General features: G+C 40.4%; 41 protein-coding genes and 5 tRNA genes. 14 read left to right on the top strand and 32 right to left on the bottom strand.

Annotation, left to right across the window (positions count from 1 at the left end):
* Positions 1-98: 98 nt before the first annotated feature.
* Positions 99-830 (bottom strand): M48 family metallopeptidase, encoded by a 732-nt coding sequence (locus FW757_RS20415; RefSeq protein ID WP_182718135.1) that lies wholly within the window; start codon positions 828-830, stop codon positions 99-101.
* An 85-nt stretch (positions 831-915) separates the two neighbouring features.
* Between FW757_RS20415 and FW757_RS20410 the strand changes: the two genes are divergently transcribed.
* The 3 genes from FW757_RS20410 (at position 916) to FW757_RS20400 (ending at position 6,476) form a co-directional block, all read left to right on the top strand.
* Entirely contained in the window at positions 916-1,896 is a 981-nt protein-coding gene (locus tag FW757_RS20410) for an ion channel (protein WP_145241414.1), read from the top strand.
* A 249-nt stretch (positions 1,897-2,145) separates the two neighbouring features.
* Complete coding sequence (locus FW757_RS20405) at positions 2,146-5,487, top strand: MHYT domain-containing protein (RefSeq protein WP_182785215.1); 3,342 nt, start codon at positions 2,146-2,148, stop codon at positions 5,485-5,487.
* Complete coding sequence (locus tag FW757_RS20400; RefSeq protein WP_446441629.1) at positions 5,487-6,476, top strand: response regulator; 990 nt, start codon at positions 5,487-5,489, stop codon at positions 6,474-6,476. The genes FW757_RS20405 and FW757_RS20400 overlap by 1 nt, the downstream gene beginning before the upstream one ends.
* Positions 6,477-6,483: 7 nt before the next feature.
* On the opposite strand, the gene FW757_RS20395 is transcribed toward FW757_RS20400, so the two are convergent.
* Both FW757_RS20395 and FW757_RS20390 read right to left on the bottom strand, forming a co-directional pair.
* Complete coding sequence (locus FW757_RS20395) at positions 6,484-6,873, bottom strand: VOC family protein (protein WP_145241420.1); 390 nt, start codon at positions 6,871-6,873, stop codon at positions 6,484-6,486.
* Positions 6,873-7,538 (bottom strand): HD domain-containing protein, encoded by a 666-nt coding sequence (locus tag FW757_RS20390; protein WP_145241422.1) that lies wholly within the window; start codon positions 7,536-7,538, stop codon positions 6,873-6,875. The genes FW757_RS20395 and FW757_RS20390 overlap by 1 nt, the downstream gene beginning before the upstream one ends.
* A gap of 138 nt (positions 7,539-7,676) precedes the next feature.
* Here FW757_RS20390 and FW757_RS20385 point away from each other — a divergent pair, with 138 nt between their 5' ends.
* Entirely contained in the window at positions 7,677-8,867 is a 1,191-nt protein-coding gene (locus FW757_RS20385) for a class I SAM-dependent methyltransferase (protein ID WP_145241424.1), read from the top strand.
* A 34-nt stretch (positions 8,868-8,901) separates the two neighbouring features.
* On the opposite strand, the gene FW757_RS20380 is transcribed toward FW757_RS20385, so the two are convergent.
* From FW757_RS20380 to pspA, 11 genes are all read right to left on the bottom strand, one after another.
* The gene (locus FW757_RS20380; protein WP_145241426.1) at positions 8,902-9,198 is read right to left on the bottom strand and encodes a PilZ domain-containing protein; all 297 of its coding nucleotides are present in this window, start codon (positions 9,196-9,198) and stop codon (positions 8,902-8,904) included.
* Between the two features lie 8 nt (positions 9,199-9,206).
* The gene (locus FW757_RS20375; RefSeq protein ID WP_145241521.1) at positions 9,207-9,584 is read right to left on the bottom strand and encodes a response regulator; all 378 of its coding nucleotides are present in this window, start codon (positions 9,582-9,584) and stop codon (positions 9,207-9,209) included.
* A 72-nt stretch (positions 9,585-9,656) separates the two neighbouring features.
* Positions 9,657-13,544 (bottom strand): ATP-dependent RNA helicase HrpA, encoded by a 3,888-nt coding sequence (gene hrpA, locus FW757_RS20370; protein ID WP_182794728.1) that lies wholly within the window; start codon positions 13,542-13,544, stop codon positions 9,657-9,659.
* Between the two features lie 170 nt (positions 13,545-13,714).
* The gene (locus tag FW757_RS20365) at positions 13,715-14,059 is read right to left on the bottom strand and encodes a 4a-hydroxytetrahydrobiopterin dehydratase (protein ID WP_149980747.1); all 345 of its coding nucleotides are present in this window, start codon (positions 14,057-14,059) and stop codon (positions 13,715-13,717) included.
* Positions 14,060-14,068: 9 nt separating this feature from the next.
* Positions 14,069-14,866 carry a phenylalanine 4-monooxygenase gene (phhA, locus tag FW757_RS20360; protein WP_145241432.1) on the bottom strand — a complete coding sequence of 266 codons (798 nt, stop codon included), beginning with the start codon at positions 14,864-14,866 and terminating at the stop codon, positions 14,069-14,071.
* A 212-nt stretch (positions 14,867-15,078) separates the two neighbouring features.
* Positions 15,079-16,260, bottom strand: a complete 1,182-nt coding sequence (gene megL / locus FW757_RS20355) for a methionine gamma-lyase (protein WP_182830624.1) — start codon at positions 16,258-16,260, stop codon at positions 15,079-15,081.
* Between the two features lie 167 nt (positions 16,261-16,427).
* Positions 16,428-17,447: a TIGR01620 family protein gene (locus tag FW757_RS20350; protein ID WP_446441628.1), complete on the bottom strand. Its 1,020-nt coding sequence runs from the start codon at positions 17,445-17,447 to the stop codon at positions 16,428-16,430.
* Positions 17,444-18,859, bottom strand: a complete 1,416-nt coding sequence (locus FW757_RS20345) for a YcjX family protein (protein ID WP_215909075.1) — start codon at positions 18,857-18,859, stop codon at positions 17,444-17,446. The genes FW757_RS20350 and FW757_RS20345 overlap by 4 nt, the downstream gene beginning before the upstream one ends.
* Positions 18,860-18,917: 58 nt before the next feature.
* Complete coding sequence (gene pspC, locus FW757_RS20340; RefSeq protein ID WP_145241438.1) at positions 18,918-19,319, bottom strand: envelope stress response membrane protein PspC; 402 nt, start codon at positions 19,317-19,319, stop codon at positions 18,918-18,920.
* Positions 19,316-19,549: an envelope stress response membrane protein PspB gene (pspB, locus tag FW757_RS20335; protein ID WP_145241440.1), complete on the bottom strand. Its 234-nt coding sequence runs from the start codon at positions 19,547-19,549 to the stop codon at positions 19,316-19,318. Before pspB ends, pspC begins: the two co-directional genes overlap by 4 nt.
* A gap of 67 nt (positions 19,550-19,616) precedes the next feature.
* The gene (pspA, locus tag FW757_RS20330) at positions 19,617-20,276 is read right to left on the bottom strand and encodes a phage shock protein PspA (RefSeq protein ID WP_145241442.1); all 660 of its coding nucleotides are present in this window, start codon (positions 20,274-20,276) and stop codon (positions 19,617-19,619) included.
* A 187-nt stretch (positions 20,277-20,463) separates the two neighbouring features.
* On the opposite strand from pspA, the gene pspF reads away from it, so the two are divergent.
* The 6 genes from pspF to FW757_RS20300 are packed head-to-tail and all read left to right on the top strand — an operon-like array spanning position 20,464 to position 26,816.
* The gene (pspF, locus tag FW757_RS20325; protein ID WP_446441627.1) at positions 20,464-21,522 is read left to right on the top strand and encodes a phage shock protein operon transcriptional activator; all 1,059 of its coding nucleotides are present in this window, start codon (positions 20,464-20,466) and stop codon (positions 21,520-21,522) included.
* A gap of 18 nt (positions 21,523-21,540) precedes the next feature.
* On the top strand, positions 21,541-23,148 hold the full coding sequence (locus FW757_RS20320; protein ID WP_446441626.1) for an ABC transporter substrate-binding protein: 1,608 nt from the start codon (positions 21,541-21,543) through the stop codon (positions 23,146-23,148).
* Positions 23,148-24,182, top strand: a complete 1,035-nt coding sequence (locus FW757_RS20315) for an ABC transporter permease (RefSeq protein WP_145241448.1) — start codon at positions 23,148-23,150, stop codon at positions 24,180-24,182. The genes FW757_RS20320 and FW757_RS20315 overlap by 1 nt, the downstream gene beginning before the upstream one ends.
* The gene (locus FW757_RS20310; protein WP_182761442.1) at positions 24,169-25,062 is read left to right on the top strand and encodes an ABC transporter permease subunit; all 894 of its coding nucleotides are present in this window, start codon (positions 24,169-24,171) and stop codon (positions 25,060-25,062) included. Before FW757_RS20315 ends, FW757_RS20310 begins: the two co-directional genes overlap by 14 nt.
* On the top strand, positions 25,063-26,055 hold the full coding sequence (locus tag FW757_RS20305; protein ID WP_182761441.1) for a peptide ABC transporter ATP-binding protein: 993 nt from the start codon (positions 25,063-25,065) through the stop codon (positions 26,053-26,055). It begins immediately after the preceding gene.
* Complete coding sequence (locus tag FW757_RS20300; RefSeq protein WP_149980752.1) at positions 26,055-26,816, top strand: ATP-binding cassette domain-containing protein; 762 nt, start codon at positions 26,055-26,057, stop codon at positions 26,814-26,816. Before FW757_RS20305 ends, FW757_RS20300 begins: the two co-directional genes overlap by 1 nt.
* Before the next feature lie 215 nt (positions 26,817-27,031).
* Here the strand turns inward: FW757_RS20300 and FW757_RS20295 are convergent, their stop codons facing one another.
* The 13 genes from FW757_RS20295 to FW757_RS20235 form a co-directional block, all read right to left on the bottom strand.
* Positions 27,032-27,367 carry a hypothetical protein gene (locus FW757_RS20295; protein WP_149980753.1) on the bottom strand — a complete coding sequence of 112 codons (336 nt, stop codon included), beginning with the start codon at positions 27,365-27,367 and terminating at the stop codon, positions 27,032-27,034.
* Positions 27,367-27,861 (bottom strand): ImmA/IrrE family metallo-endopeptidase, encoded by a 495-nt coding sequence (locus FW757_RS20290; RefSeq protein WP_182718143.1) that lies wholly within the window; start codon positions 27,859-27,861, stop codon positions 27,367-27,369. Before FW757_RS20290 ends, FW757_RS20295 begins: the two co-directional genes overlap by 1 nt.
* Before the next feature lie 379 nt (positions 27,862-28,240).
* Positions 28,241-30,148 (bottom strand): peptidylprolyl isomerase, encoded by a 1,908-nt coding sequence (gene ppiD / locus FW757_RS20285; RefSeq protein WP_446441625.1) that lies wholly within the window; start codon positions 30,146-30,148, stop codon positions 28,241-28,243.
* A gap of 170 nt (positions 30,149-30,318) precedes the next feature.
* Positions 30,319-30,621 carry an HU family DNA-binding protein gene (locus FW757_RS20280; RefSeq protein WP_301562686.1) on the bottom strand — a complete coding sequence of 101 codons (303 nt, stop codon included), beginning with the start codon at positions 30,619-30,621 and terminating at the stop codon, positions 30,319-30,321.
* A 185-nt stretch (positions 30,622-30,806) separates the two neighbouring features.
* Positions 30,807-33,167 carry an endopeptidase La gene (gene lon, locus FW757_RS20275; protein ID WP_446441624.1) on the bottom strand — a complete coding sequence of 787 codons (2,361 nt, stop codon included), beginning with the start codon at positions 33,165-33,167 and terminating at the stop codon, positions 30,807-30,809.
* 150 nt (positions 33,168-33,317) lie between these two features.
* Complete coding sequence (gene clpX / locus FW757_RS20270; RefSeq protein ID WP_145241464.1) at positions 33,318-34,601, bottom strand: ATP-dependent protease ATP-binding subunit ClpX; 1,284 nt, start codon at positions 34,599-34,601, stop codon at positions 33,318-33,320.
* Between the two features lie 135 nt (positions 34,602-34,736).
* Positions 34,737-35,354: an ATP-dependent Clp endopeptidase proteolytic subunit ClpP gene (clpP, locus tag FW757_RS20265; protein ID WP_145241466.1), complete on the bottom strand. Its 618-nt coding sequence runs from the start codon at positions 35,352-35,354 to the stop codon at positions 34,737-34,739.
* A gap of 164 nt (positions 35,355-35,518) precedes the next feature.
* Positions 35,519-36,823, bottom strand: a complete 1,305-nt coding sequence (tig, locus tag FW757_RS20260) for a trigger factor (protein WP_149980757.1) — start codon at positions 36,821-36,823, stop codon at positions 35,519-35,521.
* 462 nt (positions 36,824-37,285) lie between these two features.
* A tRNA-Pro gene (locus FW757_RS20255) sits at positions 37,286-37,362 on the bottom strand.
* Between the two features lie 70 nt (positions 37,363-37,432).
* Positions 37,433-37,509 (bottom strand) — tRNA-Pro (locus tag FW757_RS20250).
* Between the two features lie 17 nt (positions 37,510-37,526).
* Positions 37,527-37,602: transfer RNA gene (locus tag FW757_RS20245), tRNA-His, on the bottom strand.
* Between the two features lie 23 nt (positions 37,603-37,625).
* A tRNA-Arg gene (locus FW757_RS20240) sits at positions 37,626-37,702 on the bottom strand.
* Between the two features lie 131 nt (positions 37,703-37,833).
* Positions 37,834-37,910 (bottom strand) — tRNA-Pro (locus FW757_RS20235).
* Positions 37,911-38,260: 350 nt separating this feature from the next.
* Between FW757_RS20235 and folD the strand changes: the two genes are divergently transcribed.
* Positions 38,261-39,115 carry a bifunctional methylenetetrahydrofolate dehydrogenase/methenyltetrahydrofolate cyclohydrolase FolD gene (gene folD, locus FW757_RS20230; RefSeq protein WP_446441623.1) on the top strand — a complete coding sequence of 285 codons (855 nt, stop codon included), beginning with the start codon at positions 38,261-38,263 and terminating at the stop codon, positions 39,113-39,115.
* Between the two features lie 63 nt (positions 39,116-39,178).
* Here folD and FW757_RS20225 read toward each other — a convergent pair whose 3' ends face one another.
* Entirely contained in the window at positions 39,179-40,072 is an 894-nt protein-coding gene (locus FW757_RS20225; RefSeq protein ID WP_182740252.1) for a DMT family transporter, read from the bottom strand.
* 183 nt (positions 40,073-40,255) lie between these two features.
* Positions 40,256-41,635: a cysteine--tRNA ligase gene (gene cysS, locus FW757_RS20220; RefSeq protein ID WP_182718148.1), complete on the bottom strand. Its 1,380-nt coding sequence runs from the start codon at positions 41,633-41,635 to the stop codon at positions 40,256-40,258.
* Between the two features lie 150 nt (positions 41,636-41,785).
* Between cysS and FW757_RS20215 the strand changes: the two genes are divergently transcribed.
* The 3 genes from FW757_RS20215 to FW757_RS20205 all read left to right on the top strand — a co-directional run bounded on the left by FW757_RS20215 (position 41,786) and on the right by FW757_RS20205 (position 43,937).
* Entirely contained in the window at positions 41,786-42,277 is a 492-nt protein-coding gene (locus tag FW757_RS20215; protein WP_182762578.1) for a peptidylprolyl isomerase, read from the top strand.
* Between the two features lie 89 nt (positions 42,278-42,366).
* Entirely contained in the window at positions 42,367-43,110 is a 744-nt protein-coding gene (locus FW757_RS20210) for a UDP-2,3-diacylglucosamine diphosphatase (RefSeq protein WP_145241478.1), read from the top strand.
* Positions 43,111-43,157: 47 nt separating this feature from the next.
* Entirely contained in the window at positions 43,158-43,937 is a 780-nt protein-coding gene (locus FW757_RS20205; protein ID WP_182718150.1) for a substrate-binding periplasmic protein, read from the top strand.
* A 48-nt stretch (positions 43,938-43,985) separates the two neighbouring features.
* On the opposite strand, the gene FW757_RS20200 is transcribed toward FW757_RS20205, so the two are convergent.
* From FW757_RS20200 to miaE, 3 genes are all read right to left on the bottom strand, one after another.
* Entirely contained in the window at positions 43,986-45,905 is a 1,920-nt protein-coding gene (locus FW757_RS20200) for a sensor histidine kinase (RefSeq protein ID WP_182718151.1), read from the bottom strand.
* Positions 45,898-48,123, bottom strand: a complete 2,226-nt coding sequence (locus FW757_RS20195) for an EAL domain-containing response regulator (protein WP_182718152.1) — start codon at positions 48,121-48,123, stop codon at positions 45,898-45,900. Before FW757_RS20195 ends, FW757_RS20200 begins: the two co-directional genes overlap by 8 nt.
* Before the next feature lie 199 nt (positions 48,124-48,322).
* Positions 48,323-49,093, bottom strand: a complete 771-nt coding sequence (gene miaE / locus FW757_RS20190) for a tRNA isopentenyl-2-thiomethyl-A-37 hydroxylase MiaE (RefSeq protein WP_182718153.1) — start codon at positions 49,091-49,093, stop codon at positions 48,323-48,325.
* Positions 49,094-49,345 lie beyond the last annotated feature (252 nt).

Below are 49,345 nucleotides of genomic sequence, written 5' to 3'. Positions count from 1 at the left end.
TCGCTAACTTTACCCTCGCTAACTTTACCCTCGCTAACTTTACCCTCGCTAACTTTACCCTCGGTAACTTTATTCTCGCTAACTTTATTCTCGCTAACTCATTCGACTACCCATTGTAAACTCGCACCGTGTTGCTTTAACCATTTTGTTGCTTGCTTATAATCAGGATAAAACTCACTGACGCGCTGCCAAAATGCGGCACTGTGATTTAAATATTTCAAGTGAGCTAGTTCATGCACAATCACATAATCAATAATACTCTGCGGCGCACTGGCTAATAACAAATTAAAGGTCAATTCTCGTCGTCGATTACAACTGCCCCAACGACGCTTATAAGTATGAATGCGAATACTGCTAGGTAAAGTCTCTGCCATTTGTAGGCAATAAGCATGTACACGCATTTCAATATAATTTTCTAATTGCTCATGTAAAAAACTTTCGAGCAAGGTTTGGTACATTGGCTGCTGATGCTTAACCCGTCCAGAAAGATTTAGCTGTAACACATCTCCCTGCTGATTTTTTACTAGCTGCCATGCGCTGCGCGAGCTGACACCATAAGTCAGTATCACAGGTTGTGAAAAAACCAGTACGCGATTATCTTGTAATGGGTATTGGCGAGTATCAAGCATTTGACTTTGCTTGTTAATTTGCGCATTGATCCAGTCAGTTTTACTTAGCAGCCAGCTTTCAAGTTCCTTTTTAGCAACCCCAACAGGCGCATAAACTGTGACACTTTGTTGCTGGACTTTGATAGCGACAGTTTTGCGGCGGCGACTACGTTTTAATGTATATTCAAACAAACCTAACTCTTGTAATTGACCGACAGTCATTAAACTAATTAACAGGTCACTATAATACCTTGCAAAATAACTGCTAATCTATATCTAAGTAGAATTAAATAAAGCGATATCAAACATGCCTGATAAGCCTTGTTGTCGTTATACCTCTCCCGATGGCCATCATTGTCAAGAAACAGACATGGGTTCAGGTTTTTGTTTTTGGCATGATGCCAAATTTGATAAGTCAGGCTTAGATCTGACCCAAAAATTAGAGCGCTATGCAAAAAAGGGAGGATTATTACAGGGATTGCAATTAAAACGCGCTAACCTTAATGGGCTTAATTTGATAAAACAAGATGATGAGGATGGCTTTGATTTATCTTACAGTAATTTTTATCGTGCAACGCTCACCAACGCTCATCTGTTTAATAATAAAATAGCCCACAGTTCACTGATGAAAGCCAACTTGCACGAAGCAAGCCTGCATTACTGCAACCTACAAGATACAAATTTATTGGGTATAAAACTAAACAACACCCGTATTGATAACATTGAGCTAGGCGCTGAACTATTACAGGAAAAACAAGCTAAAGCAGCGCTTAAACATACAGATAAAAGCGCAGCCCTTGACTTATTTGAACAATCAGAAGAAATATTTCGCAATTTACGTAAAGCATCAGAACAACAAGGCTTATTTGAACTGGCGGGTAATTTCACGTACAAAGAACTGCGGATGCGTCACGCACAATATCCACGGGGTTCAAAAAAACGATTAGCCTCGAGCTGTATTGATATGTTGTGCGGGTATGGTGAAAAGCCTGAAAATGTGATCCGTTTTAGTTTGTCACTGATCATCTGCTGCGCCCTGTGTTATTTTATTTTTGGGGTGATGGATGCTGGTCGTATTATGCAGTTCAATCCGGCGGCAACATTAAGTGATAATTTATTAGCCCTACTTAATAGCTTCTATTTTAGCGTGGTTACTTTTACAACCTTAGGATATGGCGATATTACTCCGGTTGGTTTCTCCCGATTCGTTGCTGCAGTTGAAGCGTTTTGCGGGAGTTTCTCTCTGGCATTATTCGTAGTCGTATTTGTCAAACGTATGACCCGATAATTACCGATTACTTTATCTGCGAAAATAAATAGTTCAGCTAAATACCTGCTATAAAACTGGTTATAAATGATGCTATCATTGCGCACAATGAAACTTAGCGAATTGATTTTAAAAAGTTTTTGATTTTGTTAAATTTTGCAGCTAAATATGTAAACAAATAACAGGCATTTGCGCAAAATTAATTAATTGTCTTAACATATATTTCAGGTGATATTAGTTATTACTGAAATAACAGTGTATTGAGCCGTTATGCTTACCGCTTTTTTTATTACCGATCACGATCCGAGCCTTCTTATTAATGGTGTTTATGACCCATTTTTAGTCGCTCTGTCTGTTTTAACGGCTATTTTCTCTGCATTTTTTGCAACTTACATGATCGATCTGGCCAAAGAAACACGCTTCAAAAGTTATCAAAAATTAGCCAACTCAACGGCTTCCTTGGTACTTTCTGGCGGTATTTGGAGTATGCATTTTATTGGTATGTTGGCATTTTCACTGTGTACAAATATCAGCTACGACCCAACACTCACCTTTTTATCTTTCATTCCAGCATTTTTAGCCTGCCTAACTGGCGTGTCATTATTAGTAAAAAATAACGCCACTATTTTCAGTTTAATACTGCCCTCGGTACTACTCGGCGCAGGTATCGGCACTATGCATTACAGTGGTATGGCAGCAATGGAATTGAGCCCGCTGCTACGCTACGATCCATTGATGTTTGGGTTGTCAATTATCGTTGCCGTTGTACTGGCGTTTATATCTTTATATGCTCGCTTTAATATTAAAAAGCACCTCTCAACACTAAATTCTTTGCAGACGCGGTTGATCAGCGCAATCATTTTGGGTTTTGCTGTTGCAGGTATGCATTACATGGGAATGGCGGCAACACGGTTTGTTGCAACCTCGCCATTAATTGGTAATGACAGCGCCAGCTCAGAACTTACATTTGTTGCTATTAGCGTAGTGTTCGCCACCATTATTCTAACCGCGATAGTTGCTATCATTAACGGTATGGTACGCTATCGCATGTTACTTGAAGAAAAAACAGGGAATGAATCTCGCTTAGAGGCTATTTTATCGACCGCTATAGATGGCATTGTAACAATTAACAATCGCGGTATTATCTTAAGCTTTAATAACGCTGCAGAGAATATTTTCGGCTGGCATAGCACTGATGTAAAGGGTAAAAACATAAAAATGCTGATGGCAGATGATATCGCAGCCGAGCATGATGAATATCTATTAAAGGCACATCACATCGATTTAGGTAAAGTTATTGGCGTCAATCGTGATGTTCTTGCTAAACATAAACAAGGTCACCTATTTCCTATTCGCTTAGGTATTGGTGAAGCAAACCAGCCAGGACAAGAGTCAATATTTGTTGGCTTTATTACTGACTTGACTGAGCAACGCAAACTACAACAAAACCTCATAGCGAAAGAACAACAATACCGCTCGCTGATGAATAATATGCCTGGCGTGGTATTTCGCTGCCAGTTGGATAAAAGCTGGAGCATGATTTTTATTAGCCCTAGCATTAATGAAGTAACTGGCTATGTCCCATCGGAATTTATCAATCAGCATATTCAGTTTAGTGATTTGATTTTTAAAGATGATAACAAACGCATCAATAAATCGGTCGAGCAAGCGATCGCTGCTAAATCGCAATACTCAATTGAATACCGACTACGTCATCGAAGTGGCAAGCTAATTTGGGTGCTTGAGAAAGGTAGCTTTGAGTTCAACAAGCAAGGTGAAGCGATTTGGATCGACGGCGTTATTATCGATATTAGTGAACGTCGTGAATACGAAGATAAATTAAAGTTGGCGAAAATAGCCGCCGAAGATGCAGCTCAAGCCAAACAGTCATTTATGGCGAATATGAGTCACGAAATTCGCACACCGATGAATTCGATTATTGGCTTTAGTGATTTATTGATGGATACACCACTTGATCAAGACCAACAAAAGCACTTAATTATCGTAAATAATGCGGCTCGCTCGCTGTTACGGCTATTAAATGAAATATTGGATTCTGCAAAACTTGAAAAAGGTAAGCTGACCATTGAATTAGTGCATTTTAATCTTCAAGCGGTGCTTGATAGTATTATTTCTACATTTTGGTTAGAAGCAAAAAAGAAAGATCTAGAACTAACACTTACCATCAAAGAGTCTGTTCACCCTACTTATTACGGTGATCCAGACCGAATTCGCCAAGTTTTAACAAATTTAATTGGTAATGCAGTTAAGTTTACAGCTCAGGGCTCAGTGAATGTCACTGTCAGTACGACACAAAATAATTACTTATTTTTTGAAGTACAAGATACCGGTATTGGTATTGCTAAAGATCGTCTTAAAGCGGTATTTCAGCCTTTTGAACAAGCTGACGGGACTACTACACGTCGTTTTGGTGGCACTGGACTTGGTACTACTATCAGTAAGCAACTCGTTGAGCTGATGGGTGGCATAATCAACGTAGTCAGTGAAGAAGATAAAGGCAGCTGCTTTTATTTTTCATTGCCTTTAGAGGTCGGTGATGAAACCCAAGTCAATTACTTTGATAAGTTGTATACGCAATTACCTAAGCTGCGCATTTTAGTCGTTGATGACATAGCACAAAATGTTGAGCTACTACAGTTATTATTGTCGCGAGATCAGCATACGATTAGCTCTGCAAGCAACGGCTTAGAAGCGATCGCTATTTTTGAAAAACAAGATTTTGATGTCATTTTAATGGATATCCATATGCCTGAATGTGACGGTATTGCCGCGACCGAAAAAATTCGTGAAATTGAGCAACAACGACAGCTAAAAAAGACTCCGATCATTGCGCTCACCGCCAGTGTCTTACAGCAAGATAAATTAACGGCTAAAAAAGCGGGTATGAATGGCTTCGCCAATAAGCCTGTTGATATCAATCAATTGAATCAAGAGATTGCGCAAGTGCTTGGCTTTGGTTTAAATATAGAAACGCAAATTGCTCACAGTGATCCCACAGCACAGCATATTGATTTAAAAAAAGGACAGCAACTTTGGGGCAGTAAGTGTAAACAGCTGAGCGAAATACACCGTTTTTTTAAAGAGCAGCAGGCAACATGTGACATTATCTTTAATGATGGACTAAATGCCTTAAAAGATATTAATGGCACATTACATACCCTTAAAGGCTTATCTGGTAATTTAGGTTTACCGACTATGATGGCCCTACTTTCAACCTTAGAAAACAGCCAAGCCCCTGAGCAGCAGGCGCAAATAATTCAGCAATTGCAGATAGAGTTTAATGCGGTCAATGAGTTGTTAGCTAGAAAAACCAGCAGCTGTATAGCAGTGCAAAGCAGCGAAAAAAATACCCAAGTACTATCGCTCAGCGAATTTAAAATACTGTGTGAACAACTGCGTAAAGACGCAGAAAATGCAGAGCTCAATGATGAGTTGTTAGCAACATTAGCAGACAATGCCCCCGCTACTTATCAAAGTGATGTGGATGCATTAATCGAATATTTCGACCAGTTTGACTTTGACAATGCCCAGAGTACTCTTATTGCATTAATAGAGCTGCTCAATCAGGCAGCAAATTTGGAAACACACTGATGGACTTAATAACCGAACGCCCACGAATTCTTATTGTTGATGATGAACCCGCCAACCTTAAAGTCATGCGCGAAGTATTAGGGAATCAATATCGCCTCTCTTTTGCTAAATCGGGTGATGCCGCGCTCGCGTTAGTTGAAAAAGAGCCACCCAAACTCATTCTACTCGATATTATGATGCCAAATATGAGTGGTTTTGAAGTATGTCAGCTGCTTAAACAAAACCCTGCTACTGAGCATATTCCAGTCATTTTTGTGACTGCACTTGCGGATGAAAGTGATGAGTTTAAAGGTTTTGAAATTGGCGCGGTAGATTACATAACCAAGCCTATTAGTCCTGCAATCGTAAGAGCGCGTGTTAAAACTCATTTATCCCTAGTTCAGGCTGAGCAGCTAAAGTTGGCTCACGTTGATTTAGTCCATCGTTTAGGGTGCGCTGCCGAGTATAAAGACACCGATACTGGCGAGCATATTGTGCGCATGAGTAAATACAGTAAAATTTTAGCACTAGCCTATGGAATGACTGAACAACATGCTGAGCTTCTCAAACAAGCAGCACCGATGCATGACATTGGTAAAATCGGCATTCCCGATGCAATCTTGCTTAAACCAGGGAAATTAACAGCCGAAGAATTTGAACACATGAAACAGCATGCCAAAATCGGCGCTAAAATTTTAGCAAACTCGTCATCGCCGTTATTGCAGCTCGCCTATATACTTGCGATGGAGCATCATGAAAAATGGGATGGATCAGGTTATCCAAACGGTCTTAAAGGTGAGGAAATTTCGATTGAAGGACGTATTGCGGCAATCGCCGATGTATTCGATGCACTTACCTCTAAACGTCCCTATAAGCAAGCTTGGAGCGTTGATGAAGCCATAAGTCATATGCGCGAGCAAGCTGGTAAACACTTTGATCCTCAGCTTATCGCACTATTTGAAGGCCAGCTAGATGCTGTTTTAGCAGTGTACTCTGCCTACCAAAGCTAACCATATGCTAGATGTTGGCCGAGATATATGCATAGTCATGAGAGGTGATTTCATGACTATTACCACTTAAATCCTGAAAATAAACAGAGTATGTAACTTTGTGATCAGCAACCACGGTTTTAATATTTAAGTCAGCCAAATGCTTAAGCCAAGCGATAAACTGCTCTCCAGATGCGCCAAATGCAATCCCTTTACTACTGCCCTCTCGCTCAAATAACGCTAAGCGAATAGTTGCCGCAGGATCTTCTAGTGTTAAAGGCCCAGTACCCTCATCCCAAAAAGCAAGCTCTGGCACAATATTAAATCCAAGGACTGTTTTGTACCACGTGACGGCTTGCGCAAGGTTAGTCACATTTAAATGGCAATGATCGACACCAGATAAAGTAGGCATTGCCATTAGCCAATCTCCGACTTAAGTTGTTCAATAAATACCTGCATATATTCAGTACGACGCACCGCTTCTGCTTTTGCTGAAGGTGTATTCATACTCTGTGCAATATGTAATAGCTTGATGAAGAAGTGATCTAATGTATACAAGCTGTCATCCGGGCTGCGGTGGGCGCAAAATGGATCGTCAGGGTGATATAAATTGCGTCCGATTGAGCCCCCTACTTTCATACAGCGGCTGACACCAATTGCTCCTAAAGCATCCATACGATCAGCATCTTGAACGATTTGTGCTTCCACACTTTCAATTGCAATGTTAGCACTAAAACTATGGGCTACAATAGCATGATGAATGGCATCAAAATATTGCGCGTCGTACCCTATTGACGCTAAAAATGAAATTGCTTTATCTGCGGCCATTGTTGAAGCTTTAGCGCGATCCGGGTGGTTTTTAGCCACTGCAACACAGTCATGCAACCATGCTGCGGGTAACACCACGTCCATCGAAGCATCTTCAGCAAAGCAGAGCTGTTTTGCAACACGCACGACTCGTTCAATATGGGTAATATCGTGGGCGACATCAGCACTCACTAACGACAAAATAAAAGCACGGCAATGATTTTCTAGCTGTTGCAACGGCTCAGATAATACTAAAACGGGCAAACGTTGTTCCATAAATCCTGTAATTTCAAATTAATGCATTGAATTACTGTTACTTTACCGCGGTTATAGGCTGTTGTGCAAAACATTCATTGTATGTTCGAGCCTGCTTCACTAAAATACGCTCTTAATTTATCCGTAATGAGAAGCCTAATGTCATCTGTCGTATACCTAGAAGCTGGTCGTGAAAAATCACTAAAAAGAAAACACCCATGGTTGTTTTCAAAAGCCATCAAAAAAATAAAAGGTAAGCCAGGTTTAGGTGACACAGTGACCATTCACGATAGTAATGGTAAATTTTTAGCTACAGCGGCTTACAGTCCGCACTCACAGATCCGCGCGCGTGTTTGGAGCTTTGATGAAACAGAAATCATCGACCAAGCTTTTTTTGAACGTCGCTTACGTCGTGCCTTTGCGGCACGCGAGCAAGTAATTACTGAAGGTGGCTTAACGGGATTTCGGTTATGTGCCGCCGAGTCTGATTTTTTACCAGGTGTAACCATTGATAAATTTGACAACTTTTTAGTGTGTCAGTTATTAAGTGCCGGTGCTGAGCGCCATAAAGGTGAAATAGTTGGCGCTTTAATCGCTATTTTCCCAGGCTGTAACGTGTATGAGCGCTCTGATGTCGATGTGCGCACCAAAGAAGGCTTAGAGCCGACTATGGGCGTGTTATGGGGTAATAAGCCTGAGCAGCCAGTATTAATTGAAGAAAATGGTTTTAAAATTGAAGTAGACATTCTCGAAGGTCATAAAACCGGTTTCTACCTTGATCAACGTGATAGCCGTGCTGCATTAGAGCGTTTTTCAAAAGATAAAAGAGTACTTAACTGTTTTAGCTACACAGGTACCTTTTCATTGTATGCACTGCGTGGCGGCTGCGAGCATGTTACTAACGTTGACGTATCGCAACCCGCGCTTGATACCGCAAAACGTAATGTCGAGCACAATAATCTTGATTTAGATAAAGTTGACTTCATAAAACAAGATGTATTTAAATTACTACGCCAATACCGTGAAGATGGGGTGTTATTCGATACTATCGTTATGGACCCACCTAAATTTGCTGATAACAAAGCACAACTAACGGGTGCGTGTCGTGGCTATAAAGATATCAATATGATTGCCATGCAAATTCTTAAACCAGGTGGTACGTTGCTTACGTTCTCATGTTCAGGTTTAATGGAGCAAAATTTATTTCAAAAAGTGGTTGCTGATGCAGCCCTTGATGCTGGTAAGGATTTGTTGATCATGGAGCGTTTAAACCAAGCTGCTGATCATCCAATCGCAGGCAGTTACCCTGAAGGTTTTTACCTAAAAGGCCTGATCTGTAAAGTTTACTAAACTGACTGCAACTAATTAACCTGAGTTCATCAGGTTAATTAAACTGCATTATTTCTAGCCCAGCGGTTACCGTGCCATCACTTTCTTTGCTGGCACGAACGACTTTTGCTGTTGCATCAAGTGGTGCAATGGCAGGGCTGGTCGAATCAATATTCACCTTCACAATGGTGCCCAGTTCAAGTAATTCATCCAACTGCAGTGACAACCCAGTTGCACTTAAATCGACACATACAGCATCAAAATGTTGATCAGCGACTGGCTCAAGTGTGGTTAATTTTGCCTGTGCATTTAATTGCATACGTCTAAAATTACGTTTATCTTCATTTAGCATAATAACTCCTAAACAACCGTATTGATTTTTTCTAATAACCCCACGACCGAAAAAGGCTTCACCACATAGGCATCGCAACCGGCATCAAAACCAGCTTGTTGTTCCTGTACGGATTCTAAGCCTGACACCATAACAACAGGAATATTACGAGTTTCAGGGGTGTTCTTCAACATTCGACACGTGTCGTAACCATCTAGGCCGGGCATACATACATCGAGTAAAATCGCATCCGGTGGATTTGCAATAGCCGACGATAAACAGCTCTTACCTGATTCAGCATAACTGAGCTCAAAATCCGCTGATAAAGCGACTTTGAGCATTTCAAAATTAAAGTACTCGTCATCTACAACTAGTAAACGCGGGTGTGTATTAGCGGATGAGCGCATGGTTAATATCAGTTCCTTCTCATCTAACAAATATTTCCTTCCAAGGTATTCGATGTTTACTAAATACCAAACTCAATCAATTTCTTTCAGAGCATTCAATACACGCTTAGCTGAAATCGGATACGGTGTCCCTAACGTTTGCGCAAACAAGGATACTCTAAGCTCTTGTTGCATCCAAAATATATCCTGCAATTGTTGCGGAGCAGGCATTCCAGGCGGCACTTTTTTCAGCTGTTTTTGATACTCTTGAGCAACCTTTTCTAACTCAAGTACACATAATCTGTCACGATTTGGATCAACTGGCAACTTTTCTAAGCGTTTTTCTATTGCTTTTAAGTAACGAATTAAATCACTAAGTTTGTCTGCGCCATGATTTGAAACAAAGCCTTTGAATACCAAAGATCCCAGTTGGCTTTTTATATCTCCATGTGCAGTGATCATGGTTAAATCAACTCGCCCTTTCATTTTTTTATGTAACGCATGCGCAATACTCAACACTTGCTCAACTTGGGTTGCAATAGCAACAACCGCATCGCCGAGCTCACCGCGCACGTGCTCTTTTACTTGCTCAAACGCTTGTTCGGTGCGTACATCGCCTAATTTCACCAATAAACTGTCAACGCCTGCGGCAATACAGTCATCAATTAAATCAGCAACCTTACCAAACGGATTAAAATATAGACCTAATTTAGCCTTATTGGGTAAGTTTTGTTGCAAATATTTTATCGGCGAAGGTACATTCAGTAATACCAAACGGCGTAACCCCTGCTGATGGGCAGTTTGCGCTTTAACTTCGTTATCAAATAGCTCCACTGCCGCCGATGATTTTTTATCTACCAGCGCAGGATACGCTTTGATTTCATACTGGCCTTGTTTTTTCACATAGGATACCGGTAACTTGCCAAAATCCCATTGCAATAGGTCAGCTTTTTCAATGCCTTTATCTGCCACTTTAGACAGCGTTTGCGTCACTTTACCCTGCAATTGCGCTTTGAGTTTCGCTAAATCCATACCTCGGGCAAGTACATTATCTTTTTCATCACGAACTTCAAACTGCAGTCGTAAGTGAGTCGCAAGGGTGGTTAAATCCCAGGCCTCTGGATCAACTTTTACACCTGTCATACGTAATAAACGCGTACTGAGCGCCTCAATGAAGTTACCTTGCATAGGCTCGATTGCTGCAAGAACCGCATCTGCATAATTTGGCGCAGGCACAAAATTACGACGTAGTGATTTAGGTAAAGATTTAATTAAACCGGTGATCAACTCATGACGAAATGCAGGAATATGCCAGTCAAAGCCAGCTTCTTCTACTTGGTTTAGTAAGGCCACCGGAATTTGCACTGCAACCCCATCGACCGCTTGGCCTGGATCAAAATGATAGCTCAACGGCAACATTAAATTACCTTGTTGCCATACATCGGGGTAATCAAACTCAGTAACACTATCAGCACCGTGTTGCATTAAATCATCACGTGTCATTTGCAAGTAATGTTTATCCTGCTGCTTTTGCGTTTTATACCATTTATTAAATGCTGCACGACTGTTTATTTGAGCAGGAATTTTCTTATCGTAAAACTCATATAAGGTTTGCTCATCAACTAAAATATCACGACGGCGGCTTTTATTTTCTAGAGTTTGAATATCTTCAATCAGTTCGCGATTAAACTGCAAAAACCCTTCATTTTGACCTAAATCTTGCTCTACTAAGGCACTGCGAATAAACAACTGGCGGCTAACTTTCGGATCAATGTTACTGTACACACAGCGACGCTTTGACACTATGATCAGCCCGTATAGTACCTGCTGTTCGAAAGCGATCACTGCGCCGGGCTTTTTCTCCCAATGCGGCTCACTGTAACTGCGTTTTACTAAGTGTTGTGCTAATGGTTCAACCCAATCGATGTTAATTTTGGCATTAATACGTGCATATAATTTACTGGTTTCAACCAGCTCTGCCGACATCAACCATTTTGGGCTTTTCTTAAATAATCCAGAGCCTGGGAATACATGAAACTGACTGTTGCGAGCGCCTTTATATACTTGCTTTTCATCTTTAAAACCAATGTGACTGAGCATGCCACTCAATAGCGCTTGATGGATTTTATCGCCATCGGCAACATTGCTGGTCGCTTTCATGCCCATTTCATTGCACACAGTACTGAGCTGATAAACGATATCTTGCCACTCACGAATACGCATATAAGCGAGCATATCCTTTTGGCACAGCTTTCTGAATTGGCTGTTACTTAGCTCACTTTGCTGCTCTTCTAAGTAATTCCATAAATTTAAAAAGGCGATGAAATCTGAATCAGGATCGTCAAAACGGCCATGCTTTTCGTTTGCAGCAGCGCGTTTTTCTTGCGGGCGCTCGCGTGGATCTTGAATCGATAACGCCGCCACAATAATAATCACTTCACGCAGCGCACCCAGCTTTTGTGCTGTTAGTACCATTTTAGCTAAACGCGGGTCAACCGGTAAGCGGCTCAGTTCAATACCCGATTTAGTAAGCTGTGTATTGCTATTGTGACGACTAGGTTTTACCGCTTCAAGTTCCTCTAGTAACGTTAAGCCATCGTTGATATTACGGCTATCTGGTGCTTGTACAAATGGGAACTCGGCCATATCGCCCAACCCTAAGCCAAGCATTTTTAAAATAACTGAGGCTAAATTAGTACGTAGTATTTCTGGATCAGTAAACTCTGGGCGCGAATTAAAATCATCTTCAGCATATAAACGAATACAAATACCCGCTTCCACACGGCCACAGCGGCCTTTTCGCTGATTGGCACTGGCTTGTGATATTGGCTCAATCGGTAAACGCTGCACTTTAGTACGATAACTATAACGGCTAATGCGCGCGGTACCAGGATCAATAACGTATCGAATACCCGGCACAGTAAGTGAGGTTTCAGCAACGTTGGTCGATAAAATAATATGACGACGACTATGGGGAGCAAAAATACGGTTTTGTTCTGCGTTAGAAAGGCGCGAATACAAAGGTAAAACATCCGCTCCTTTTAAATTACGTTTACTAAGGGCATCAGCAGTATCGCGTATTTCCCGTTCACCATTTAAGAAGATTAAAATATCGCCTGGGCCTTCTTGGCACAGCTCATCAACGGCATCAAAAATACCTTGCAGCTGGTCGCCTTCAGCCTCCATATCATTTTTATCAATTTCAACCAAAGGACGATAACGCACATCCACCGGAAATGTTCGTCCTGACACTTCAATAATCGGTGCATCATTAAAATGCTTTGAGAATCGCTCTGGATCAATGGTCGCAGAGGTAATAATTATTTTTAAATCAGGACGCTTTGGTAATAGGTTTTTCAAATAACCTAAAATAAAATCAATGTTTAAACTACGTTCATGAGCTTCATCAATAATAATGGTGTCATACTGGTTTAAAAATCGGTCTTGTTGAATTTCCGCCAGTAAAATACCGTCAGTCATCAACTTTATATAGCTGTTATTTGATACTTGATCGCTAAAACGAATTTTAAAACCCACTTGCTGGCCAAGTTCACATTGCATTTCATGAGCAATCCGATCCGCGACACTGCGCGCAGCCAAACGTCTTGGTTGGGTGTGACCGATATAACCATCAACGCCACGGCCAAGTTCTAAACACATTTTAGGAATTTGCGTGGTTTTACCTGAGCCGGTTTCACCCGCGATAATAACCACTTGGTTATTGGCGATAGCCTCTTTAATGTCGTCTTTTTTCTGACTGACGGGGAGCTGCTCAGGGTAAGTTACTTTAGGTAACTGAGCTAAGCGCACCTCTCGCAATTGTTGGCTACGTGCTATATCTGCAGTGATTTTTTCAATCACGGCTGCTTGTTTTGTTTCATCGGTTATTTTTTTTATGCCGTGAAGGCGTTTTTTAAAGATGAATTGATCTTTTCTTAAACACGTTTTTAGTTCACCAAACAATTGACCTAGGTTAACCACCCGCGACTACCTTATAAAATTTGAGTAAAGACGAGCGATTGTAGCAAACTTCGCCGCAGGGGTTAACTTTGCTGCGATATAAAATGTAATAACCAAAGCTTAAAACAATAAAAAAGGCGCTAATTAAGCGCCTTTCATGTTCTTTGGGCAGAACAATTGCTGTGTTTTATTTATAGAGCAGCGAAAACTTCATCTGTTTTGGCAGCGCAAATAAAATCATTTTTGTGTAAGCCTTTAATTGAATGGCTCCACCACGTTACCGTTACTTTGCCCCACTCTGTTAGCAAGCCCGGGTGATGGCCTTCATCTTCAGCCATATCACCTACTTTATTAGTAAAAGCGATGGCTTGTTTAAAGTTTTTAAATTTATAAACACGCTCTAATTGCATAATACCGTCGCGTACTTCAGGCACCCAATCTGGGATCATTTTAATTAATTCAGCTAACTCGGTATCTGATACTTGTGGAGCGTCTACGTGACAGGCTTCACATTTTTGTGCGCTTAATGATGACATCTTAAATCCTTAACTTGCTAATTTTTCTTTAGGAGGAAATTTTGGGTCATGTAACCCTAATTCTTTTGCTTGCGCAACTAACGCCATAATATCCAGCTGTGAAATATCAAATAAATCATGGATAGAATTAATGGTGTAGTACAAAGGCTGCATAATATCAATTCGGTACGGCGTGCGTAATACATCCAATACATTCATTGGGTTGATCTCGGGCTTATCTGAATACACGTATTGTGTTTCACCTGGACTTGATAAAATACCGCCACCATAAATACGTAGACCATCATCTGTTTGCATTAGGCCAAACTCAACCGTAAACCAATACATACGGGCAAGGTAAACCCGATCTTTTTTCTCGGCAGCGTAACCTAACTGGCCATATTTATGCGTAAACTTGGCAAAATCAGGATTAGTAAGCATTGCACAATGACCAAATATTTCATGAAAAATATCAGGTTCTTGCAGGTAATCAAACTCTTCACGGCTGCGAATAAAGGTTGCGACTGGAAATTGCTTATTTGCTAATAAACGAAAGAATTCATCAAAGTCGATTAAAGCTGGCACAGGTGTAACTTGCCAGCCGGTAGTCGCTAGTAATACTTCATTAAGCTCACTTAACTGCGGAATACGGTCATGAGGCAGGTTTATTTTTTCAAGCCCTTCCATGTATTCATTGCAAGCTTTGCCTGCAATACATTTTAGTTGGCGTGCGACTAGTTCTGACCATATTTTATTTTCTGCTTCGCTCCAATGGATAACGCCATTTTCATCTGGTGTCTTGGAGGTGTATTTACTTGCTTTAGCCATAATAACCTTCTTAGTGTTAAACCGATATCGGTGTCAACCTGTTAAGGAGATACTAAGCAAATGTAAGGCAAAGTTTAATAGCTGAGACAACATCAGCTATTAGAACCAAACCGCCTTTTGTACACCAAACATTACACTTTTAGATCAAAAAGTTTACAGTGCTATTTTCAAAGGGCTAGAAGCAACACAAACCGTAAATATAATCTTACAAGCTATGCAATAAAAGTAAAAGCGTGGTTAAGGTCGTTAATTATATCGTTAACATCTTCAAGGCCAACAGATAGTCTGATCAGGCCATCGCTAATACCCGCAGCTGCTCTTTCTTCGGGTGAATACGGTGAATGAGTCATCGATGCCGGATGTTGAATGAGTGTTTCGGCGTCTCCTAAACTCACGGCGAGTGTGCACAGTTGGGTATTATTAATAAACTGCTCGCCATCTTTTAGGCTGCCTTTTAATTCAAAGGCAATAACGCCACCAGAGGCTTTCATTTGCTTACCGATAAACTTAAACCCTGGGTGAGATGCAAGTCCGGGGTAATAAACGGTATTAACTTGGGGATGCTGCTCTAAAAATTCAGCAATAATTTGCGCACTTTCACAATGACGCTGCATGCGTATCGCTAAGGTTTTTAAACCACGATTAATAAGCCATGCATCGTGTGGACTAATTGTTGCACCAATATCTTTAAGTACGGTCATTTTAATTAATGTAATGTGCTCTTGACTGCCACACACCAAACCTGCCACAACATCACCGTGACCATTTAAATATTTAGTAGCACTGTGAACAATTAAATCAATGCCATAATCAATTGGCTTTTGCAGTAACGGCGTGAGAAAGGTGTTATCTATTACACTGATCAAATTGTGTTGTTTTGCCACTTGTCCTATTAACGCTAAATCAATTACCGCCATAGTTGGATTAACTGGGGTTTCGGCAAAAATCATTTTTGAATTCAGTTTAATTGCATCGCGTAATTGCTGCTCATCGGTCATATCTACAAACGTCACTTCAATCCCCCAACGCGGCAACATATGTGCGAAGAAAGCAAACGTACAGCCATACAAAGCGCTTGATGCGACTAAGTGATCGCCTTGCGATAAAAAACTTAATACCGATGCAGAAACCGCGCCCATTCCTGTGGCTGTTGCTGCAGCGGCTTCGCAACTTTCAAGTTGTGCGACTTTTTGTTCAAGCTCTGTCGTCGTCGGGTTACCTAAACGGGTATAAATATAGCCCGGTTCTTCACCAGCAAAACGTGCTGCACCTTGCGCGGCACTGCTAAAATGAAACGTTGAAGTTTGGTATAAAGGAGCAGTAAGTGCACCATGCGGATCATTGGCTTTTTCTGGTCCATGGATACATTGGCTGTCGATGTGGAGTTTGTTCATTGTCTGATCTTTTTTGATTATTATTGATCCCATAATCAAAACGTATCGCAGGATAAAGCACAAGCATGCCAGATGCTCAGATGGCTATAAATTTGGATGTAGTTAGTACAGTGGCCGTTCACCACTGTACAGATTTATTGTCAGCTCGTTTCTTTCGTGCCAGCTCCTTACGGCGAAGCTTTGCGGCTCATAATTTTGCTGGCAATCAATTGCGCAGTACCTTTAAGCAAGCTGCGCTTATGCTCAAGTCGTGGTAAAGGACGGCTTAGTTCCATCGCTTTATAACCAATGCGTGCGGTAAATATACCCGCGCTTAAGCCTTGTGCTGCACGTCCTGATAATTTACCTAGTAATTCAGCACTGAGCGCTGTAGCAGCTAAATCCGATACTAACTCAGCACTGCCAACAAACATCACTTGCTTGATCAACATACGATAGAGCTTGATCCGGCTAGCATAACCAAATCCGATACCGTAAATCTTACCTATTTGCTCAATCAGTTTTGTGCCCCGCCAAAGCACTGCCATCATATCCACCAGCGCTAATGGACTTAATGCCACTAACAAGCCTGATTCAGTGGCAAAACGGTTGATCAGCTTTTTAGCTTGAGTATCTTGTTTCACTAACAAACTATCGGCGTACAAGGTCATGATCTCTTTATCGCTATGATGGCTATCAATGCTTGCTTTAAACTCATCAAAGCCGGTTAACTGCTGATGTTTATTGAGTTTTTCAAGCCAAGGTAGTGCCCCACCAACCTGTTCGCTATTGAGCAATCGATCCGCTTCATGACGATGTAATTGATTGCGCTTTAAGCTGCGCAACATTCTATATTCGCGCCATAACAAGCGCCCCAATAACAACACGCCACTGAGCACTGCAATTAAATATACGCTGCCTAAGATGATGGATTGCTGAAATGTCACAACCATAGAAAATATAAATTCAGCTAACACTAAAGTTATAAAGCTAATCGCAAACACCCCTTTCAGAGTTTGCCATTTTGACTTTTTATAAACAGGGGTTAAATCAATCTCTTCATCTTGGGGCTCATCGATAACGTGCTCATATTCATACTCCCCTTGATCGATCACTTTAGCTGGGGTCAAGGTAAGTTCATTGTCTATTGGCTGTTCACTAGTATCAATACGTCTGCCGGCTTGAAAGCCTGAAGCGGTCTTGCTCATGTTAGTTTGTCTCCTAAAAGGTACTGCATGACATGATCTAAACGAATGTGTTTTAGTTGCTTGTCTGGACTTGGCATTGGTGCAAACGATAAAAACTCAAAACCATGGCTTGGCCACTCATCTTTATTGAGCATGCGCATTGGTGGCTGCGGTGGTAAGTAGGTCAACCATTGCGACTCTGATAACGGCTTACCATAAATACAATTGAGGGTTTTACCTTGCTCAACCACTTGTTTTGGCATGGTTGCCGTAATAGATGACATCGCCATAGTTTCTATTTTAACGCCATCAAATTTTAAGTGATTACTTTGCTCGTGCACTAATGAGTCCAACAACAGCGCTAAATCTTTATGGTGTGCACTACTAATATGATCTGACTTATTCGCAGCAAACAATAGTTTATCTATATTGGGTTTAAACAAGCGTTTCAAAAAGCCAGTTTCGCCATAGTTAAAATGCGCAAGTAATTGTTTGATCACATCCCCTTGCTCTTGCAACGTCTCAGGCCCTTCATTGAGCGCACTGAGCACATCAACAAGCACTATTTGCCGATCAAAGTTGCGAAAGTGTTGTGTATAAAATGGCTTAACCACTTCTTTCACATAAGCATTAAAGCGCTTTTGCAAGTGCGCCAAATTAGACCCTGCAACCACCTCATCATTAGCCTGTGCAACTGGGAAAAACAGTAATAACGGTGCACCTTGTAATTCACCTGGCATCAGCATGCGTCCAGGTTGTAGCATCGCCAATTTAGTGTCTTTTTTAAGACTCACTAACAGTGTTTGATAGTGCGTAGCAATCGCGCTTAGCGCACTTTCATCTACTGGGGCTGTTAAATCAAGCTCGCTCAGTGCAGTTAAAAATGCTTGTGCCTTTTCAACCCGAGGAGAGCGCTGTAACAGTGCATATTGCTGCTCACTCCATTGTTGATAGCTTTGCTCTAGCATGGGTAAATCAAGCAGCCACTCACCGGGGTAATCAATAATGTCTAAATATAAGGTTGATTGCGGTGCAAAGTGACCACGTAAGCCTGCGTCACTCCGGTATTTAATTGCTAGACGTAAAGTATTTATGCGCTCGGTTGATGCAGGCCAGTGTGGTTGCCCTTCAAGCGGCAATAAAGCACTCAGGGCTTTAGGGTAATCAAATGTAGGAATGGTCAGCGCTTGTTGCGGCACTATTTTTGTGGCGATATGACGCTGTTGCTGCATAACATCAAAAAACGGTAAGTTTTTGTCTGTTGCTTGACTGGTTAAATGCTTTACTAAAGCGGTAATAAAAGCGGTTTTACCACTGCCACTGAGGCCAGTTACCGCTAATTTTACGTGTTGATCTAAACTACGGTGAACAGCTTTTTCAGCCTTACCTTTGAGTTTATTAAAGGCGTTTTTTGCAGATGAAGTGTTTATCATAATGAGCTAGCACTTCAGCGCCATTATTAGTTAGGTGGCTAAAGTGCTATTAAGTCCTTTACAGCTTATTGATTTCACGGCTAACCGTAAACTCGGTTGAAGTAACATAACGTTCCATATCTTGTAAACGTATATCAACACGTCCCAAACGGTCTTTTAGATCTTGTAAAGCACGACGTGGTGGCTCACCTTTTTGCCATACTTTAAATTTTACTTCAAGAGGATCTTCGTGTTTTGCCGCATCAGTTTTGCTTTGTGCATTGGCAGGTTTTTTATCTAAAATAAACCACGCTGCGATGTAAGCCACAACAAACAACGGGCCACCAGCTAGTAACACTGCCGTTACTACGATAATACGTACTAACCACAATTCCATATTGAAATAATCACTGAGCCCTGCACATACACCGGCTATTTTACCACGTGCTGGATCTCTTAGCAGTTCACGTTTAGCACTCATACCTTACGCCTCCACTGTGGGGCCTCTTGATCAAGTAGTGCTTCTAAAGTTTCTACTCGGTCAGCCATTTTATCTGCTTTTTGAGCAAGCTCAAGTAACTGGCGGTGTTCGTGTTCGCTCAAGCCTTGGCTTACTTGCTTTTTACTTCGGTAATGTAAAATTAACCAAAGGGGTGCTACCACAACCATAAAAATGATAATTGGAGCAACAAACACTTCTGCATCAAACATAACCCTCTCCTACACATCCATTAATTTATCAAGCATAGGGGGATGACTCCCCCTTTATTTATTATCTTTATTTATCAGCAAGCTTCTTTTTAAGTGCAGCTAATTCATCATCGATTTTTTCGTTTTGCTGTAACTCAGCAATTTCATCAGCCAATGACTTTTTACCTAAGTCGTACGATTCTACTTGTGATTCTAGTCCATCAATCTTAGTTTCGTAGCGCTCAAAGCGATTTAATGCATCTTCAACTTTAGAGCTGTCTAATGCTTTTTTCACCTCTAGGCGTGACTCAGCTGAGCGTTGACGTAAAATAATCGCTTTTTGACGTGCTTTTGCATCCGCTAACTTGTCTTGTAGCGTACTTACTTCCTGTTGCAGCTTATCAATGTGAGATTCTATGTGACTGAGTTCATCTTCAACAGCAGCAACCGCTTGTGCTGACTTTTGCTTTTCAAGCAATGCAGCACGGGCTAGATCATCACGGTCTTTGCTCAATGCCAGCTCGGCTTTATCTTGCCATTGAGCGACTTGCTCTTTTAATGTATCGACACGACGTACTAATTCTTTTTTCTCTGCTAATGTTTTCGCAGAGGTTGAACGTACTTCAACTAATGTGTCTTCCATCTCTTGGATGATCAGACGTACCATTTTTTCAGGATCTTCTGCTTTATCTAAAATGGCATTGATATTAGAATTAACAATATCTGCAAAACGCGAAAAAATTCCCATAACATTTACCTCTGTAGTGTTTAACTTAATTGGTCTGCTGTTACTGTTACAATATGCTTGCCAACTTTATAAAACATAAAATACAGTAATATTTTCATAATGTTAAACTAAAAATACAAATTCCTTTAGTTCTCCCTAATTATGAAATACACTAACTGTTAGTAAAAATGACTAAGAGTTAGGGAATATGAGCCAATTTCGCCAACAAGATAATTTACTCGGCCAATCAGACAGCTTTTTAGCGGTACTTGATCAAGTTTCACAGCTGGCAAGTTTAGATAAACCAGTACTGATTATTGGTGAACGTGGCACAGGTAAAGAACTGATCGCCGCCCGTTTACACTTTTTATCAAAGCGCTGGGAGCAAAGCTACATTAAGCTCAACTGTGCGGCACTTAACGAAAACTTGCTTGAAAGCGAATTGTTTGGCCATGAAAGTGGTGCCTTTACCGGCGCAAGTAAACGCCACGAAGGACGCTTTGAACGTGCCAATGCCGGTACGCTATTTTTAGACGAACTAGCAAATACCTCTGCCATGGTGCAAGAAAAACTATTACGGGTAATTGAATACGGTGAATTTGAGCGAGTCGGTGGCAAACAAACCGTCAAGGTCGATACTCGCTTAGTCTGCGCAACCAATGAAGACCTTCCTTATTTAGCCGAGCAAGGTGAATTTAGAAGCGATTTACTCGACAGGCTCGCATTTGATGTAATCACTTTACCGCCACTGCGCGAACGTCAGGAAGACATCATGTTACTCGCTGAGCAATTTGCGATGAATATGGCCCGTGATTTGGACTGGCAACTATTCAGTGGTTTCACCCGCAGTGCTGTGGAAATACTGCAAGGGCATGATTGGCCAGGTAATATACGTGAACTTAAAAATGTCGTGGAACGAAGTTTATATCGCCATGGCAGTGAACATATTCCCGTTCACCAGATTATTTTAGACCCATTTGAAAGCCGCTTTAGACCCAAGCAACGAATTAAAAAACTCCCCACTACAGCCATAGAAGCAGCTCCTGTTGCAGTTGTCGCCAATGAACCGATAGTTGCAACAAGTACCCCGCAATTTCAGTTTCCATGTAGCTTAAAAGACCTCTCAAATGAATTTGAAATTGATTTAATAAAAAAAGCGCTTGAATATAGTCAATTTAATCAAAAGAAAACTGCAGAAGTACTTGGTTTAACGTATCATCAACTACGAGGCTATTTGAAAAAATACAACTTGTTAGATCAACAATAATAGTCAGAGGCTAAACGAGTGTATAAATTATTACTTGGTATCTTAACGGTATGCCTAACGGGTTGCTTAGATACCAAAGAAAAAACACTAGAAGAAAAGAATCAGGGCTTAGTTTATTGCGCTGAGGCTAACCCTGTGTCGTTCAATCCCCAAGTGACGACCACAGGTTCGACGATCGATATTATTGCAAATCAATTGTATGACCGTTTGATCAGTATCGATCCCGTGACCGCTGAATTTAAAAGTGAACTGGCCACTGACTGGAAAATAAGTAAAGACGGCAAGTCAGTTACCTTTACCTTGCGCAAAGGAGTGAAGTTTCATACTACTGCATACTTTACCCCAAGCAGAGAGTTTAACGCTGATGATGTAATCTTTACCTTTAGCCGTTTATTCGATGTGTATAATCCTTATCACTTTGTTGGGGATGCCAATTACCCTTATTTTCAAAGTGTCGGCATCGACCAGCTAATTCGGCAAATTGTTCGCGTGTCCGACTACCAAGTGCGCTTTGAATTATTTAATGCCGAAAGCAGCTTTTTAGCCAATATGGCAACTGATTTTGCAGTGGTTTTGTCTCGCGAATATGCCATGCAATTAAAACAGCGCGACCAAGTTAATCTTTTTGATCAATACCCTGTTGGTACTGGCCCCTATGTTTATAAAGAGTATCGCCGCGATCACTTAGTACGCTATTATCGTAATCCTGACTATTGGAAACACCATGTAGTGCTGGAGCAGTTGGTTTACGACATCACCCCAAATGGCACCACCCGAATTGCAAAAATGCTCACTAAAGAGTGTGATGTAACCGCACACCCAAGTAGCGCGCAATTAAGTATTTTAGCCCAACGCGACGACATTAACGTACAAAAAGAAACCAATCTTAATGTAGGTTATTGGGCGTTTAATACCGAGCGCCCACCATTTGACGATTTAAGAGTACGCCAAGCACTGGCCCATGCCATTGACGTTGAAAAAATCATGCAAGCAGTTTATTACGGCAACGGTATTCGTGCGCAATCGTTATTACCGCCAACATCATGGGCATATCAACCACAAGCTAAACTACCCGGATTTAACCCTGATCTAGCTAAAAAACTGCTGATTGAGGCTGGCTTTCCAAATGGCTTTGATATGACCATTTGGGCTATGCCAGTGAGCCGAATTTATAATCCTAACGCACGTAAAATGGCCGAGCTAATGCAAAGCGATTTACGAAAAATTGGTGTAAACGTCAGCATTGTTGAGTATGAGTGGAACACCTTTATTCAACGCATAGGTGAACACCGCCATGACAGCGTGTTATTAGGTTGGGCTGCAGATACACCGGATCCAGATAACTTTTTTAGCCCGCTACTCAGTTGCACCGCGGCATTTAGTGGTAAAAACCCTGCGAATTGGTGTGATCCTGAGTTTGACTTACTCTTGACACAAGCGCTTGATACCACCGATTTAGCCAAACGAAAAGCCTATTATCAACAAGCACAAGCGATGATAGTGCGTGAACTACCTTTATTACCACTTGCCCACGGTATGCGTTTTCAAGCAAGTAGTGCCGATGTAGAAGGTATTCCACTTGGCCCATTTGGCGCAATTTCCTTAGCCAACGCGAGGAAAAAATAATGGTGTTAAATTATATTTTACGCCGTTTAGGCTTACTGTTATTTATGATGTTTACCTTGAGTGTATTTACATTTTCACTCAGTTATTTATTTCCCGGCGATCCGCTTAGTAATTTAAGTGGTATCAGTAATACCAGTTTTTCACAAACCAGTGAACTACAAGAAAAATATCACTTTAACGATAATTATTTAATGCAATATTTTGCTTTTATTGCGCGTATTGTGCAAGGCGACTGGGGCGTGTCGTTCGCTTCGGGCGACAGCGTATTTACTCATATTATCGAGCTATTCCCAGCCACGTTAGAGCTGAGTATTTATGCGTTAATTATTTCTGTTGTGGTTGGCGTTCCGGCAGGTATCTTGGCGGCGGCCTATCATCGGCGCTGGCCAGATAAACTGGTTAACTCCACAACGTTAGTAGGCTACTCAATGCCGGTATTTTGGTTAGCTTTGCTGCTGATCATGGTGTTCTCATTACAACTAGGTTGGTTCCCGATGTCAGGGCGAATGGGCTTACTGTACGAGATCCCCTCCCAAACTGGCTTTATTTTGATTGATATTGTATTAGCAGACTTTCCTTATTCTGGTCTGGCTATGCTTGATGCTCTGCATCATTTAACCCTGCCGACCATTGTTCTGGCAATGTACCCAACCACTGTATTAGTGCGCTTTACACGAGAGTCGATGTTGCATGTGCTTGAGCAAAGTTTTATTAAAACCGCCCGAGCCAAAGGCTTAAACCGTGCCCAATTAATTATGCATCATGCCTTACGTAATGCCTTGTTACCGGTTATAAAGCAAATTGGTTTGCAGTTTAGTACTTTGATCACTCTGGCGATGATCACTGAGGTGATTTTTTCATGGCCCGGTGTTGGCCGTTGGTTAATTGATAGTATTTATCAACGAGACTACCCTGCCATTCAAGGTGGCTTATTAGCGGTATCGATGTTTGTAATTCTGGCGACTATTATTGCAGAATTAACCTATACCTTGTTCGACCCGCTGTCACGGAATCAAGCGCATGGCAAAGTTTAATTTATTTTCAGAAGAGTCAAACAAATCGCCATTAGCGCGATTTTGGCGCAAATTTAAATCCAATCATCCTGCCTTAGTGGGGTTATGGATTTTTATCGCCTTTGCTATTTTAGCTGCGGCTGCGCCACTGATTGCACCATATGGGGTAAACCAACAACACAGTGAAGCGTTACTTATTCCTCCATCGTGGCATGAAATGGGCGATGTACGTTTTATACTCGGTACTGACGATTTAGGTCGCGATGTACTCTCACGGCTTATGAATGGCGCAACTTATACCTTTGGCTTATCAGTCATTGCTGCGCTGATCACCACCATCATAGGTGTGTTAGTAGGCACATTTGCCGGCATTAGCCGAGGTATTCGCTCAAGCTTTTTAAATCATCTACTTGATATAACCTTATCAATACCGTCTTTATTATTAGCGATTATTATTATTGCGATATTAGGCCCAGGCCTGATGAATACCGTGTGGGCAATTATTTTAGCGCTATTACCGCAATTTATTCACTCGGTGCGTAACCTCATCGTCACTGAGCTTAATAAAGATTACATTACTGCATTTAAACTTGATGGCGCATCGAATTGGCATATTCTCTCCAGAGGGATTTTTCCAAATATTTATGAGCATATTGTGGTTATTTTTACGATGGCATTATCGACCGCTATTTTAGATATTTCCGCTTTGGGCTTTTTAAAACTAGGGGCACAACCACCAACCACAGAGTGGGGTGCAATTTTAGCTGAAAATCTGGGTTTAATTTATTTAGCACCTTGGACCGTTGGCTTGCCTGGGGTATTACTCTTTTTAGCCGTGCTGTCGACCAACTTAGTGGGCGACGGGCTACGCCAAGTGCTCAAAGCACGTAAGGCTGACTAAATGCAATTACTTGATATACGAAATCTGACCATAGAGCTGCGCACCTCTGATACTGTTATTCGCGCCGTAGATAGAGTGAACTTGAGCCTCAAAGAAGGTGAAGTACATGCATTAGTGGGCGAATCTGGCTCAGGTAAAAGCTTAATTGCTAAAGCCATTGTGGGTGTATTAAATAAACGCTGGCACATTACAGCCGACCGAATGCATTGGCGTGGCGTAGATTTAATGCGTCTATCAAACGAACAACGACGTAAAATTGTTGGTAGTGACATCGCAATGATTTATCAAGATCCCAGTCGCTGTCTTGATCCAACCGCAAAAATATTTGAGCAAATAGCCGAAACGCTCCCAGAAATAGCAAACTCCGGGTTTTTCTTAAAGCGTAACCGCGAACGTAAAGACCGAGTAAAAGCGTTGATCCATAAAGTGGGCATTAAAGATCACGAAAAAGTACTATCGAGCTACCCTCACGAGCTCTCAGAAGGCGTATGTCAAAAGGTCATGATTGCTATGGCCATTGCTCGTACACCTAAGTTACTGATTGCCGATGAACCAACCACCGCGCTGGAAAGTACCACCCGCGCGCAAGTATTTCGGTTATTAAAAAGTTTAAATCAACTTAAAAACATGTCAATTTTAATGATCTCCCATGAACTTGAAGAAATCATTAATTGGTCCCATGGTATGCATGTACTTTACTGCGGGCAAATGGTTGAAGCAGGTCCAACCCAGCGTATTTTTGCCCAGCCTCGCCACCCTTATACGCAAGCATTATTAAAAAGCTTACCGGATTATGAGCAAGGGCTTGCCCATAAAGAACCTTTTTATGCACTAAAAGGTACAATCCCAACCTTGCAGCATTTGCCCATAGGCTGTCGTCTTGGTCCTCGCTGTCCGCAGGCACAAAAAGCTTGTGTAGTAACACCGCCTTTAACTAAACAACATGGTCATAGTTATGCGTGTCATTTTCCATTGATTAAGGTGATGAAATAATGCAACCTCTGTTAAAAGTGCAAGCCTTGTCAAAAAGCTTTAACCTGCGTGCTGGGTTATTTTCACGTAAGCGTTTTGAGGTATTAAAAAACATCTCGTTTTGTTTAGAGCAAGGTGAAACACTGGCTATTATTGGCGAAACTGGCTCTGGTAAAAGTACCCTAGCAAAATTACTCGCTGGAGCAGACAGCGCAGATGCTGGGCAAATCCTACTCGATGGCAACATCATCGAAAACAAAGGCGTTCGCGATCAGCAATGCCGCCATATTAGAATGATTTTTCAAGACTCCGAAGCCTCGCTAAACCCAGGTTTAACGATCGGCGATATGCTCGACGATTGCCTGCAATATAATACATCTTTGGATAAAGTAACTCGCGCTGAAAAAATCACCGCAACACTGTCTAAAGTAGGTTTATTAAACGACCATCAGTATTACTACCCACATATGTTTAGTGGCGGTCAGCTGCAACGTGTCGCTCTAGCACGTGCATTAATACTCGACCCTAAGGTTGTGGTACTTGATGAAGCATTATCGTCTCTGGACCCTTCTGTACGTGCACAAACCGTCAACCTGCTACTCAAGCTTCAACAGGACACGGGTCTCAGTTATATCTTGATCACTCACCACTTAAGTTTAGTACGCCACATCAGCGATCAACTTGTAGTACTCGATCACGGTGAAATTGTTGAATACGGTAGAACCGAGGATGTATTCCAAAAGCCAAAATCAAAAGTCACTCAGAAGTTGTTGAGTTGCTAAAAAAAGGTTCTAGGTTCTAGGAAAAGCCAGAGCAGTTAAGGGATATATATCTATCGCTGTTTGTGGTTAAAAAACGAAAGCCAATAGTAAAGCGGATTTATCAACCGCTTTATGCGAAATGAGAACATCGTATTTGGGATAGTGCTTACGTTTAACTCAGAAATAGTAGGTTCTGGAAAAATAGAACCTTAATCAACTCCAAACAGTCTGAAAAATCATCTATTTGTTGGCTTGGTTGGAAACAGGTTCTTGGTGATTACTAAAATTACGCCGAACACTTCCGCTAATGTACCACCCATATATAAATTTAACGACCATTCATCAAAAGCCAGCCAACCAAATCCTACGCAAAAAAATACAATATTCATCACGATAAGTTGGCCTATAAGTATTTTAATAAACCAATTTGCATAGGATTTTTTTAATTCTCTGTCTGCTTTTGAATCTTCAACTTTCTCTGAAACTAAAGGATCTGTCGGGGTAGTTTTACTTTTATCTTGCAGGCTCGCTTTTATTAACGATGCTAAATTTCCCTTTTCTTGTACCGTCATTATAAAAGCCTCAATGCTTTTAATCTATGCTTAAGCGCCTCATGAGAAACCCCGAAATACATTGCTAAATTAAAATGATTTTTACCTGAACGCAATAATTTTTTTAAAATTGCTTCAGGCATTAATAAGTTAGCTGCGAACTGATTTGCAAATATTTCATCAGCATCAGTTCCGTTTGAAGCATTTGGGCCTCTTAAGTCAACATACTCATATTCAAGGCTTTCATCGTTAGACTCAATCCTGGAAACATAATGACCTAATTCATGTGCGCAGGTAAATCGTTTTCGGTTACTGTGATCAGCATAATGTAAAGCGATGATCGGATCAGCACCAGCCTCTTTAATCAAGGCGCCGGAAACACTAGGTGGGAGTTCTGTATCCAAAACTTGTAATCCCATTTTTTTAGCTATCGAGACAGGATCAACAGGAAAGTCCTGATTAAGCCAAAGTGTTTCAAGTACTTTGTTAGCTTCAGTTTGTGGATTCAAGTTCATATAATTTCCTCAACTAGAAATTTCTGTTGTGTTTATACAGATAAAAGCAAAAAAACGTCAATTGCACTGATAATATATACAGTAGTTAATATTCAGTTTTTTACCAACATACATTTTAACACTATCACATAATTCTTAGTGTGTTTTTCTGCCATTCTAATATCAATAATAATTGTCACAACTGCTATTTAAAACTTCACAGGCGCAAAGGCTTTCGTTGCACGCTACCCAATTTTGTAAACTAAACTCGAACCTAGCACCTTTAACCTAGTACCTTTAGCCTTTAACCTTTCACCTAGTACCTAGTACCTAGTACCTATATATTCTACCCACAAAAAAAGCGCCATTAGGCGCTTTTTTAGGTTTGCTTAATTAACTATTACTCTGTGGCGGCTTGCGCTTTAGGTAAGTTTAATTCTGCATTTGCTTTTAAAGCTTCAATGAATACCATGTAGTTTTTGTTAACTTGGGTCATAGTAATATTTTGCTTAAGTTGCGCTTCAATTTCACCTTCAACAGTGGCGTTAGTCACGGCTTTTAAGGCTACAATTGCGGCATCACCGTTATTTAATTCAACTTTTTCAACTACTGGTGTGTCACCAGTTGGGTGTGCCATTTTAAAGGCATGTTGAACGATTGCAGGCGAAACAGTGTAAGCTTGACGAGTTAGTGCCGCTTCTTGACGAAGTTCTAAGCTTTGCTCAGTTACTAGGTCATTTAAGCTCTTGCCAGCTTCAATTTCAGCATATAGTGTTGTTGCTTTTTCTTTCGCAAGCTCTGATGCTTTATCACTAACTAAACGTGCTTTAATTTGCTCTGATACATCAGCAAGTGCTTTTGTTGCAGCTGGTACATGCTCTTTAACACGCACTAACACAACATGCTCATCGCCCACTTCGATAACTTCAGAGTTCATTTTATCTTCAAGCACATCTGGTGAGAAAATTGCAGCTAATACCGCTGGTGTATTAAGCGGCGCAGGTAGAGAATTACGGTCAACTAATGCTGTTGTTTGTACTTCAACACCGGCAACTTCTGCAGCATCAACTAAGGTATCTGAAATTTCAAATGCAATAGCGCCCATTTCTGTTTGCTTTTCATAGAATGCATTTACTTTTTCAGTACGCTCAAGCTCAGCACGTAAATCAGCTTTAACAGTGTCATACGCTTTTACTTGTTGGCTCTGAATATCAGTTAACTGAATAATATGGTAACCAAACTCAGATTGTACAACGTCTGAAAAATCCCCTTTATTTACTAATGCGAATGCCGCATCTTCAAAAGCAGGATCCATCATGTCACGTTCGATCCAATCTAAGTCACCACCCATTTCAGCACTAACGGTATCATCAGATGATGATTCTGCTAATGCCGCAAAATCACCGCCTTGTTGTAATTGTGCTAACAAGTCTTCTGCTTTGGCTTTTGCTGCATCATCATCTTCACTGTTATCAATTAAGATATGCGATACACGGCGTTTTTCAGGTTCGACGTATTGTGCTTTGTTTTGATCATAATATGCTTTAACGTCTGCTTCGCTAACATGAGTTTCAAGTGTTAAGTTAGCTGCATTTAAATCAATGTAGTTTACTGATACTTGCTCTGGCGCTAAAAACTGCGACATATTTAGGTCATAGTAATCGGCAATTTCTTGCTCTGTTACTGTCACGTTTTGCTGTAAAGACTCTTTGCTGATCACGACATAGTCAATACTGCGCGTTTGCTGTTGTAGCGCAACGGCATTAGTCAGTTCGCTATTTAGAGCAAAATCGGTACCTGCAACCGCTGAAATTAGCTGGCTACGAGTCATTTCTTCACGTAAATATTCACGAAATGCGTCAGGTTGAAAGTTCATTTGACGGATAACTTGTAAGTAACGATCGTTGTTAAATTGCCCACCAATTTGGAAGTATGGCAATTCTAAAATCGCTTTACGAACACTGTCGTCACTAACACGTAAGCCAAGTTCGGCCGCTAGTTGAGTTTGCAATTCTTGTTGTACTAGACGGTCAACGACGCCTTGACGAATTTGTGCCATATAAGTTGGATCAGCAGCAATTTGTGCAAAGTATTCGCCAAATTGTTGCTCTAAACGTGCACGTTCGTTTTGGAACGCACGGCTAAACTCGGTTTGGCTAATTTTAACTCCATTTACTTCAGCTACGGGCTGCTCTGTGGTTTGACCTAAGTAACCACCGATCCCTGCTAAGGCAAAAGATAAAATCACCGCGCCTAAAATAATTTTAGCTACCGGTCCTTGTGAACCTTCTCTGATTTTCTCAAGCATTTATTTATCTCTATTCTATTCGAGGCAGAAATCGCCTTGCTTATGTAAAAAAAGCGTATCTTACCAGATACGCTTTTTTACTTGAAGCAGTTGGCGAGAAAGAACGTTAATTAAGCTGTAAAAGCGATTAACTTCTTACACTACCAAACTAACTCACTAAAGAGCAGTGATTAGCTGTTACATGCATCTTTAAGCGCTTTACCTGCTTTAAAAGCTGGGATAGTCGCTGCAGCGATTTGAATTGTTTCGCCAGTTTGTGGGTTACGGCCTGAACGTGCAGCACGTTCACGTACTGAGAAAGTACCGAAACCAACTAATGCTACTGAGTCGCCATCTTTAAGAGCGCCAGAAACAGCCTCGATGAATGAATCAAGTGCACGACCCGCAGCCGCTTTAGAAATGTCAGCATCAGCTGCGATTTGATCGATTAATTGAGATTTATTCACAATATCATCCTCTTTCATTGTTATTATCAAGAGCGATTGTTTTTTAAACTAACATCACTATTTTGAAAATTTTAGAGCAAACTTTTTCATGCTCATACGATTGTAATTTTTCTTCAGCCTAGGCCACATAAGGCCTCGGCTTGAAAACCAGTGCTTAACTTATCATACCATCTAGATTTGAAAAGCCCTTTAAAGCACTTTTTTTCGCTTTTTTACTGGTTTTTTGATGTTTCGACTGAAAAACTCTCAACTGGGTGTACTAAAGCCAGTTTTAAAACCTCATCAATCCACGTAACTGGGTGAATATCAAGTCCTGCCAATACATTGTCAGGGATCTCTTTTAAGTCACGTTCGTTAATTTTTGGAATAATGACCGTTTTAATTCCACCACGATGAGCGGCTAATAGTTTCTCTTTTAAGCCACCAATTGGTAATACTTCACCACGTAAGGTGATTTCACCCGTCATCGCCACATCAGCACGTACCGGGTTACCTGTAAGACTTGATACCAAACCTGTTACCATCGCGGCGCCAGCACTTGGTCCATCTTTTGGAGTTGCCCCCTCAGGTACGTGAACATGAATATCACGTTTTTCGTAAAAATCACTGTTGATACGAAATGCATCAGCGCGATTACGTACAACTGTCATAGCTGCTTGAATCGACTCTTGCATTACATCGCCTAGTGAACCTGTGTAGCTTAGTTTACCTTTGCCTGGTACTGCGGCACATTCGATGGTCAGCAAATCACCGCCCACTTCAGTCCACGCTAAACCTGTTACTTGGCCGATGCGATCGCCGTCTTCAGCTTTACCATAATCATAGCGCTGCACACCTAAGAAATCTTCAAGGTTGTCAGCGTTAATAGTGACTTTTTTAGTGCCTTTTTCAAGCAAGATATTCTTCACTGCTTTACGGCATAACTTAGATATTTCGCGTTCTAAGTTACGTACGCCCGCTTCACGGGTGTAATAACGAATAATGCCGATGATTGCACTGTCTTCGATGATTAATTCGCCATCTTTTAAGCCATTGCGCTTAACTTGTTTAACAATTAAATGCTCTTTGGCAATATTCAGCTTTTCATCTTCGGTATAACCCGATAACCGGATCACTTCCATCCGATCCAATAACGGACCAGGAATGTTAAAGCTGTTTGATGTAGCAACAAACATTACGTCAGATAAGTCATAATCGACTTCTAAGTAATGATCCGCAAAATGGCTATTTTGCTCAGGATCAAGTACTTCAAGCAGTGCCGATGCAGGATCGCCACGCATATCAGATGACATTTTATCGATTTCATCTAACAAGAATAATGGATTTTTAACGCCCACTTTACTCATGTTTTGAATCAACTTACCTGGCATTGAACCTATGTAAGTACGACGGTGACCACGAATTTCTGCTTCATCACGTACACCACCTAGTGCCATACGAATATACTTACGCCCTGTCGAGCGAGCAATCGATTGACCTAATGACGTTTTACCAACACCCGGAGGACCCACAAGACACAAAATTGGCCCTTTTAGTTTATTGGTACGCTGTTGCACGGCGAGATATTCAATGATGCGTTCTTTGACTTTATCAAGACCATGATGGTCGCTGTCTAAAATCTTTTGTGCGCCCGCTAAGTCTTTTTTCACTTTCGAACGTTTTTTCCATGGCACATTAATTAATGTGTCTATGTATGAACGCACAACCGTGGCTTCTGCCGACATCGGCGACATCATTTTAAGCTTAGCAAGTTCAGAGTTCGCTTTTTCTTGCGCGTCATTGCTCATACCTGATTCTTCAATGCGCTTTTTCAGTGCTTCGAATTCATCTGGTACGTCGTCAAGCTCGCCTAATTCTTTTTGAATGGCTTTCATTTGCTCATTGAGGTAATACTCACGTTGCGACTTTTCCATCTGCTTTTTAACGCGGGTACGAATTTTTTTCTCAACTTGCAGTAAATCAATTTCACCTTCCATCAACGCCATTAAATATTCAAGACGTTCTGTAACATTGGTGATTTCGAGTACTTTTTGCTTTTCAGGCACTTTCAGCGGCATGTGCGCTGCCATAGTATCGGCAAGGCGCGGCGCTTCATCAATGCCACTGACCGAGGTTAACACCTCTGGTGGTATTTTTTTATTTAGCTTTACATAGCCTTCAAACTGACTGATGGCACTGCGAATAAATACATCTTGCTCTTGCTCATCGATTTCTTCTGAACCAATAAACTGCGCATTAGCAACAAAAAAGTCTTCATTATCAATAAAGCTTTCTAGTTTTGCTCGCTGTGTGCCTTCAACCAGTACTTTGACTGTGCCATCAGGAAGTTTAAGCAATTGTAATACCGTGGCTATGGTACCAACACGGTAAATATCATCTTGCTCAGGCTCATCTACGGTCGCGTCTTTTTGCGCAACAAGGAAAATTTGTTTGTCTTTATCCATTGCCGCTTCAAGGCATTTTATTGATTTTTCACGGCCTACAAAAAGCGGGATCACCATGTGCGGATATACCACGACATCGCGCAGTGCTAGCACCGGGATTTCGACTCGATCTGTTCTCTCAAGCGTCATTATTTTTCTCTTCGCTCTTCATTTATTTTAAAGATTACTCAAGTATATGGGGATAACCTAAGTAAAGTTCAACAATTTAACGCAACTGGATTAAATAAATTATAAAAAAAGGAGCACTAGGCTCCTTTTTATTATCAAAATGAGTAAATTTTACTCAGACGCTGCTTTATCTTGGCTAGCGCTTTGATAAATCAAAATAGGATCTGATTCACCTTTGATCACGGTTTCGTCAATCACGACTTTGCTGACGTTTTCCATTGAAGGAAGTTCGTACATAGTATCAAGTAACACCGCTTCAACGATTGAACGAAGACCACGGGCACCTGTTTTACGCTCCATCGCTTTATGAGCGATAGCACGCAGTGCGTCATCACGGAATTCAAGTTCAACGTCTTCCATACCAAATAATGCGCCGTACTGTTTCGTTAAGGCGTTTTTAGGCTCATTTAATATTTGCACTAAAGCCGACTCATCGAGTTCAGTTAACGTTGCCACAACAGGTAAACGACCGATGAATTCTGGGATCAAACCATATTTCACTAAATCTTCTGGCTCAACATCTTTAAATGTTTCACTTAAAGAACGGCTCGCCGCAGATTCTTTTACGTTAACCCCAAAACCGATACCGGTATTTTTATGGCTACGCTGCTCGATCACTTTATCAAGACCAGAGAATGCGCCACCACAGATGAATAAGATTTTAGAGGTGTCTACCTGTAAAAACTCTTGCTGTGGGTGTTTACGGCCGCCTTGTGGTGGCACAGATGCCACAGTACCTTCAATTAGTTTAAGCAGTGCTTGTTGCACGCCCTCACCAGATACATCACGAGTGATCGACGGATTATCAGATTTACGTGAAATCTTGTCAATCTCATCAATATAAACAATACCACGTTGCGCTTTTTCTACATCGTAATCACATTTTTGTAGCAACTTTTGAATGATGTTTTCAACATCTTCGCCCACATAACCAGCTTCAGTTAGTGTGGTTGCATCGGCCATTGTAAACGGCACATCTAATAAACGCGCTAACGTTTCAGCTAATAATGTTTTACCACTGCCGGTTGGGCCAATAAGTAAGATATTACTTTTGCCTAACTCAATATCCGTTTTACCGGTTTGATTACGCAAACGTTTGTAGTGATTGTAAACCGCTACTGACAGTACTTTTTTGGCGTGATCTTGACCAATAACATAATCATCTAAATGATTACGAATTTCTTTTGGTGCAGGCAGTTTATCAGAGGTATTGTGCTTTGGCGCAATGTCTTTGATCTCTTCCCTGATAATGTCGTTGCATAGCTCAACACATTCATCACAAATGTATACTGAAGGGCCAGCAATTAACTTACGAACTTCATGCTGGCTTTTGCCACAAAAAGAGCAGTATAACAATTTATTACTTTTGTCGCCGTCTGTAGGAGTGTCAGACATTCAGCTACCTCATCTTATTCGTTGGCTGCCAAACTACTTAGCAGCTATTTTAATACGCTTAACTATACCAAAAAATATTGGTTTTCACAGTGTAAACAGCTCAAGCTAGCACCGTTAGTTACCAGCTTGTATTTGTTACTTGCTGTCGCGACTAGTAAATACCGCATCAACTAAACCATAATCAACAGCTTGGCTGGCGCTCATGAAGTTATCACGGTCTGTATCTTTTGAAATCACATCTAATGGTTGGCCGGTATGCTCTGCCATTAAACGGTTTAGTTTATCTTTAATAGACAAAATTTCTTTGGCGTGTATTTCAAAATCAGATGCTTGACCTTGGAAACCGCCTAATGGTTGGTGGATCATCACGCGTGAATTAGGTAAACAATAACGTTTGCCTTTTGCACCAGCAGTCAATAAAAATGCTCCCATGCTCGCCGCTTGGCCAACACAAATAGTGCTTACATCTGGTTTAATGAAATTCATAGTGTCATAAATCGCCATACCCGCAGTCACTGAACCGCCTGGCGAATTAATATATAAAAAGATGTCTTTTTCTGGGTTTTCTGATTCTAAAAATAGCATTTGCGCTAAGATCAGATTAGCCATGTTGTCTTCAACTTGACCTGTTAAAAAAATGATTCGCTCTTTTAATAGTCTCGAATAAATATCATACGAGCGCTCGCCTTTCGCTGTTTGTTCAACAACCATAGGTACTAATGCATTGAGTGGATCTGTAATACCAGTGTTCATATTTATCTAATTCCTTATGCGCTTATACTTATCCTTATTATAAGGAAGCATAGTTATTTTTTGGCGAAATTGAAGGCCACAAACTAAAATGGCTCGGGCACACTGCATAATACAGAGTAACACGAGCCATTTAATCGTTAGCGAGGGCTTAAGTCAATGACTTATTAAGCACCTTGCTGTGGATTCATGATGTCATCAAATGCTTTTTCAACGTCAGTCACATTTGCTTTAGCTAAAATAGCTTCAACAGCTTGCTCTTCCATTGCTACATTACGCATTTGTTGCATAAGTTGATCATTTGCTTTGTAGTATTCTACAACTTCAGTTGGATCTTCGTATGCAGAAGCCACTGTTGCAATTAATGCTTCAACTTTTGAATCATCAACTTTGATCTCGTTCGCTTTAATTACTTCACCTAATAATAGGCCAGTCTTAACGCGTGTTACTGCTTGTTCATGGAACAACTCTGCTGGAAGCTCAGGCATGTTTTTAGCGTCGCCACCAAAACGTTGTGCAGCTTGTTGACGTAGTGCATCAATTTCTTGATCTACTAGGGCTTTAGGCACGTCGATTTCGTTGTTAGCTAAAAGACCTTTAATTGCTTGGTCTTTCACGTTAGCTTTAACCGCTTGGTCAAGTTCACGTGTCATGTTCTTTTTAACTTCTTCTTTAAGAGCGTCAACACCGCCTTCAGTTACACCAAACTTAGTTGCGAATTCTTCGCTAAGTTCAGGTAGCTCTTGCGCTTCAACTTTCTTCACTGTGATAGTGAATTGAGCTGCTTTGCCTTTAAGATTTTCAGCATGGTAATCTTCAGGGAAAGTTACGTCAGAAACAACTTCTTCGCCTGCTTTTTTACCTACGATGTTATCTTCAAAACCTGGGATCATACGACCTTGACCAAGTTCTAATGGGAAGTCTTCAGCTTTTCCGCCTTCGAATACTTCACCGTCGATAGTACCTACGAAATCAACCGTTACACGGTCTTTTTCGCCAGCAGCTACATCAACTTCAGCCCATGATGCATGTTGCTTACGAAGTGTTTCTAGCATGTTTGCTAAATCTTCGTCAGTTACAGTTACTGCTGGTTTTTCTACAGTGATTTTATCTAAACCTTGAACTTCAACTTCAGGGTAAACTTCAAATGTTGCAGAAAATTCTAAATCTTTACCTGCTTCAAGTGCTTTAGGAGCAAATGTTGGTGCGCCAGCAGGGTTAATTTTTTCAGCTACGATAGCTTCATAAAAATTACGTTGCATTACTTCGCCAGCAACTTCCTGACGAACTGCGCCACCGTAACGTTTGTTGATTACAGACGTTGGTACTTTACCAGGACGGAAACCATCAATACGCTGGGTTTTAGACAGTTGTTGTAAGCGTTTTTTTACTTCGGTCTCAACGTTCTCTGCAGGAACGGTGATGGTCAGACGGCGCTCAAGGCCTTGAGTCGTCTCAACAGAAACTTGCATGATATACCTCAATCTTCAATTTTGGCGACTGTTCGCCTTCCTTACAAACACGGTAATCACTATGCGTTTTGGCACGTTTAAAGTCATTAAAGCGACTTATCAACCCCATCTTCACTATAAGATACCAATGCTGCTCTGCCCTTCGGGCACTATGTTAAACAATAGACGCGGCATTATAACCTAATATTTATGATAGTCGAGTCTAGGGGGCAATTATTTGGTGAGATAGCGGATTAAGCAAGCATAGCGGATAAAAAGTAGGCGTTTAAGTTAGCAAGTTAGCAAGTTAGCAAGTTAGCAAGTTAGCAAGTTAGCAAGTTAGCAAGTTAGCAAGTTAGCAAGTTAGCAAGTTAGCAAGTTAGCAAGTTAGCAAGTTAGCAAGTTAGCAAGTTAGCAATATTTTAGCTTTAGAATTAAGCTGTGCAATATGAATTTTGAATTGTTTTTTATTAATTAAGAAAGTGGTCGGCGATGCAGGATTTGAACCTGCGACCCCTTGGACCCAAACCAAGTGCGCTACCAAACTGCGCTAATCGCCGATATTGAAGTATTAAACCTCGTTTTCATTGAACACTCAAACTGTGTATTTGAGACCACTTTTTGAGAAAGTGGTCGGCGATGCAGGATTTGAACCTGCGACCCCTTGGACCCAAACCAAGTGCGCTACCAAACTGCGCTAATCGCCGATATTCTTTTTTGTAAATGGGGTGACTGATGGGGCTCGAACCCACGACAACCGGAATCACAATCCGGGGCTCTACCAACTGAGCTACAACCACCGCTATATTTACGTGTTTTCAAATGGTGCACCCAGAAGGATTCGAACCTTCGACCGACGCCTTAGAAGGGCGTTGCTCTATCCAGCTGAGCTATGGGCGCATCGAAAACTTCATAGTTTACCAATAAGCCAATCTATTATAATAGAATAGTTACCTGCTTTTCAGCATTTAACTTGTGACTGTATAGGATATACCCAAACCAATCATTACCATTCTTTATAATTTAGAAAGTGGTCGGCGATGCAGGATTTGAACCTGCGACCCCTTGGACCCAAACCAAGTGCGCTACCAAACTGCGCTAATCGCCGATGCTTACTATTGTTAGCGAGTGACCTCGTTGACAACGGGGTGCATAATAGTGATTTGACCGTGTCAGGTCAAACCTTTTTTTAAGAAAATAAATCAATCGGTCATTTTTAGTTCATAATGGTCAAATATTGTGACGATCAGCTAAAATTTCAACTGTTTTATATAATTAGCGGCTATATCAGAAAAGCAACTTGGCGCATTAGCGCTTTTCTGCGAAAATAGTAAGCATATTAAAAACGAGTAATAAAGAACGTGTTCTTTATTAGCATTATATTACCCCTATTTCTATATGCATTCGTTTTTTTAAAGTATCGGTATTAAGTTAACTAACCCCAATTAAAGGTCACCCATGACGGCAAACATCATCGATGGTAAGGCAATAGCTAAACAAGTACGCAGTGCAGTAGCACAAAGAGTAAGTGAACGTGTTGCAAACGGTTTGCGCGCACCTGGACTTGCAGTTGTACTTGTAGGGCAAGATCCTGCAAGCCAAGTTTATGTAGGTTCAAAACGTAAAGCCTGTGAAGAAGTTGGCTTTATTTCTAAATCATTTGATTTACCAGCAGATACAAACGAGCAAGCATTATTAGATTTAATTGATGAACTCAATAACGATGCACAAGTTGATGGTATTTTAGTACAACTTCCTCTTCCTGCTGGTCTTGATGTTGAAAGAATCCTTGAGCATATCACTCCACTCAAAGATGTTGACGGCTTTCATCCTTATAACATTGGCCGTTTAGCACAGCGTATGCCTGCTCTTCGCCCATGTACGCCAAAAGGTATTATTACACTGCTTGATTCGACCGGTGTAAAATACAAAGGCATGCATGCAGTTGTTGTTGGCGCTTCAAATATTGTTGGTCGTCCTATGGCATTGGAACTATTACTTGCAGGTTGTACAACCACTGTGTGTCATAAATTTACGCAAGATTTAGAAACTCATGTACGCCGTGCTGATCTGTTAGTTGTGGCAGTTGGTAAACCTGAGTTTATTCCTGGGGATTGGGTTAAAGAAGGTGCAATTGTGATCGATGTAGGCATTAATCGTTTAGATAGCGGCAAATTAGTCGGTGACGTACAGTATGAGATCGCTGAACAAAATGCACATTTCATCACGCCAGTACCTGGCGGCGTAGGCCCAATGACAGTAGCAAGCTTGATTGAAAATACCCTTGAAGCCTGTGAAAAATACCATAGCTAATTAGCCTATAACGTCGCATCAAGAATTAACAAGGGTTGCTGTTTAGCAACCCTTTGTTGTTATTTATGAGGCTATTTTAGCTGAGCGCTGGCGCCGTGTTAGCTTTAACAATTGCGGCAGCACAGAGAAGAAAATCATTAAAACCATAATCGTATATTGCCAAACTTGATAGTGCTCACTTAGTAATACCACGGCGCAAATAATACCTGCGATCGGATTAGCAATCGTACCGAAAGTAAACTCAACCACCGTCATCCGGCCAAGTAACCAAACATACAAGATATACGCAAGCGCTGTATTTGGCACAATTAACCAAAATAATGCAAGCCACTGTATTGAACTGACACCATTAGCAAGTACTTGATATTGTTGTGGATCAAAGTAAATAGCTTGAGTCATTGCGACTAATGATAACAATGATCCGCCAATGATCAGCTGCCATGTTAATACCGTCCACCAATGAGTGTGGCTAGACATTTTTTGCACTAAAGTACTACCAACAACAATTGTTAACAACGCACCAATTAAAGCGAATACTCCTAAGGCATTAATCGTGACATGCTGGGGATCAAATAATCGCCAAGCCAAAATCACTAATACAAGTGCGCACACCGATTGCAAAAACGCTGGACGCTGCTTTTTAAAAACCCACGCATAAATCAACGCAACCACAGGCACAGAGACCATACCAACACCGGCAATTGCCGCTGGTAAATTAACCGCCATAATAAAAATAAAACTAAAAAACAGGGCAATATTAACCACAGCTAATAATACTAAACCGCGCCACTGTTTTGCTTTAGGCCATGATGGTTTAAGCACAAATAACAGTAAACCCGCAGGTAATGCTCGCAACGCGCCAAGTAATATTGGCGGCCAATCTGGGGTGGCATATTTAGTGACCGCATAGGTGGTGCCCCATAAAAAAGCAGGGATCATGGCAAGAAAAATATTCATTTCATTCCTTTCAAAATAACTAAGAAACGCAAAGGTAAAACCTAAGGTTAAGTTGAGGTCAAGCTAGAAAAAATAAAAAGGCCGCCAAATTGGCAACCCTTTGTAATACTTACTAATACAATACTTACTAAAATATGTCTTATTCAGCAATGCCTATTTGACTGGCACTAGTAAGGTAATTAATTACGCTTTACGCCATGTAGTTTTACCTGCAGAGTCTTCCAGTATTACTCCAAGTGCATTTAAAGCATCACGCGCTTCATCGGCCGCAGCCCAATCTTTACCCGCGCGCGCTTCATTACGCTTAACTATTAACGCTTCTATTTGGGCAACTTCGTCATCTGCTTGGCCACCTTGTAAAAATGCCTCTGGTGCTTGTTGAGCAACCCCTAACACTTCCCCAAGACTACGCAGTACAAATGCTAACTTACCCGCTTGCTCAGCATCAACGTCTTTTACACGGTTTAGCTCTTTGGCTAATTCAAATAACACCGGTAATGCTTCTGGTGTATTAAAGTCGTCATCCATTGCTTTTCTAAATTTAGCCACATGTTCATTTGTTGCTAAATCACAACTGATAGGCTCAACACCACGAAGTGCCGTATAAATACGCTCAAGCGACGAACGTGCTTGATCTAAGTTCTCTTGCGAGTAATTTAACTGGCTGCGGTAATGACCAGAAATTAAAAAATAACGAACCGATTCAGCATCATATTCTTTAAGTACATCACGAACAGTAAAGAAGTTGTCTAATGATTTTGACATTTTCTCTTTATTTACTTGTACCATCCCCGTATGGATCCAGGTATTGACGTACTTGCCGTTATTTGCACAGCATGATTGCGCAATCTCATTTTCATGGTGTGGAAACTGTAAATCTGAACCACCGCCATGAATATCAAAATGCTCACCTAAATGCTTTGAGCTCATTGCCGAACATTCAATATGCCAACCTGGACGACCTTCGCCCCACGGTGATGTCCATGATGGTTCACCCGCTTTGGCTTTTTTCCATAACACAAAATCAAGTGGATCATCTTTATCTTGTGCTACTTCAACACGCGAACCGGCTTGTAGCATAGTTAAATCTTGCTGTGACAATGCACCGTATTGCTCAAACGTTGAGACGTCAAATAAAACATCGCCGTCGGCTGCAACATAGGCGTGGCCTTTAGTAACTAGTCGTTCAACCATTTCGATAATTTCGTCCATATGACCTGTGACTGTAGGTTCAATGTCTGGACGTAACATGTTTAGACTATCAAAATCTTCATGCATTGCTTTTGTCATACGCACAGTTAAGTCGTTAATCGCTTCGCCATTTTCATTCGCACGCTTAATGATTTTGTCATCAACATCGGTGATATTGCGCACATACTTTAAATCATAACCAATGTGACGAAGATAACGTACGATCACGTCAAAGCTAACAAATGTGCGGGCATGACCAATATGACAATAATCATAAATGGTGATACCACACACATACATGTCGATCTTGCCGTCGACCATAGGTTTAAATTGCTCTTTTTGACGCGTGAGTGTGTTGTATATATTTACCATTTATTTTAAGTCCTTGACTATTTACTTGAATCGCTATGTTAACACTTGAAAAGCCCCTGCTCTAGCGCTTTATCAATTGAATAAGCACTTTGTTAATCTTAGCTAACTAAGATAAAATAGCGGCAAATAAATCAGCTAATAGGAAACCACATGGTTGTTCTACACACAAATTTTGGTGATATCACCATTAACATGCACAAAGAAGATGCGCCAAACACAGTTAAAAACTTTTTACAGTATGCTAACGCAGGCTTTTACGACGGCACTATTTTTCACCGTGTGATTGATGGTTTCATGGTACAAGGCGGTGGTTTTGAACCAGGTATGACACAAAAAGAAGTGCATGATCCTATTCAAAATGAAGCAAACAATGGCCTTTCTAATAAGGTTGGTACACTTGCTATGGCACGTACTCCTGATCCACATTCAGCAACAGCACAGTTTTTCATTAACGTGAATAACAATGACTTCTTAAACTTCAGCAGCGAAACATCTCAAGGCTGGGGTTACTGTGTATTTGCTGAAGTTGTTGAAGGCATGGACGTAGTAGAAAAAATTAAAGCCGTTGCTACAGGTAGCACAGGCTTTCATCAAGACGTACCTCTTGATGACGTTATCATCACAAGCGTAACTGTAAACTAATAGTACGCTTACCCACGTAACGTGGCGTTTTAGCGGGTATTTATGCTATACGTATATGCCCGCTTTATTTATTTTTAAAAGACTTACCTATGACTCGCCAAACCTACTTTATTGCCGACCTCCATTTAAGTGAAAATCGCCCAGATATCAGTGCAGCTTTTTATCAGTTTTTAAATACGCATATTATTAATAAGGATGTAGACGCGCTATATATACTTGGTGACTTTTTTGAAGTATGGGTTGGTGATGACTATGTAACTGCACTCTCAACTGAAGTTGCAAAGCATTTAAAAGTAGTGAGTGATAACGGCACCCCAGTATATTTTGTGCATGGCAATCGTGATTTCATTATGCGCGATAAATACGCCAAACAAGCAGGAATGACTTTATTACCCGAACAGCTGGTAATTGACTTATATGGCACTCCCACTGTCATTTTGCATGGCGATGAAATGTGCACACAAGATATTGAATATCAAAAGTTTCGTAAAAAAGGCCGCAGTTGGTGGTGGCCAAGATTAATGCTTGCTATGCCACTTTGGTATCGTCGTAAAGTTGCGCAAAATGCCAGAGAAAAATCAAAGCAAAATCAAACCGGTAAAGCGCTTGAAATATTAGATGTTACTGAACAAGCGGTACTAGCAACATTTGCAAAACACCAAGTAAAACATATGATCCATGGCCATACCCATCGCCCTAATGTGCATCATTATGAAGTAGATAAGCAAACACTCACTCGCACAGTGCTGGGTGATTGGTATACTCAAGGCTCTTATTTAGTTGTTACCGCACAGACACAAGAACTAGTGAGTGAACCATTCGCACAAATATAAAATATTGTCTACGCTTACGATATTGATCGTTTTTAGTACTGGTCGTAATGCTTAAATTATTTTTCATACTTATTTGTTTATTTTACGCAGGCCATACATACAGCCAAGATAAATGGCTTTTTGTTACCGAGCCTTTTCCCCCGTATTTTTCAGAGCAACTGCCGCAACAAGGTTGGTTAGCTGATATTATTATTACTGCATTAGCAAGCCAAGATATTGAAGCTAGCATTGAGTTTACAACTTGGGCTCGTGCACTAAGATTACTTGAAAAAAATAAGCGAACAGCTCTTTTAGGGGCTTATTATAGCGCCGAGCGAGAAAAAACATTCCACTATTCACGACCATTAGCAAAGTCATTTACTGGATTATTTAAACGAAAAAGTAGCAAAATAAATTACGATGGCAGTTTAACGTCATTACAGCCATACAGCATAAGTAAAGGTAGTAATTATATAGTTAGCGAGGGTTTTAGTAGTGAACATAATTTAGCTATTACAGCGACTAATGACTTGATCAGCAGCTTACGCGTGTTACAGCTTGGCCGCGTTGATTTAGTAGCTGGTACCAAAGAAGTCGGTGAGTACTGGTTAAACAATCATCCACAATTACAAACAGGACAGTCAATCGTATATATCCCTCCTCATTTAGCGTCCCACTACCTATATATTATTTTTTCCAAATCTGCTGTGCAAAGTAAGCAACAATTAATACAATTAGAAAACGGTTTCAACACCATTGTAAATAATGGTGAGGCCGCACAAGTTCTCCTACGCCATGGCTTTTCAGAAGCTAAGACTGAGCAATACCTACAATTTTTAAAACGTTAAAACACAAATGCTTATATGACTATCACTCCAAGCAACGAATTCTGCATCTTAAGATAGTTTGGGTATAGTAATAGTAAACTCAGTTTTAAAGCGCTCTGTAGAGTGTGGATTGGACTGTAATTTAATTTCCCCCTGCAAAATGTGTGTAACCCATTGGTGCACCATATATAAGCCAAGCCCAGTATTGCCAATACCACGAGCTGAGGTGTAAAAAGGCTCAAAGATGTACTGTTGAGACTCTGCTTTAATCCCAACACCGCTATCTGAAATGGTTAATTTAATGGATTGACTAGCAGCTTGTGCTATTTTTATCTCAATTTCACCGACTTGATTTTTGGCAAACCCGTGGGTTAGTGCGTTCATTATCAGGTTTTCTAGCACTTGGGAAATAATTCCTGGTCGGCTTTTTATATCTTGGTCAGTATCAACTAAGGTTTTCACTTTTACGTTTGAGTTTTTTAATCTTGAATTAAGGGAGATCAGTAAATCTTCAGTTATTTTTCTTATATTACATGTGATGACATCATCATTATGACGGTCTATCGCCATTTTTTTAAAACTTTTAACTAATACCGCTGCCTTATTTAAATTAATTTTAGCTAACCCTAAATTTTCCTCAATGCTCTGTGTGCTTTTATCTAATTGCGATTTAGTTAATCCGGTTTTTATCGCGTCACTCAACTTATTAATAACCACATTCGCGTTAGATACTGAGATAATAGCACCGCCAATGGGTGTATTCATCTCATGAGCAACCCCCGCCACCAACAACCCTAAAGACGATAGTTTTCGAGCTTCGAGTAAGCTTGTTTGTAATTGCTGCTGCTGCCTTATAGTTAAATCGAGCTGTTTGTTGACGCTATCTAACTCTACTTTTTCACGCTGTAGTTTATAAGATAAAGTAATTAGTTGCTGTTGGAATAAATATTCACGGTAACTAAAACCAAAACCGCAAATACATAAAACAACACTACACAGAGCAGCATATTGAAAAGCAGTCATTTTTGCATTATACAGCAGCTCTTTAGGGCTACCGATAAGTATAATAATCTCTTTATCTGAATCTGCGGTTCTTTGTGTTGATTCACGTAGTGAAACAATAGAGAATCGCCTGAAAGTATATAAACTGTCATGAAAAATACGTGAGGTGCTTTGTACGTCATGTTCAATGATGTGTTGCCAAAGCGCTGGAGAGTTATTTGCTAGCGAGTTATTAACTTGATTATACATAAACCCAAACTGTAATGCGGGATCCTTATTATACAACCAATAACCATCATGATTTAGAATATTTACTTGGGTGTTTTTTTCATCATATTGTCGAATATTACTAAATAAATAATCCAGATTAAAATTCACTACTAACAAGCCATCTATTAAATAATCACCACCTTGCGTTCTGTAAGTCACCCTAATTGTTGGCTCATGCGGGACAACAACTTTTCCACGCTCAATATTTAAATCAATTTCTGAAATAAATGTATTCGGTGGTGCAACTAACATCCCTTCTTTAAAGTAATAACGATTTTGCTTATTTTGTAATTGTGATACCTCAACAATTTCGCTTTTTTTATTGCTGAAATTAATTCTATAACGTTCTTTACCACTGCGTTCAAGCCAACGTATTTGTGAGATATTGGTTGATACAGAAGCAAAATTTAAAAAATAATCATTTATGAGCTTGTCGCTTTGTTGAGCGCTCAATGTATTTAAACCTGTATTACTTTTTAATACTTGGCCATTTGCTAACAGCTGAGTGAGTTTTTTAATACTGCTTAGCTCTTTAGATAAATCAGTACTCACAAGCACTAGTTTTTCATCTTGGCGCTCTTTTATTATGGTTACTTTTGACTGATAAACTTGCTCGTATACCAGCCAGCCAATTAATATCGCAACAAATAAAATAAACAGCGACTTTATGAGTACGCCTTTTTTGTCGCTATAAAATGAGTTACTTTTTTTAGTCATTTACATTATCAAACTGTGCTAACCAGATCAGTAAATCATCATAAAATAATGGTTTTGCAAAAAAGTAACCTTGGGCCATTTCACAACCTGCTTGTTTTAACCATTGCACCTCAAATTCGTTTTCAACACCCTCAGCAATAACTTTAAAATCAAATTGCTTTGCGAGACTGATGATCATTTTTATCATGTATTGATTATTTATATTATGCTCAAGGTTGCTGACAAAGTAGCGATCAATTTTTATCGCATTCGACGGTATTTCATTTATATGTGCTAACGATGAATAACCCGTACCAAAGTCATCAATACTCACTTTAATACCCAATGCCATAAATCGTGATAAAGCCTCTTTAATAAAGTTGTAATTACTGATCGCTTGGGTTTCTGTCACTTCAAGTTCCAGCATCGAGGGAGATACTTTATATTCCTCAATCCGACTTTTGATAGACTCAAAGTAAGAAGGATCGATCAAGTCATAAGATGATGCGTTAAACGCAATAGGTAAATTTATACCACATTTTTTAAGTTGATTAATTATTTGTAGTATTTTTTCAAAAATAACATTATCTAGCTCATTAATTAAACCAGCTGTTTCAGCAAGTTCTATAAACTCTTCAGGATTTACAAAGCTGCCATCAGCTAACTGCCATCTAGCTAGCGCTTCAAAACCAATTGGTTTTAATGTTTTCAAGCACATTTTTGGTTGCAAAGCGACACGCAATTCTTTGGTACTAATAGCCGTTCTCAAGCGCGCCATTAACTCATAGCGCCTTGTTATTGCCACTGTTTTCTCATCGGTATGCAAAATAAACTTCGCTTGAGTTACTTGCATGTAATTTAAACTCGACTCTGCCAGGCTAATTACTTTTTCGGGAGTAATATTTGATGCGCAACTTAGCTTTAACTCCAACACTCTTACGTCAATAAATTGCTTAACATTTTCAATTTCGTACTTTTGTTTATTATGAAAACGCGCAATATCATCTGTAATATCAAAATCAACATTAATGAGCATGCCAAAGCTACTATTACTAATAATCGCAATTCTGGGGTCATATATTGAAAAAACATCTACAATACTTTTATGTACCAGTTTTATGATTTTTCTACAAAAATCATAACCAAAGGTAAATGCTTTTTCATCAAACTGATAAATATCAAAAATAATTAAACGCATTTTGGATTTTTCATATACGTTCATATTTTTAATTTCGCGAGTTAACCAGTTTCTATTCTGTAAGTTTAATGAAACATCGGTATAGGCAAGCTCGGTTAATCTATTTAATAATGAAATATTAGCAAATCCGCTACTGACGTTTTCACTAAATACTTTCAATAAATATTCGTTTTCTTCACTAATGGGATTATCTGATTTTACCAAGGTAATATAGTGCGTGCCTTCAGCAATGGTTGCTGGGAAGAAGAAGATACTATGCTGATTTGAAAACACATGACGTTTCTCTTGAATCGCTAGCTGGAAGTCATCGTACATATCGGCCAGTAAATTGCTATCTACTTTTTGTCCTTTCATACCATTAAAGCAGCCGTTGGTAGTGAGGATCATTGCATTGTCGCCTTTATCAAGGTTGCTTGAACAAAGGATCCCGCCTCCCTCGGATATTTTTAAAATATTGCTTAGTTCTTGCAGCACGGCAGCTGAGTATGAGCCCATATCATGTTTGCTATTAATGCTCCTTGATGCATCAAGCACAAGTTGCAAACCTTGTTTAGCGGCTGTTATTTGCGAAATATATTGCCAAGTTCGCATATTACTATTAACGATTGATTCAAGCTTTTGCGCAGAAATGTCAGACTTATTCCAGTACTCATCAATATCGAGCATTTTCATCACATCGGTTTCAGGGGCTAAACCGGGCTGCCCTGTTAGTAACACGATACGCATTTCAGCGTTGCCAATCACTTCTCTGATGGTATTTACCAAACGCAGTCCGGAGTCATCTTCTTCCATAACCACATCGATAAAAACAAGTGCTATATCTGGGTGCATACTTAAAGCAAGCGCAGCTTCTGGTACTGAGTTGGCCGCTAATAACTCATATTTGTAGCCTTCTTTGGCCTTTAATTCTTTTAAGCTATTAACTAATGCATGTTGATAATCGAGATCATCCTCAACGGTTAGAATTTTCCATACTTTAAGGTCAGTATTTACTAACTCTTCCTCAGCAGAAAATACAAATAATCCCTCTTTTTCATCCATATATACCCACCAAAATAATAATAGCAATGGCCTTTCATTTACAATGCATTGCAAAGCAATAAAGTAACTGATAAATAAAAAAATTAACTTGCTTTAAATATTAGGTGAGAGTTTTTGATGTGTCTAATTTAAAAACACTTTTGATAATAAAGTATGTGCTACAGCATGGCTTGAAAGCTGCAGCACATGTTAGTGTTGGTTAAGCGCTTTTATTTACCGGCGTACCACTGTGAAACTTAAAATCGTCATCAAAAGATGTAATTAACTGCGCTTCAATTTCACCAAACTCTTTAACCCGCTCGGTAATATCAAAACCAGCAATTTCTTGGGCAAGAGTTAAATAGTCTTGATAGTGGCGTGCCTCAGAGCGCAATAACGAAATATAAAAATCACCTAAACGCTTATCTACATGGGGTGCAAGCGCGGCAAAACGCTCGCACGAACGAGCTTCGATGTAAGCACCGACTATGAGCTTATCGACCAGTGCATCTGGCTCAAAGGTTTTTACATGTCTTAGCATACCCTTAGCATAACGACACGGCGTAATACTTTGATACTCAATACCGTACTCATCCATGATCTCTAATACTTGATAAAAGTGGTGCAGCTCTTCTTTGATCAACATCACCATTTTATCAACCAAATCTTGCCCATAAGCTGAATCAGATTTTGGGATCACTGCTTTAGTCAGTTTGTTTTTAGCCGCAAGATCGCGCCAATTCCCTTCACGTTTGTATATCAGCGTTTCAAACGGCTTCAGCCACTCAAGCAAGGCATCGCTGCTTTGTTTATCCACGGCGTATTTACGAATTAAAAACATCGCAGATTGCGCGGCTTTAAGCTCACAGATGAGATGATCAATTAAAATAACCGCTAGGTTTTCTTTTTTAGTGGCTTCATCAATCCACCCTAAAGGGGTTTCACAACGTAAAAATTGCTTAATCGGTTCTAAAAGTTTGCTATGTGGCACGAAGGGAGTTGCTCATTAGTATCTGTCATTAAGAAAATGATTTTATCATGAAAAATGACTGATAATAAAACAAAGCTGGGGGTTTGATTAATTAAATAACCCGAACTCTAGTTAAATATATCCCCGCTGATTTTTTTGCTTTCGTCTCTCATTGGTGTTTCTTGACAAGACCCCATTACTGAACCATAACTTAATACAAGCTGTATAAAAATAAAACAGCGAACTAATACCAATCGACTTAAATATTTAACC

The organism is Pseudoalteromonas sp. 1181_04, from assembly GCF_052850545.1.
This window is presented reverse-complemented; position numbering and strand designations above follow the sequence as displayed.

Bases quoted from the DNA above. Each gene is read 5' to 3' on its own strand.
- ppiD (WP_446441625.1), bottom strand. From the start codon at position 30,148: ATGCTTGAGAAAATCAGAGAAGGTTCACAAGGACCGGTAGCTAAAATT.
- phhA (WP_145241432.1), bottom strand. From the start codon at position 14,866: ATGGCTAAAGCAAGTAAATACACCTCCAAGACACCAGATGAAAATGGC.
- FW757_RS20290 (WP_182718143.1), bottom strand. From the start codon at position 27,861: ATGAACTTGAATCCACAAACTGAAGCTAACAAAGTACTTGAAACACTT.
- FW757_RS20385 (WP_145241424.1), top strand. From the start codon at position 7,677: ATGTCATCTGTCGTATACCTAGAAGCTGGTCGTGAAAAATCACTAAAA.
- FW757_RS20390 (WP_145241422.1), bottom strand. From the start codon at position 7,538: ATGGAACAACGTTTGCCCGTTTTAGTATTATCTGAGCCGTTGCAACAG.
- FW757_RS20305 (WP_182761441.1), top strand. From the start codon at position 25,063: ATGCAATTACTTGATATACGAAATCTGACCATAGAGCTGCGCACCTCT.
- FW757_RS20415 (WP_182718135.1), bottom strand. From the start codon at position 830: ATGACTGTCGGTCAATTACAAGAGTTAGGTTTGTTTGAATATACATTA.
- FW757_RS20200 (WP_182718151.1), bottom strand. From the start codon at position 45,905: ATGACTAAAAAAAGTAACTCATTTTATAGCGACAAAAAAGGCGTACTC.
- FW757_RS20400 (WP_446441629.1), top strand. From the start codon at position 5,487: ATGGACTTAATAACCGAACGCCCACGAATTCTTATTGTTGATGATGAA.
- FW757_RS20345 (WP_215909075.1), bottom strand. From the start codon at position 18,859: ATGATAAACACTTCATCTGCAAAAAACGCCTTTAATAAACTCAAAGGT.
- FW757_RS20195 (WP_182718152.1), bottom strand. From the start codon at position 48,123: ATGGATGAAAAAGAGGGATTATTTGTATTTTCTGCTGAGGAAGAGTTA.
- FW757_RS20205 (WP_182718150.1), top strand. From the start codon at position 43,158: ATGCTTAAATTATTTTTCATACTTATTTGTTTATTTTACGCAGGCCAT.
- FW757_RS20300 (WP_149980752.1), top strand. From the start codon at position 26,055: ATGCAACCTCTGTTAAAAGTGCAAGCCTTGTCAAAAAGCTTTAACCTG.
- FW757_RS20380 (WP_145241426.1), bottom strand. From the start codon at position 9,198: ATGCTAAATGAAGATAAACGTAATTTTAGACGTATGCAATTAAATGCA.
- FW757_RS20410 (WP_145241414.1), top strand. From the start codon at position 916: ATGCCTGATAAGCCTTGTTGTCGTTATACCTCTCCCGATGGCCATCAT.
- tig (WP_149980757.1), bottom strand. From the start codon at position 36,823: ATGCAAGTTTCTGTTGAGACGACTCAAGGCCTTGAGCGCCGTCTGACC.
- pspA (WP_145241442.1), bottom strand. From the start codon at position 20,276: ATGGGAATTTTTTCGCGTTTTGCAGATATTGTTAATTCTAATATCAAT.
- cysS (WP_182718148.1), bottom strand. From the start codon at position 41,635: ATGGTAAATATATACAACACACTCACGCGTCAAAAAGAGCAATTTAAA.
- FW757_RS20375 (WP_145241521.1), bottom strand. From the start codon at position 9,584: ATGCGCTCATCCGCTAATACACACCCGCGTTTACTAGTTGTAGATGAC.
- FW757_RS20395 (WP_145241420.1), bottom strand. From the start codon at position 6,873: ATGGCAATGCCTACTTTATCTGGTGTCGATCATTGCCATTTAAATGTG.
- pspF (WP_446441627.1), top strand. From the start codon at position 20,464: ATGAGCCAATTTCGCCAACAAGATAATTTACTCGGCCAATCAGACAGC.
- pspB (WP_145241440.1), bottom strand. From the start codon at position 19,549: ATGTTTGATGCAGAAGTGTTTGTTGCTCCAATTATCATTTTTATGGTT.
- clpX (WP_145241464.1), bottom strand. From the start codon at position 34,601: ATGTCTGACACTCCTACAGACGGCGACAAAAGTAATAAATTGTTATAC.
- folD (WP_446441623.1), top strand. From the start codon at position 38,261: ATGACGGCAAACATCATCGATGGTAAGGCAATAGCTAAACAAGTACGC.
- FW757_RS20225 (WP_182740252.1), bottom strand. From the start codon at position 40,072: ATGAATATTTTTCTTGCCATGATCCCTGCTTTTTTATGGGGCACCACC.
- FW757_RS20350 (WP_446441628.1), bottom strand. From the start codon at position 17,447: ATGAGCAAGACCGCTTCAGGCTTTCAAGCCGGCAGACGTATTGATACT.
- FW757_RS20295 (WP_149980753.1), bottom strand. From the start codon at position 27,367: ATGACGGTACAAGAAAAGGGAAATTTAGCATCGTTAATAAAAGCGAGC.
- FW757_RS20215 (WP_182762578.1), top strand. From the start codon at position 41,786: ATGGTTGTTCTACACACAAATTTTGGTGATATCACCATTAACATGCAC.
- FW757_RS20315 (WP_145241448.1), top strand. From the start codon at position 23,148: ATGGTGTTAAATTATATTTTACGCCGTTTAGGCTTACTGTTATTTATG.
- FW757_RS20405 (WP_182785215.1), top strand. From the start codon at position 2,146: ATGCTTACCGCTTTTTTTATTACCGATCACGATCCGAGCCTTCTTATT.
- pspC (WP_145241438.1), bottom strand. From the start codon at position 19,319: ATGAGTGCTAAACGTGAACTGCTAAGAGATCCAGCACGTGGTAAAATA.
- FW757_RS20310 (WP_182761442.1), top strand. From the start codon at position 24,169: ATGGCAAAGTTTAATTTATTTTCAGAAGAGTCAAACAAATCGCCATTA.
- FW757_RS20365 (WP_149980747.1), bottom strand. From the start codon at position 14,059: ATGTCATCATTAAGCGCACAAAAATGTGAAGCCTGTCACGTAGACGCT.
- clpP (WP_145241466.1), bottom strand. From the start codon at position 35,354: ATGAACACTGGTATTACAGATCCACTCAATGCATTAGTACCTATGGTT.
- FW757_RS20210 (WP_145241478.1), top strand. From the start codon at position 42,367: ATGACTCGCCAAACCTACTTTATTGCCGACCTCCATTTAAGTGAAAAT.
- megL (WP_182830624.1), bottom strand. From the start codon at position 16,260: ATGAACAAACTCCACATCGACAGCCAATGTATCCATGGACCAGAAAAA.
- lon (WP_446441624.1), bottom strand. From the start codon at position 33,167: ATGACGCTTGAGAGAACAGATCGAGTCGAAATCCCGGTGCTAGCACTG.